This is a genomic window from Rhizobium sp. 3T7, assembly GCF_020166565.1.
Lineage (GTDB): Bacteria > Pseudomonadota > Alphaproteobacteria > Rhizobiales > Rhizobiaceae > Rhizobium.
The window spans coordinates 281,016-337,098 of the sequence record NZ_JAIQXS010000002.1; the positions used below are offsets into that span (position 1 = coordinate 281,016).

A 56,083-nucleotide genomic window follows, 5' to 3' on the forward strand; every position below is an offset into this window, starting at 1 on the left:
GTCGTACAGATCAAGGACCTGATCGAGGGCAAGCGCCTCTCGGGCGAGATCGAGGACAACGCCAGCTGGCGCGAGGCACGCGTCGCCCAGGAGACGGTTGCGGAAGGCCACCTGGTCGCCAAGGTCAAGGAAATTTTGGCGGCGCAGGCCGAAGACCGGAAGAGGGCGGGCTGAGATGGCCCTGATCAACCTGCCGGGCTTCTCCGGCGAGCTCCTTTCAGAGTTTGCGGCGCGAAAGGCGGAGCGGGTGGACACGCCCGTCATCCAGCCGGCCGAACCGTTCCTTGATATCGCCGGTGAGGATCTTCGTCGCCGCATCTTCATGACCGAGAGCGAGACAGGTGCCAGCCTGTGTCTGCGTCCCGAATTCACGATTCCCGTCTGTCTACGCCACATCGAGAGCGCGACCGGCACGCCGAAGCGCTATTCCTATCTCGGCGAAGTCTTCCGCCAGCGGCGCGAAGGCGGAAGCGAATTCTATCAGGCCGGGATCGAGGATCTCGGCGACATCAATATCGCCGCTGCCGACGCGCGGGCGATCGGCGATGCGATCGGCGTCTTGGAGCGTGTCGTTCCGGGTAAGCGCCTTGCGGTCACGCTCGGCGACCAGGCCGTCTTCGAAGCGGTCGTGCAGGCGCTCGGCCTGCCGCTCGGCTGGCAGAAGCGGCTGATCCACGCGTTCGGCAACATGAGCCAGCTCGAAGCTCTGCTGGCGAGCCTTGTCAGCCCTCAGTTCGTCACCGGGCTGAGCGACGAGATCGCGCATCTGATCGCCGCCGACGACGAAGCCGCACTGGTCGCGCATATCGACGCGACGATGCAGGCGACGGGCTATTCGACGAATGTAAGCCGCTCGCCGCTGGAAATCGCACGTCGCTTGAAGGAGAAGCTCATCCTCTCCGAAACGCGCCTCGATGACGCGGCCTTCCGCGTGCTCGAGCAATTCCTGTCGCTGAATGTGCAGCTGATCAATGCCTCGGCGGCGCTGGCTGGTTTTGCCGATACCGCGGGCCTCAAGCTCGGTAACGCGCTTGCGCGCTTCGACGGTCGCGTCGCCGCGTTGGCGAATGCCGGCGTCGATCTCGCGCTGGTCGATTACCGCGCAGCCTTCGGGCGCCCGCTGGATTACTACACCGGTCTGGTTTTCGAGATTGGCGTTCAGGGCACGTCGGCCGTTCTCGCCGGTGGCGGCCGTTTCGATAAGTTGATGACCTTCCTTGGCGCCAAGGACCGCATTCCGGCCGTCGGCTTCTCGCTCTGGCTGGATCGCATCGAAGCGGAGAGGGCTGCCTGATGACGATTACCATCGCACTGCCCTCCAAGGGCCGCATGAAAGACGATGCTTCGGCGATCTTCGAACGCGCCGGCATCAGGATCACCGCTGTCGGCAACGATCGCTCCTATCGCGGACGAGTTGAGGGATGGGACGACGTAGAAGTGGCCTTCCTCTCCGCCTCCGAGATTTCTCGCGAGCTCGGCAACGGCACGGTCGATTTCGGCGTTACCGGTGAGGATCTTATCCGCGAGGGCTTGGCGGAGGCGGACAAGCGTGTCGAATTCTGCGCCCGTCTCGGCTTCGGCCATGCAGATGTCGTGGTTGCCGTTCCTGAAATCTGGCTCGATGTCGACACCATGGCCGACCTCGGCGATGTTGCCTCCGACTTCCGCGCGCGGCACGGCCGGCGCCTGGCGATCGCCACGAAATACTGGCGGCTGACGCAACAGTTCTTCTCCAGTCAGCACGGCATCCAGCTCTACCGCATCGTCGAGAGCCTTGGGGCAACGGAAGGGGCGCCGGCCTCAGGTTCCGCCGACATCATCGTCGATATCACCTCGACCGGCTCGACCCTTCGTGCGAACAACCTGAAGATCCTGTCCGATGGCGTCATTCTTCGCTCCGAGGCTTGCTTCGTCAGGGCGCGCAAAGAAAGCCATGTGAACGACGCCACAGTCCAGCGACTGGTAGACGCCGTTCGTTCGGCGCTCTGACCGTCTCAAAATCGTCAGGCAGGAAAAAACCCGCCGTCTGGTGACGGCGGGTTCTTCATGCTTGGGAGGTGGCTGATCGCTCAGGCGGCAGCGTATGCGCCGCGGCGTGCATCGAGCGAGTAGACGCCCGGGCCGTAGGTGGCAAGCAGGATGTAGGCGCCGGCCAGCGTGATGTTCTTCATGACCATGATCTGGTTCAGGATGTTAACCAGTTCCGCGCCGCTGGCGTAGGGCAGGTGGAAGAGGACAGCCGTGAAGACACAGAAGACGGCGAGCAGCCAACCGACGATCTTCGTCTGGAAGCCGACGAGAACGGCAAGGCCCGTCACCAGCTCGAAGGCGCCGGCCAGATAGGCAAGGGCGGTAGCAGCAGGAAGGCCAGCACCGGCGATCATGCCGGCCGTGCCAGCGGCGTCCGTGAGCTTGCCGAAGCCGGCAAGGATGAACATGAAGGAGAGGAGAATGCGAGCGACGAGAATGATGGCGTTGTTGGTATTCGACATGGGACAATGTCTCCGTTTGAATGACGTTTGAGGTCGTTGTGCTCCCCGGCACGGTTTCGACCTCGCATGCCGTTTTGTCGCCTTTTTTTGCTGTCGTGGAAAGATAGACGGAAGGGGACAGTTCGTTCTTTATTATTGAACGATAGATCGCCGACGAAGTCGGCTTGCCATCGGCGATACCCCTCTTCTATGGTCGGCCGCCCAAGATGGAGACCCCAATGGCAGATCTATCCGCTTTTCCGATCACGACGCGCTGGCCAGCAGAGAATCCCAACGTTATCCAGCTTTACTCGTTGCCGACGCCGAACGGCGTGAAGATATCGATCGCGCTTGAAGAGCTTGGCTTACCCTACGAGCCGCACCTGATTTCGTTCAGCACGAATGACCAGAAGTCTCCGGAGTTCGTGTCGCTTAACCCGAACGGCCGCATCCCGGCGATCATCGATCCCAACGGCCCGGATGGAAAGCCGATCGGCATTTTCGAATCCGGTGCCATCCTGCTCTATCTCGCTGAGAAGGCAGGCAAACTCATTCCTGCCGATGCGGCAGGACGCTATGAGACGATCCAGTGGGTCTTCTTCCAGATGGCCGGTATCGGGCCGATGTTCGGGCAGTTCGGGCACTTCTACAAGTTCGCGGCCGACAAGGTCGCCAACAACTCCTACCCGATGGAGCGCTACCGCGACGAATCCCAGCGGCTGCTCAGTGTGTTGGAAGCGCGGCTGCAGGGCCGCCAGTGGATCATGGGCGACCTTTATACGATCGCCGATATCGCCACCTTCCCGTGGCTCCGTGGTGCCGACGTGTTCTATGGCGGCCGCGAAGTGCTGGATTATAAGAGCTTTCCGGCGGTGATGGCCTGGCTTGAGCGCTGCATCGCCCGGCCGGCATCCGAAAAGGGATTGAATATACCTGCGCGCCCTGCGTAAAGCCGAGCCAAGGCAAAGAAAAAGCCGGTCCCAAAGGGCCGGCTTTTTTTGTGTGGCGGACGCTTCTATTGGCACCACGCGAACTCGCTGCCGGCATTCGTCTTGAATCGAGGAAAGACGAAAACACCAAGCATGCTGCCGCTGTAGGCGTCGTCGTGACCATTCGACTCCCCCATGCAGAACAATGGTTGACGGAAGCCGTTCGGCATCATGATCGTGGTCGAAAAGCAGAAGGAAGAAGAAAGCGTCGCAGCCTGCTCGAAGAGCTCCAGGATGTGGTCGTGATCCTTCGGGTCGTAACAGCGCATGAGGCTGAGAAGCCCGCATTCCTGCGCGGGCAGCCCGTGCAGCATGGCGCTCCATTCCTTGAGGCGGATCACGCCGCTGGAAAAGTCTCCGACCCAGGTTTCCGAAATGGAAAACTGCGCCAGCATTTCAGGATCATGATTGCTAATATCCAGTGAGCCCGGCATGAGCGGCGCTGCGGCGTTGGTCTTCGCGATTTTGAACAAATTTTTCCCCAGCTTAGGTGCAGCTTCCCCCGCCACACGTCCGGCAAAAATGAGCAGGTTCATGCCGCGCCGTGCATCATGCTCGGGCGACCGGGAAATGGGGTTTGGATTGCTGGTCCCTCTGGCGGAACCACGTCCAATTTCTCGGCACAGTACACAACTTATGATGTATTCTCGGGAGGGGTTTTTCCCGAACTCGGTCTCGCGTCCCATGGTCAGGATCGATAAGGGATAGCGACCGTCGGCCGATGAACGCGCGCCGAATGCAACGCGGATTTATCGGTCTTTTATGCAAACGGCAATCGGCTTTTTGTGCACAGCAGATCTCTACTGTGAGTGGAAAATACACCCGAAGACGCTCGTGGACGCCAGAAATAGCAAAAATTTCGCAAATTCTTGAAGTGCAAACGGTTTCACTGCGGTTCCTCGCGCTTAAATGTGTAGAAAATTGCACTGCGAGAGAAATCAGCCTGTGAAAGAAAAAATACAGCGCCACAAGTTTTGCGAAAGCTTCGCTCAGTGCGCGGGTTGCTCACAAATCTGATTAAACGTTTCAGCTATCGATTGAAAAAAGCTGGAGGGTGGGGGCGGCGAATCAGGCTCGAAACAAAAGGGCGGTCCGAAGACCGCCCTTCCTATTCCGGGATACCCGAAGTGGATCAGTGAAGCTTTACAGACATTCCTGCGATAGGCTTTCGGCCTATCACATCATGTCCATGCCGCCCATACCGCCCATACCGCCCGGCATGCCAGCTGGAGCGTCCTTCTTCGGCAGTTCGGCGATCATGGCTTCGGTGGTGATCAGCAGCGAAGCAACCGAAGCTGCGTCCTGCAGAGCCGTGCGAACAACCTTGACCGGGTCGACGATACCCATGGCGATCATGTCGCCGTATTCGCCGGTCTGGGCGTTGTAACCGAAGTTGTCTTCGCCCTTCTCGAGGATCTTGCCGACAACGATCGAAGCTTCGTCGCCAGCGTTCTCGGCGATCTGGCGGGCCGGAGCCTGCAGAGCGCGGCGAACGATGTTGATGCCGGCTTCCTGGTCGTCGTTCTCGCCCTTGACAGAGATCTTGGCCGAGGAACGCAGCAGGGCAACGCCGCCGCCCGGTACGATACCTTCCTGAACAGCAGCGCGCGTCGCGTTGAGCGCGTCGTCGATGCGGTCCTTCTTTTCCTTCACTTCGACTTCGGTCGAACCGCCGACGCGGATGACGGCAACGCCGCCAGCGAGCTTAGCAAGGCGCTCCTGCAGCTTTTCGCGGTCGTAGTCGGAGGTGGTTTCTTCGATCTGGGCCTTGATCTGGGCAACGCGGCCTTCGATGTCGGACTTGGCGCCCGAACCGTCGACGATCGTCGTGTTTTCCTTGGAGATCGAAACCTTCTTGGCGCGGCCGAGCATGTCGAGGGTAACCGACTCGAGCTTGATGCCGAGGTCTTCGGAGATGACGGTGCCGCCCGTGAGGATCGCGATGTCTTCGAGCATGGCCTTGCGGCGATCGCCGAAGCCCGGAGCCTTGACAGCAGCAATCTTCAGGCCGCCGCGCAGCTTGTTGACGACGAGCGTAGCAAGGGCTTCGCCTTCGACGTCTTCAGCGATGATGAGGAGCGGCTTGCCGGTCTGAACGACAGCTTCGAGAACCGGGAGCATGGCCTGGAGGTTCGAGAGCTTCTTCTCGTGCAGGAGGATGAAGGCGTCTTCGAGGTCAGCAACCATCTTTTCCGGGTTGGTGACGAAGTACGGGCTGAGGTAGCCGCGGTCGAACTGCATGCCTTCGACGACTTCGAGTTCAGTTTCAGCGGTCTTGGCTTCTTCGACGGTGATAACGCCTTCGTTGCCGACCTTCTGCATTGCTTCAGCAATGTCGAGACCGATCTGCTTTTCGCCGTTTGCGGAGATCGTGCCGACCTGGGCAACTTCTTCCGACGTGTTGATCTTCTTGGCCTTGGCCTGAAGATCCTTGACGACTTCAGCAACAGCGAGGTCGATACCGCGCTTCAGGTCCATCGGGTTCATGCCGGCAGCAACTGCCTTGGCGCCTTCGCGAACGATCGCCTGAGCGAGAACCGTTGCGGTGGTCGTGCCGTCGCCGGCGATGTCGTTGGTCTTCGAAGCAACTTCGCGGACCATCTGAGCGCCCATGTTTTCGAACTTGTCTTCCAGTTCGATTTCCTTGGCGACCGAAACGCCGTCCTTGGTGATGCGCGGAGCGCCGAAGGACTTGTCGATGATGACGTTACGACCCTTCGGGCCGAGCGTTACCTTCACTGCGTCAGCGAGAATGTCGACGCCACGCAGCATCTTTTCGCGCGCGGTGCGGCCGAACTTGATTTCTTTAGCTGCCATGATTGAAACTCCTGAATTCGAGTTGTCCGGGCTTTAGGCCCGTAGCTAAAATCGGAAAGGGAAAAGCGGCTGATTAGCCGATGATGCCCATGATGTCGGCTTCCTTCATGATCAGAAGGTCTTCGCCGTTGATCTTGACTTCGGTACCGGACCACTTGCCGAACAGAACGCGATCACCAGCCTTGACGTCGAGAGCGACGACCTTGCCGGACTCGTCACGAGCGCCGGAGCCGACGGCGACGATTTCGCCTTCCTGCGGCTTTTCCTTGGCGGTGTCGGGAATGATGATGCCGCCCTTGGTCTTTTCTTCGGACTCAACGCGGCGAACGACGACGCGATCGTGAAGGGGGCGGAAGTTGGTGCTTGCCATTGTCTAATCCCTCGATCAAATGACACTCACAGGCCGAGAGCGGCCTGCACGGATGGGTGTTAGCACTCGTCCTTGGTGAGTGCTAGCGAGGCAGCATTTAGGAGTGGTCTAGCGGGGAGTCAAGAACGGCCGCAATTTTTCTTCGCCGTCCTCGCAACAGCGTTAACAGCACATCCTTGTCGGAAGTGCGACAGCCTATGCGACGATTGAGCTTCCCCTAGGTTTTTGTCTTCGAAAAGTTAGTTGCAGCCCCGTCTGTGCCAGGATTGTCGTAAAGGCGCGCCGATGATATCGAGCGCCTTGAGGCGAGAGGGCAGCAACCGTGAATGAGGCGATCGCGGCAGGGGATATCGTGGCGCCGCCGCCGTTGCGGGAGGCAGTTCGCGTCTGGGCGCGTATTGGCTGTCTGAGCTTCGGCGGACCGGCCGGCCAGATCGCCCTCATGCATAAGACGATTGTCGACGAGAAGCGCTGGATCTCCGAGGAACGCTTCCTGCATGGATTGAATTTCTGCATGCTGCTGCCAGGCCCCGAGGCCCAGCAACTGGCCACCTATATCGGTTGGCTGATCCACGGCGTGCGCGGCGGCCTCATTGCCGGCCTGCTGTTCATTCTGCCGGGCTTCCTTGTTATCCTGGCGCTGTCGAGCCTCTACGCCGTTTTTCAGGAGGCCGCCTGGCTTCCCGTGCTTTTCTTCGGCGTGAAGGCTGCGGTTCTGGCAATCGTCATCGAGGCATTGCTCCGGGCGGGGCGCCGAGCGCTGAAAGAGCGATTTCATTATTATGTGGCAGCAGCGTCGTTCCTGGCGCTCTTCCTTCTAAACCTGCCGTTTCCTCTGGTTATCATCCTGGGCGGAGCAGCAGGCCTACTATGGATGAAGCATCGCCAGCGTCGGTTGGCCGCGCCAGTCTTGCCGCAAACCTCCTCGCACCGGCATTTTCCTGTGGTCACGACGCATGCCATCGCAAGGCCGCTCGTAGTGCTCGTGTTCTGGATCCTCGTCTGGCAGTCGCCGCTCTTTTTCGTTCGTGGCCTTGATGCACCCATGGATCTGATCGCCGAAACTCTGAGCGGCGAAACCAATGTGTTCGGCGCGGTCTTCATCTTTTTCTCCAAGATGGCCGTCATAACCTTCGGAGGCGCCTACGCCGTCCTTTCCTATGTCGCGCAGGTTGCCGTCGGCCATTACGCCTGGCTGCAGCCCGGTGAGATGCTCGATGGACTGGCACTTGCAGAGACGACGCCTGGGCCGCTGGTCCTCGTCCTATGTTTCGTTGGGTTTCTCGCTGGCTATCGTAACCCTATTGCGATGGCGCCACTTGCCGGTGGCGTTCTCGGCGCCTTCCTCGCCGCATGGGCGACGTTCGTACCGAGCTTCATCTGGATCTTCGCCGGGGCTCCCTGCATCGAGAAACTGCGCAACAACGAAAACCTCTCGGCCGCCCTTTCGGCGATCACCGCGGCGGTCGTCGGCGTCATTCTCAATCTTGCACTGTGGTTCGGCCTGCATGCGCTCTTCGCCGACGTTGGCCGCGTAGCGCTTCTTTCCGGGAAGACCGGCCTGCCGATCGTTGGCGTTGCCTGGCCGCAGTGGTGGACGCTCGATGTCGCGGCACTCGGGATCTTCGCCCTGGCGTCCGTTCTGCTCTTTCGCTTCAAGGTCGGCATCCTGACGGTGATCGGAGTATCCACCGCCACGGGCCTGTTGGTCAGGGCTGCCATCGCCGTCTTCTAGTCGACAGCTTCCGGTTTTTGCAGTTGCTCACTGCAAAATGCCTTGCCATCCCGGCAGGCCTTTGCGATGTCAGCCGTGACTTAACGAGATCGGGAAATCGGAATGGCCAAGCGGATCGAGAACTTTGCGGAAATCACCAGCCACTATGACGCGGTGTTCTGCGATGTCTGGGGCGTCTTGCACAACGGCGTCGATCCGTTCCCGAAAGCGGCAGCTGCGCTGGAAGCGGCGCGCGGCGAGGGGCTGACCGTTGTTCTCATCACCAATTCGCCGCGCATCGCTCCGCAGGTTGTGACGCAGCTTCGCCAGATCGGCATCCAGGATGGCGCCTACGACCGCATCGTCACGTCGGGCGACGTCACGCGCGGGCTCATCGCCGAGGGCCCGAAGAAGGTGTTTCTGCTCGGACCGGATCGCGACTTGGCCATTATCGAGGGGCTTGGCGTGGAGCGCGTCGAGGCAAGGGATGCGGACTCCGTTGTCTGCACGGGCTTCTTCGACGATGAAACCGAGACCCCGGAAGACTACACCGAGATGCTGAAGGCGTTTCAGGTGCGCGGCGTGCCGATGGTCTGCGCCAACCCCGATCTGGTTGTCGAGCGCGGCCACAAGATCATCCCCTGCGCTGGTGCGATGGCGGCTTACTACAACCAGCTCGGCGGTCAGACGCGTATTGCAGGCAAGCCGCACAAGCCGATCTACGACGCCGTCTTGTCGGTCGCCCGCGAGGCCCACGGCGACTTTCCGCCGAGCCGTGTGCTTGCCATCGGGGACGGCATGCCAACTGATGTTCGCGGCGCGCTCGATTACGGCCTTGATCTTCTCTATATCAGCGGCGGCATCCACGCGAAGGAATACACGCTGAACGGAGAGACCGACGAGGCAATCCTTGCGGCCTATCTGGAGCGCGAAAAAGCGACGCCGAAGTGGTGGATGCCCCGTCTCGCATAAGAGAAGCCAGCCGATGACCGTTTTTCACCGCAATGAAACCCGTGAACCCCTGCCGGCCCACCTGCGTGGCGGCGTGATTGCCATCGGCAACTTCGACGGCGTGCATCGAGGCCACCAGTCCGTGCTGAACAGGGCCCTGGAGATATCGAGTCAGCGCGGCATTCCGGCGCTGGTCCTGACCTTCGAGCCCCATCCCCGCACGGTCTTTCGCCCGGATCAGCCGGTCTTTCGCCTGACACCGGCACCGCTCAAGGCGCGTATCCTCGAAGCGATCGGCTTCAACGCTGTCATCGAATATCCGTTCGACAGGGAGTTTTCGCAGCGTTCGGCCGACGATTTCATCCATTCGATCCTTAAGGATTGGCTCGGCGCCTCCGAGGTCGTAACGGGCTTCAACTTTCATTTTGGGCGTGGCCGGGAAGGTGGTCCGGCCTTCCTGATGGATGCTGGTCAGAAATATGGGTTCGGCGTGACGTTGATCGACGCGTTTCGCGACGAGAATACCGATGTGGTGTCTTCGAGCCACGTTCGCGAACTGCTGAAGGACGGCAATGTTAGCGAGGCCGCCGCCATGCTCGGCTATCACTATACGGTGGAAGCGGAAGTGATCGGCGGCGAGAAGCTTGGCCGTCAGCTCGGCTTTCCAACCGCGAATATGCAACTGCCCACTGAAGCCGATCTCAAGGCAGGTATCTATGCCGTTCGCTTTCGTCTTGCCGATGGCACGCTGCACGATGGCGTCGCCAGCTACGGTCGCCGACCGACGGTCACCGACAACGGCGCGCCACTGCTTGAGACCTACGTCTTCGATTTCAGCGGCGACCTCTACGGGCAGATTTGTTCGGTGTCGTTCTTCGGCTATCTGCGCCCAGAATTGAAGTTCGATGGCCTTGAGCCGCTTGTGGAACAGATGAACCGGGACAAGGAAGAGGCAAGCGCGCTACTTGCCGGCGTGCGGCCGCTCGGCGAACTCGACCTCAAGATCTGCTTCACCTGATTCGGGGTATCGGCACTTCCGCGCGCTCGAGCGCCTCGACGTCATGGAATCCCTCTTCCTTTTCCCGGCAAAAGCGCCTATGAACCGGCGCGATGAACAAGTTCCGGCTGGCGATCACGATACGAATTATCGGCCCGGCCTTCCGCGCGCGCTAAGCGGCCGGAAGGTCCGGGTTTTCGGCGCTTGGACGACGAGCGCCTCCGTCACCAATTTCAAGCCCGTTGCGCCCGCTTTCGTGGCGCCGAGAGACGATTGCTAGACATGACCGATACAGCCGAAAAAGTCGACTACTCGAAGACCCTCTATCTGCCGGAAACGGACTTCCCGATGCGCGCCGGCCTGCCGCAGAAAGAACCGGAAACCGTTGCCCGCTGGCAGCAGATGGGTCTCTACAAGAAGCTTCGGGCGTCCGCCGCCGGCCGCAAGAAGTTCGTGCTCCACGACGGCCCTCCCTATGCCAACGGCAACATCCATATCGGCCACGCGCTGAACAAGATCCTCAAGGACGTCATCAACCGCTCGTTCCAGATGCGCGGCTACGACGCCAACTACGTTCCCGGCTGGGACTGCCACGGCCTTCCGATCGAATGGAAGATCGAGGAGAAGTATCGCGAGAAGGGCAAGAACAAGGACGAGGTTCCGGTCAACGAATTCCGCCAGGAATGCCGTGACTTCGCGGCCGGCTGGATCAAGGTGCAGTCGGAAGAGTTCAAGCGCCTCGGCATCGAGGGCGACTTTGACAATCCCTACACGACAATGAACTTCCACGCGGAATCGCGTATCGCCGGCGAACTGCTGAAGATCGCCAAATCCGGCCAGCTCTATCGCGGATCCAAGCCGATCATGTGGTCGGTCGTCGAGCGCACGGCGCTCGCGGAGGCTGAGGTCGAGTACGCGGATGTCGAAAGCGACATGATCTGGGTGAAGTTCCCGATTGCCGAAGGCCCCAGCGAACTCAAGGGCGCCTTCGTGGTGATCTGGACGACGACGCCGTGGACGATCCCGGGCAACCGCGCCATCGCCTATTCCTCGCGCTACGGCTATGGCCTCTACGAGGTCGAGACGGCGGAGAATGACTTCGGACCGCAACCCGGCGAACGACTGATCTTCGCCAAGCGTCTTGCTGAGGAATCGGCCTCCAAGGCAAAGGTGACCTTCAGGCACGTTCGCGACGTGGAAGCCGCGGAGCTTGCTGCCATCACCTGCGCCCACCCGCTGCACGGCTTGGGCGGCGGCTACCATTTCCAGGTGCCGCTCCTTGATGGCGATCACGTCACCGACGAGACCGGCACCGGCTTCGTCCACACATCTCCAAGCCACGGCCGCGAGGACTTCGACGTCTGGATGGATCACGTTCGCGAGCTCGAAGCGCGTGGCGTCTCCTCTACGATCCCGTTCCCGGTCGACGACGCCGGCTTCTTTACGGTCGACGCACCCGGCTTCGGCCCGGACGCGGAAGGGGGTGCGGCGCGCGTCATCGACGACAGCGGCAAGAAGGGCGATGCCAACGAGCGTGTCATCAAGGCATTGATCGGACGTCACGCGCTGTTCGCACGTGGTCGCCTGAAGCACTCTTATCCGCATTCGTGGCGGTCGAAAAAGCCGGTCATCTTCCGCAACACGCCGCAGTGGTTTGTCTATATGGACAAGGAGCTCGGCGACGGAACGACGTTGCGTTCCCGCGCGCTAAGCGCGATTGATGACACCCGCTTCGTGCCTGCTGCTGGCCAGAACCGTCTGCGCGCCATGATCGAGCAGCGTCCGGACTGGGTGCTTTCGCGTCAGCGCGCTTGGGGTGTGCCGATCTGCGTCTTCGTCGATGAGCAGGGCGAAATCCTGCAGGACGATGCGGTAGACACCCGCATCTTGGAAGCCTTCGAGAAGGAAGGCGCCGATGCCTGGTTCGCGGATGGCGCGCGTGAGCGCTTCCTGGGCGAGAAGGCAAACGAGCCCTGGACGCAGGTCATGGACATCCTCGATGTCTGGTTCGACTCGGGCTCGACACACACCTTCACGCTCGAAGACCGCCCGGATCTAAAATGGCCGGCCGACCTTTACCTCGAAGGGTCCGACCAGCACCGCGGCTGGTTCCATTCGTCGCTGCTGGAATCCGCCGCAACACGTGGCCGGGCGCCCTATGATGCTGTTCTCACCCATGGTTTCACGATGGACGAGAAAGGCGAGAAGATGTCGAAGTCGAAAGGCAACGTGACATCGCCGCAGGAAATCATGAAGGACGCGGGTGCCGATATCCTGCGCCTTTGGGTGATGACGTCCGACTACGCCGAGGATCTGCGTGTCGGCAAGACGATCATCCAGACGAACATCGATGCCTACCGCAAGCTGCGCAACACCGTCCGTTGGATGCTCGGCACGCTGGCGCATGACAAGGGCGAAGTCATCGCGCTTGCCGATCTGCCGGAACTCGAGCAGCTGATGCTGCATCGCCTGGCCGAGCTCGATCAGCTCGTCCGCGAGAGCTACGACGCCTTCGACTTCAAGAAGATCGCTCGTGCACTGATCGACTTTGCCAACGTCGAGCTCTCGGCCTTCTACTTCGACGTTCGCAAGGACGCGCTCTACTGCGATGCGCCGTCGAGCCTGCGCCGTCGTTCGGCCCTTCATGTCATCCGCAATATCTTTGAATGCGTGGTGACGTGGCTGGCGCCGATGTTGCCCTTCACGGCGGAAGAGGCCTGGCTGTCGCGCAATCCGTCGGCTGTCTCGGTTCACCTCGAGCAGTTCCCGGCCATTCCGGCGGAATGGAAGAACGACGCTCTTGCCGAGAAGTGGAAGAAGATCCGCGCCGTTCGCACCGTTGTCACGGGCGCCCTGGAAATTGAGCGCAAGGACAAGCGTATTGGTTCCTCACTGGAGGCAGCCCCCGTCGTCCATGTCGCCGATGCGGAGCTTCTGAAGGCGCTGGAGGGCCAGGACTTCGAAGAGATCTGCATCACCTCTGGCATCGTCATCGACGGTTCCGAAGGCCCGGCCGATGCCTTCCGTCTGCCCGAGGTGTCAGGTGTCAGCGTCGAGCCCAAACTGGCCGAAGGCACCAAATGCGCGCGCTCCTGGCGGATCACGACGGATGTCGGCTCCGACCCTGAGTATCCCGATGTCTCGGCCCGCGATGCGGCTGCATTGCGCGAACTTGCGGTGCAAAACTGAAGAATATTGCCGGGTGAATTGCCTAATCGCGGTTCATCCGGTAAAAGCTGCCTGAAAATGGCCGGATTTTTGCGTCAGGGGGACGGTTCCGGTAGGGCGATGATTGCACCGGCATGGCTGGAAGGGTTTTCATGTTATCAACACGTTGGTTCCGTGTGGGCGTCTGCTTGACTGCTGCTGTGGCAGGCGGCTCGATGATCACCGGCTGCATGGGGAGCCCGCGCTACGGAACGGACAAGACCGCCATGGAGCAGTTGACTGACGACCTTGGTCAGTCCGTTTCCCTGACTGGCGACGGACCGAAGAACAAGGGCGTCAAGTACAGTGCGCGCCCCGGCCTCGTTCTGCCGTCCGCGGCAGCCAAGGAAACCCTTGTCGAGCCGCAGCAGAGCATCGCCAGCAAGGAAAATCCGCAGTGGATCGAATCCCCGGAGGAAACGCGCGCGCGTCTGGTTAAAGAAGCTGACGAAAACAGCGACAACCCGAACTACCGCTCGCCGCTCGCAAACAATCAGATCGAAGGTGGCCGGCAGACGACCGAAGCGCAGACCAAGGCCTATCGCGAAGCCCGCGCCATCCAGAAGGGCGCCTATATTGATCAGCGCCGCTACATCTCGGACCCGCCGACCGAGTATCGTCAGGTCGACGATCCGGCAAAGCTCGACGATCTAGGCGAACCGGAACTGAAGAAGGCGAAGAAGAAGAAGAAGGAAGCTGCGATCGCCGGAACCGGCAAGCAGTGGTGGAACCTCCTTCAGTAGAGTTTCGAGCGGGGCAATCAGCCCCGCTTTGTTTTTGACCAGCGGTCAACCAGCAAGACGTGCAGAAGCTGGCAGGCAAGGAAGATTGCGCCGGCAAGGCTAAGTGCCGATGGCGCGAAGATCGAGCTCGATACGAGCAGCAGCATCACCGCAAATGCCAGTTTCGGCACGAAGGCAAAGGCGAGCAGCCGAGGCGCCGACCAGTTCACATTTCCCGAAAGAGACCATTGCATCGGGATCGACCCGTTATCCGGCGCGATCCTGCAATAGGCATAGACGGCGACCGCGACCATGAGGACGAATTCGCTGGCGAGCAATGTCATGGCACATCCCGTTTCTGCGCGAAGAACGTCCGCAGGATATCGGCCGATGTCGTCTCCTGCAAACCGGAATACACGTCCGGGGCGTGATGGCAGGTTGGTTGCGTGTAGAAGCGCACGCCATTGTCGATGGCGCCCCCCTTGGGGTCCTCCGCGCCATAGTAGAGCCTACGAATGCGCGCGAAGGAAATGGCGGCTGCGCACATGGTGCACGGTTCCAGCGTCACATAGAGGTCGGCACCAGTGAGTCGTTCCTGACCAAGCTCTTCGCACGCCATGCGAATGACGGCGACTTCGGCATGCGCGGTCACGTCGTTGAGCTCGCGCGTACGGTTGCCGGACGCTGCGACAACGCGGCCGTCAAGCACCAGAACCGCTCCGATCGGCACTTCGCCCCGTTCGCCAGCGGCGCGGGCCAGGTCGAGCGCCAGCTCCATAAATTGATTTGTCTTCACGATCCGACAATTTCCACTTAACCGCAGGGGCGCGACCTGATAGGAAGGCCCGAAAAGGCAGGCAAACAACAAATGACATTCAAAGACAAGCCAAAACGGCCAGGCGGCAAGCCATCTGTGCGCAATGCCGGCCCGAAATCCGGCGAAAAGCCGGCAAAGGTGCCCGTCAAGGCCGAGGCGAGCGATGTTGCCGAGGGCGACGCCAAGGCTGAGCGCATCTCCAAAGTGATGGCGCGCGCCGGCGTGGCATCGCGCCGCGATATCGAGCGCATGATCATGGACGGCCGCGTCAAGCTGAACGGCAAGCTCCTCGACAGCCCCGTCGTCAACGTGACGCTGGCAGACAAGATCGAAGTGGACGGCGTTCCGATCCGCGGTATCGAGCGCACCAGGCTGTGGCTGTACCACAAGCCTGCCGGGCTCGTGACCACGAACGTGGACCCAGAAGGACGCCCCACGGTTTTCGACAACCTGCCGGACGACCTGCCGCGCGTCATGTCGATCGGCCGCCTCGACATCAACACCGAAGGCCTGCTGCTTTTGACCAACGATGGCGGCCTGGCCCGCGCGCTGGAATTGCCGACGACAGGCTGGCTGCGCCGCTACCGCGTGCGCGCCCACGGCGAGATCGATCAGGAGGCCTTGGACAAGCTGAAGGACGGTATTGCCGTCGATGGTGTCCTCTACGGCTCGATCGAAGCGACCCTCGACCGCACGCAGGGCTCGAACGTTTGGCTTACCATGGGCCTGCGCGAAGGCAAGAACCGCGAAATCAAGAATGTGTTGGGTGCGCTCGGTCTTGACGTCAATCGTCTGATCCGCATCTCCTACGGCCCCTTCCAGCTAGGCGACCTGCCGGAGCGGGATGTGGTCGAAGTGCGCGGCCGCACGTTGCGCGACCAGCTCGGCCCGCGCCTGATCGAGGATGCGAAGGCCAATTTCGACGCGCCGATCTACAACACGCCGGCCGTTGCAGTCGACGAAGAGGTCGAAGCGAAGCCGGAGCGTCGCGAACGCTCGTGGAAGCCTGAAGACAAGCGCGAGCGTGCGCTGAGCCGCCTCGACACCAAGCGTGATGACAAGCGTGACGATCGCCGCGATGACCGTCGCGACGGCGGCCGCAAGGACGACGACCGTCCGAAGCGCCCGGCGCTCGGCAGCCGCCGCAACGCCAATGTTTGGATGGCGCCCGGCGCCCGCCCGCTTGGCGAAAAGGCAGCCGCCAAGGCCGAAAAGAACGCTCAGACCGCGCTTAGACGCGGCGAGAAGCCCGGCCGCTCCAAGCCGCAGCCGCCTCGCCACGACGACACCGGTCCGCGCGTCCAGATCAACCGCGCCCGCGATGAAGAAGGCGAATGGATTCGTTCCAGCGAAGTGACGAGCAGGGACGAAGGCGGGCGCAAGCGCTCTGGCGACAAGCCTTTTGGTGATCGTCCTCCCCGTGGCGACCGTCCCGATCGCACGGCACGTGGTGACAGACCTTATGGCGACCGTCCGCCCCGTGGCGACAGGCCAGTCGGTGATCGCTCCTCGCGAGGCGATCGCCCGTTCGGCGATAGGCCCCGTGGTGATCGCAAGCCGCGCGAAGAGGGCGACGAGCGCCCCCGCTCTTTCGGGGATCGTCCCGCACGTGGTGACCGTCCGTTCGGCGATAAGCCGCGCGGCGATCGCCGTCCACGTGCAGAGGGGGATGAACGTCCGCGCGCCAAGAGCTTTTCCAGCGAGGCGCGGTCCGAGCGCCCGGCCGGTGACCGACCGTTTGGTGACAAGCCGCGCGGCAAGGGCTTCGGCGGCAAGCCCGGCGGCGGCAAGACTTTCTCCGGCAAGCCGAAGGGTAACAGGCCGGGCGGCGGCGGCAAGCCTTCAGGCGGGCCATCGCGGGGTGGACCTAAAGGAAAGGGAATGACGCGCGGTGCGGATCGTCGGCGGTGAGTTTCGCGGACGGCCGCTTGCCGTACCAAAGTCAAACGACATCCGGCCGACTGCCGACCGGACGCGCGAGAGCCTGTTCAACATTCTGAGCCATGCCTATCCGGAATGCGTCGATGGCACCCGGATCCTGGATCTTTTTGCCGGTACCGGCGCCGTTGGACTCGAGGCCGTGTCCCGCGGATGTCGGCACGCGCTGTTCGTCGAAAACAGCGTCGAGGGCCGGGGGCTCCTCTGGGAAAACATCGATGCGCTCGGCCTGCATGGCAGGACGCGCATCCTGAGGCGCGATGCGACCGATCTTGGCAGCGTCGGCAACCTCGAGCCGTTCCATATGCTGTTTGCCGATCCGCCTTACGGCAAGGGACTTGGCGAAAAGGCCATGGCCGCCGCGGCCAAGGGCGGTTGGCTGCAGCCGGGCGCGATTGCGGTTCTTGAAGAACGCGCGGATGTTGCCGTTTCGGTCGACCCTTCCTATCTCTTCCTGGAAAGCCGGACATTCGGCGATACCAAGGTTCATTTCTTCCGCTATCAGCCTGAATAGGGCTGCGGAAATCGGGGGCAGCGGTGCAGCAGGCAGAGAAGATCGAAACCGCGTTGCCTGCCCCCCGCGACGCCTCGAGCCGTTCGATACCGACGGTTGCGGTTGCTTTCGGCGGTGGCGGCGCGCGCGGCCTGTCTCACATCCACATCATCGAAACGCTGGATGAGCTCGGCATTCGCCCTGTTGCGATTGCCGGCTCCTCGATCGGCTCGATCATGGGCGCGGGAATGGCGGCTGGGATGACCGGCGAAGCCATCCGCGAGCATGTCATGATGACGGTCGGCAACAAGGCCGCGGTCGTCAGCCGCCTGTGGGGCCTGCGCCCGCAAACCGTGCGCGATGCCGTCGCCAACGGAGTGCGTATCGGCCAGTTCAATCTCGAGCGTATCCTGAAAGCCTTCCTGCCCGCCGACTTGCCGGATCGTTTCGAGGATCTGCCGATCCCGATGACGGTCACAGCCACCGATTACTACGGTCAGTGCGAGGTGTTGACGAGCCACGGCGCGCTGTTCCCGGCGCTGGCCGCTTCCTCGGCAATCCCCGCGGTCTTCATGCCGGTGCGGCTGCACGGGCGGGTGATGATCGACGGCGGCATCAGCAATCCCGTTCCTTACGAATGCCTGATGGATCGCGCCGACATCGTCATCGGCATCGATGTCGTTGGCGCACCGGAAGGCGATGGCACCCATATTCCGAACCGCATGGAGAGCATCTTTGGCTCCGGGCAGCTGATGATGCAGACGGCAATTTCCCTGAAGCTGCGCCTGCAGGCGCCGCACATCTTCCTGCGCCCCGCAGTCGGGCGCATCGGTGTAATGGACTTCCTAAAGGCGCGCGCAGTTCTGTCCATGTCGGTCGGCATCAAGGACGAACTCAAATACGCGCTTGATCGTGAGATCGAGGCCCGCATCACCTCTTAGAGCCTTTCAGGGTTAAATTGAAACGTACTGTTGGCTCACGGGCCGCTTGGTCGACCATTCGACTCCGACAATGAAGCCAGCGATTTCTCCTGGGCCGAAATGAAAAATGAGCGACGGCGCCGGAGACTGGTTAAGCAGACCGCGGCACGAGTACCAGGGGAATCCGTAACGCCCCGACGTTGGACGTGCTGGGTATGCAACCAGCGCCAGCTGCCAGCGGGGAGGGGCGCCCCGGCACCTACCTAAGATCAGTAGCCGTTGATGCCGCTGCCACGAACTGGCCCAATCCCTGCGGGAGTTGCGTAGGTGGTATTCTCCGCGCCTGAGCCGGTGGTTGTGCACCCGGAGAGGGCAAAGAGCGCGATGGCCACAGCGGCGAAAAGATAGCGTAGATGCATGGCATTGTCCTATTATCGGAGACTGCGCGGGCCTCAGGGGCCAGAGTTGGGACAATCCCTCATATGGTTGGCCTTGGCAAGCCATATGCAAGGAGTGGCAGCCAGAGCCGAACACTCCTTTATTGCGTTACTAGGCCGCAAAGCTGTCAACTTAGGATGGGTGCTCTGAGGGATCTGTGTTGGCCTGTCCCCACAGACCGAAGCGCAGATGATCGACGCTTGCCCTGATGCTGCGACCCACTCTCTGATTGTGCGATTGCCAACTGCAGGGACAGTTCACGTCGGATGCTAAGGCCAAGGGACCGGTGCAGAGCGGAGAAGGAGAGCAGGAGAACTAGGGCGGATTGTGCGCAGGAGTCGAAGGAGCTTCCTTCATCGCTTGAGCCAACTGAACATTTCAATTGAACCCTGAAGGCGTCTAAGCGTCGGCGGTTACCTCTGCTGTACCCGCCAGCGGGTCCTCGTCGAAGTTCGCGGCGCGCTTTGGTTTGACGAGCGGCTCGGGTTTCACCGGCTGGGAGAAAAGCATGTCGCGGCCGGCCTGCAGTCCTTCCGTGACCTGGAGCACCAGGCGCGCCTCATCGCGCTTGCGGATGTCCTCGCCGATTTCATAGGCCTCCGCCTCGCCGACACCCAATGCCTCGAGCGTGCGTCGGCCGAACAGCAGACCGGATTCGAGCGTTTCGCGCAGTTCATAATCGACATTGAGATTGCGGAGCGCAATCGAGTGGATGCGGTCGTAGGAGCGCACGAAGAGCTTGGCATCCGGATAATCTGCCTGCACCAGATCGACGATCTTGTCGGTTATCTCCCGCTTCTGCGTGCAGACGACGACGATCTTGGCGCGGTCGATGCCGGCGGCCCTGAGCACGTCCTTGCGAGTGCCGTCGCCGAAGTAGATCCGGAAACCGAAAGAGGAAGCCTGCCGGATGCGATCGGCTGAAAAGTCGATGACGGTCACGGCGCGACCACCGGCGAGCAATATCTGGGCGGCGATCTGCCCGAAGCGCGAGAAGCCGACCATCAGCACATCCGCGCCGGCGCCCTCGAAATCTTCGTCCAGCTGTTCCTCCTCTTTGCCCGACAACAGCCGCTTGGCCAGCATCGTTCCGATTGGGGTCAGTGCCATTGAAAGGGTGACGATCGCAATTAGCAGCGAGGCGGTACTCGTCGGCATCAGGCCCGCAATGCCGGCGGCGGTAAACAGGACGAAGCCGAATTCGCCGCCCTGCGGCAGCAGGAAAGCGATCCTGACAGCGTCGTCATGTGGCGATCCGGTCGCACGGCAGAGAACGTAGATCACCAGCGCCTTCGCGGCCATGACGACCGGCACGGCGACGATGATGAAAAGCGCGTTGTCTCTGAGTACCTCCAACTGGATGGAAAGACCGACAGCGATGAAGAAGATAGCGAGCAACACACCGCGGAAGGGCTCGATATCCGCTTCCAGTTCATGGCGGTAGGAGGACTCGGCGAGCATCACGCCGGAAAGGAAGGCGCCCATGGCCATCGACAATCCGGCAAGCTGCATCAGGCTCGCCGACCCCATCACCACGAAAAGGGCAGCGGCGATCATTGCCTCGCGGGCGCCCGTGCGCGCGATGACCTGAAACAGCGGCGTGAGCAGATAGCGTCCCATGACGATCATTGCGGCGACTGCTGCGATGGCAATCGCGAAGTCCAGCAGCGGCGTGCCGCTACCCTTGCCGCCATCAAGAATACTGACCAGCGCAAGCAGCGGCACGATTGCCAGATCCTGGAACAGCAGCATCGAGAACGAGCGCTGCCCGTAGCGGGTATTCACATCGCCTTCGTCCTCGAGGATCTGCATCGCAAACGCCGTTGAGGAGAGGGCAAGCCCGAAACCCGCGACGATGCTGCCGCGCCAGTCCAGAACGCCGGAAAGATAGGTCAGTAGCGTCAGCAACAGGCCGGTCGCCACCACCTGCGCGGTTCCGAGCCCGAAGATGTCGCGCCGCATCTGCCAAAGGCGCGAAGGCTTCAGCTCGAGCCCGATGATGAAAAGGAGGAAAACGACGCCGAGTTCGGCTACGTCCAGGATCTGCTCGCCATCCGTCAAGCCGTGAAAGATCGGGCCGATGACGACGCCGGCGGCCAGATAGCCGAGCACCGTGCCGAGCCCGAGGCGCTTGAAGATCGGCGCCGAAACAACGGCGCCACCGAGCAGCAGGATCGTCTCGGTGAAAAGAGTGTTGGGCTCGGACATGCAGCGAGTTTCTTTCAATGCAGGGAGGCATGCAAGCGGCGGGCAAAAGAATCGACGCGCGCGGCCTTGATGCTTTTCGTAGTGCACAATAAATGGAACGCGAAGGAAAGGCCAAATCATGTCCTCAGAAATCGACTCCTCGACGCTTCTTTCCCGCGCAAGCCAACTGATCGACCTGGCAAAGAAGGCGGGCGCCGACGCCGCAGATGCGGTGGTCGTGCGTTCGCGATCGCAATCGGTCAGCGTGCGCCTCGGCAAGGTCGAGGGTACGGAATCGTCGGAAAGCGATGATTTCTCGCTGCGCGTCTTCATCGGCAAACGCGTTGCAAGCGTCTCTGCAAATCCAGGCTTCGATCTTTCCGCTCTGGCCGAACGGGCCGTGGCGATGGCCAAAGTGTCGCCGGAAGACCCTTTCGCCTGCCTGGCGGATGAGGACAAGCTTGCGAAGTCCTATCCGGATCTCGAGCTTCTTGACACGACCGAGGTCTCTTCCGACCAACTCCGCGAGGCTGCCCTCGAGGCGGAGGCTGCTGCACTTGCCGTCAAAGGCGTAACCAATTCGTCCGGCGCCGGGGCTTCGGCCGGCATGGGCGGTCTCGTGCTCGTTACCTCCCACGGTTTTGAGGGCAGCTACATGGGCTCGCGCTTCGGCCGATCCGTCAGCGTCATCGCCGGCGAGGGCACAGGCATGGAGCGTGACTATGATTTCGACAGCCGCATCTATTTTCGCGAGCTGGATGATGCCGCGGAGATCGGCCGCCGAGCGGGCGAACGCACGGTCAAGCGCATCAATCCGCGCCAAGTGGATACCGGCAAGGATGTCACGGTTGTCTTCGATCCCCGCGTTGCCCGCGGCTTTGTCGGCCATATTGCCGGGGCCATCAACGGCGCGTCCGTTGCGCGCAAGACGAGCTTCCTGCGCGACAAGATGGGCCAGCAGGTCTTGAAATCGGGGCTTACGATTTCGGACGATCCGCTTATCGTTCGGGGCCCGTCGTCGCGACCCTTCGATGGCGAAGGGATCTCAGGCGAACGGCTGCTGATGATCGAGGACGGCATCCTTAAGCACTGGTTCCTCTCCACGTCGACTGCCCGCGAGATCGGAATGGAAACCAACGGTCGAGGCGTGCGCGGCGGCAATTCGGTAACGCCATCGGCGACGAACCTTGCTCTCGAGCCAGGCGACATCTCGCCGGAGGACCTGATCCGCGGTGTCGGCAACGGCTTCTACGTGACAGAGCTGATCGGTCAGGGCGTCAACATGATCACCGGCGAATATAGCCGTGGTGCTACCGGCTTCTGGATCGAGAACGGCGAACTGACCTTTGCCGTATCCGAGGTGACGATCGCTTCGAACCTCAAGGACATGTTCATGCGGGTAACACCTGCAAACGACATAGACCGCAAGTTCGGCGTCGCGGCTCCGACGCTTGCGGTCGAAGGAATGACGCTCGCCGGGCGCTGATAGATTGGATTGCCGAAATGACTGACGTGGACACAGCCCTCTGGCGGAGCGATCTGGAATTGATCGCAGATGCCGCCAGGAAGGCCGGCAAAGTCGCGCTCGGCTACTTCAATCAATCGCCGGAGGTCTGGTGGAAGAACGAGGGCAGATCGCCTGTCAGCGCCGCCGATTTCGCGGCCAACCGGAAACTTGAATCCATCCTGCGTGCTGCCCGCCCCGACTACGGCTGGCTCTCCGAAGAAACCGATGACGACGCCGCGCGCCTGTCGCGCGAAACGCTGTTCATCATCGATCCGATCGACGGTACGCGGGCATTCCTGGCCGGCCAGGATTTATGGTGTGTCAGCGTCGCGGTCGTGCGCCGTGGCCGGCCTGTCGCCGGCGTTCTCTACGCTCCCGTTCTCGAAGAACTCTACGAGGCGGTAGAGGGCGGCGTGGCTTTTAAAAACGGCCGGCCGATCGTTGTTTCGACGACAGCTCTCGATACGCCTGGGCGCTTTGCCATCGCCGAGGACGTGCTGAAGGCATTTCCAGACGCGCTCAAAAATCGCATCGAGCGTGTCCGGCACGTACCGTCTCTTGCTTATCGCATTGCCATGGTTGCCGACGGCCGGATTGACGGTACCTTCGTCAAGCACAACTCCCATGATTGGGACCTTGCCGCTGCCGATCTGATACTGGAATGCGCCGGTGGCCAACTGGTGGATCTGCAGGGCAACGCGCCGCTTTATAACCGCGAGCAGGTCAGCCACGGCGAGCTTTGCGCTGCCGCGCCAGCACGGCTTGCCGACTTGATAACCGGGATCGGCCGGCCACGAGGCAGTTGACGTTTCCGTCAAAATCCCTCAGATGACACTGTGGGGGAGAACAGAGCAGAAAGAGAAGAAAATGACTGAATCCAGCGGTAAGAAGCAGCTCCTGCATCTCGTATTCGGTGGCGAACTGGAAAGCCTGGAAGACGTTCAGTTCCGGGACTTGAAGGACCTGGATATCGTCGGCATTTTTCCGGACTACGCGAGCGCACTGACAGCCTGGAAGGCCAAGGCTCAGTCGACCGTCGACAACGCCCACATGCGCTATTTCATCGTCCACATGCACCGTTTGCTGGACCCGGAAAACAAGTCTGCGCAGTAACCCTCCCGCGGTAGTGGCTGGTGTGACCGCGAACTGACTGCCTGACGCATTCTGGACAAACTGATCGGCCATTGCGGCCGCAACAATAATTGGGAATGGGTTGATGTCGATCATTTGCGATCGGAGAATTGGCAGATGAGCGGTCGCATGGCGCGGTTCGCGCTGGGCGCCTATCAGGCAACAGGGACGTTGCTGACTCCGTTCGTCGGCGGATATCTCGCCTATCGGGCGGCCAAGGGCAAGGAAGACCGTGCCCGCCGTTTGGAGCGCTCGGGCTATGCCAGCGCCGACCGCCCGGCCGGACCGCTGGTCTGGTTTCATGCCGCGAGCGTTGGTGAAACGAACGCCGTCATTCCGCTGATCCGCGAGATTCGCCGTCGCGACATCCATGTCATTCTGACGACGGGAACAATTACCTCCGCCAAGCTCGCCGCTGAGCGTATCGGCAACGAGGCGATCCACCAGTATGTGCCGCTCGACCTGAAGCCGGCGGTCAGCCGCTTCCTCGAATACTGGCAGCCGGACTGCGCGCTGATCGCCGAATCCGAGATCTGGCCGGCGACCCTGATGGAACTTGGCCGCCGCCGTATCCCGCAGATCCTCGTCAACGCCCGCATGTCCGACCGCTCCTTCGAGCGATGGGGCCGGCGTCCGGCACTTGCCGAGGCCCTGTTCGAAAACCTGGCGCTCGTGATTGCGCAGTCGGATGTCGACGCGGAGCGCTTCCGCGATCTCGGCGCGCGCCACGTCATGATGTCCGGCAATCTCAAGGTCGATACCGACGCTCCGCCTTATGATGCCGCAGTGTTTGCCGGTTACAAGAAGCAGCTCGGCGACCGCAAGACCTGGGCGGCAATCTCCACCTTCGACGGCGAGGAAAAGGCAGCGGGCATTGTCCATCGCGCGCTGAAGGAGCGAAACGGGCAGTTGACGATCATCGTCCCTCGCCATCCGGAACGCGCCGATGAGGTGGAGGCTGAGCTCGTCAAGCTGGGTCTCAAGGTGGCCCGCCGCACGCGCGATGACGTGCTCACCCCTGATGTAGATGTTTTTCTCGGAGACACGATCGGCGAAATGGGCCTCTACCTGCGCTTGACTGAGGTGGCCTTCGTCGGACGCTCGTTGTTTGCCGAGGGCGGGCAAAATCCGCTGGAGCCGGCGATGCTGGGTTGCGCGGTGCTGTCGGGCAGCAATGTGCAGAATTTCCGAGAAGCCTATCAGAAGCTGGCGCGGCGAGGCAGCGCGCGCATGGTCCGCGACACGGAGATGCTCGCCAAGGGCGTCCATTATTTACTCACCAACGACGGCGCACGCCGCAACATGATCGAGGCTGGGATCGGCGCCGTGCAAGAAATGCGTGGCGCGCTGACGGCGACGGTCAAGGGCTTGGAGCCCTATATCAATCCGCTGACGGTGAAGGCGAGACTGCTGCCGAAGGCGGCTGTGCAGCGCTGAGGGCAGGGGCGGATATGAAGGCGGTCAAGGGAATACTCTTCGATAAAGACGGTACGCTTCTCGATTACGACGAGAGCTGGCTGCCCGTGAACCGCGAACTGGCGCGCATCGCTTCAGAGGGCGATCTGGAACTTGCGAACCGGCTGCTTCTGGCTTGCGGCATGGATCCGGTCACCGGCCACATCGTTCCCGATAGCCTGCTTGCCGCAGGCAACACGCGCCAGATTTCGGAAGGGCTGATCGCCGCGGGCTCGAAGCTCGACGTAATCGAGCTGACGATCAAGCTGGACGAACTCTTTTCGCATGCCGCCGACTTTTCCGTCGCGGTCACCGATCTTGCAGCTTTTTTCGGTCGCCTGCATGGGCGCGGCTTTCGCCTCGGCGTCGCGTCAAGCGACAATGAGCGTTCGATCAGACAGACGGCCCAGCGTTTCGGCTTTGCGCCGTTCATCGACTACGTGGCCGGATATGACAGCGGCTTCGGCACCAAGCCGGAACCGGGAATGGTGCTTGGTTTCTGCGCCGCGACCGGCCTCGATCCCTCCGAGGTCGCCGTCGTTGGCGACAATAACCACGATCTGCATATGGGCCGCAACGCCAAGGTCGGCGTCACCGTGGCTGTGCTTACAGGCACGGGATCGCGGGAATCGCTCGCCGCCGCATCGGACTACTGTCTGAACGACATCACCGAGCTCGAGGGGCTGCTGCCCGACCTTCAGCTTGCCTAATTGACCAAGGGCTTGCTTTTTCTTGAAAATTACCCTTTCTTTTCGCCCGGTCGAGGACATAACCCGTCAGCATGATGCTCGGGGTCCGAAAGGCAGGGCGGGGAAAATGGTATCCGAAGCGCCACCCTTCTGGTGGTCGAAAGCCGATTGGCGTGCCTGGACGCTCTATCCGATTTCCTTCCTGTACGGGCGCATTGCCGGGTATCGCATGGCCAATGCCAAGCGCGCCTCGGTTCCGGTGCCGGTCATCTGCGTCGGCAACTTTACCGTCGGCGGCGCAGGCAAGACGCCGACGGCGCTGACCATCGCCCGTGCGGCCAAGGCGAAGGGGCTGAAGCCCGGTTTCCTGAGTCGCGGCTATGGTGGCTCGCTCGATGTCACCACAGTCGTCGATCCGGCTCATCACCGCGCCCTTGCGGTCGGTGACGAACCTCTTCTTCTCGCCCGCGAGGCCCTGACCGTGATCTCCCGCCGCCGCGTCGAAGGCGCCCAGTGCCTCGTCAAGGAGGGCGCGGATCTGATCATCATGGATGATGGCTTCCAGAGCGCGCGGCTGACGATCGACTATGCATTATTGGTTATCGATGCCACACGCGGATTGGGCAACGGCCACATCGTCCCGGGCGGTCCCGTGCGCGCGCCGATCCGCCAGCAGTTGCGCTATGCCACGGCGCTTCTGAAGGTTGGCGCGGGAGAGGCCGCTGACAATATCGTTCGGATCGCCGCGCGTGCTGCCAAGCCCTATTTTACAGCCTCGCTGAAAGTATGCGACAGCGCCGATCTTTCCGGCCGTAACGTGCTGGCCTTTGCGGGCATTGCCGATCCGTCGAAATTCTTCCGGACGATCGAATCCGTCGGGGCGAACATCGCCGCTCGCCGCTCGTTCGGCGATCACGAGCATCTGACGGATGACGAGATCGAAGACATCCTCTCAACGGCGGAGCGCGATGGCCTTCAGATCGTCACGACCGCGAAGGATTTCGTCCGCCTTGCCGGCCATCATGGCAAAGCCGAGGAGCTCGCGGCAAAGTGCCGGGTGATCGAGGTGGAGATGGCTTTCGATGACACGCTGGCGCCAAGGCTTATCATCGACCGCGCGATCAATGCCTGTCGCGACCGGCGCCTGAGGGAAGGGCGGAAGACCTAAACGGTATGTCTCTCGAAAGCGCGGCAAGCGAATCTGCAACCGCGCTAGCGCTCAACGCTTCTGGTTGGGCAAAACGCCGGCGCGCTTGTCTGCCTCCAGCGAAGCCACGGCATCGGCATAGGGCTCTTGGCGCGCGACGCTCCAGTAGCGCAGTTCATCGAGCGGGATCTGCCTGCCGGTAATCGCACAGACGACGTAGGAGCCCGGCGACAGGATCTGAAAATCCGCATCGAGATAGCGTATCTGCGCTTCGCGGTTTCCATTTCCTTCGAACAAATTCATGCGCTCCGTTTCCTTACAGGCTTGTTACGTCCCTGCCATAACGTGCCGCCGCGGCCTTTTCCAGCTTTTTCAACTGCGGCCGAACAACCGTTCGATGTCCGAAAGCTTGAGCTCGATATAGGTCGGGCGTCCGTGATTGCACTGTCCGGAGCCCGGGGTGACTTCCATCTGGCGCAGAAGCGCGTTCATTTCTTCCGGGCGCAGCCACCGTCCTGAGCGCACGGATCCGTGGCAAGCCATGGTCGCCGCCACATACTCGAGCTTGGCCGACAGGCCGGTGGCGGTATCCCATTCGGCGATCTCGTCCGCCAACTGCCGGATAAGCCCCGTGGCGTTCACCTCTCCAAGCATGGCAGGTGTCTCGCGCACCGCGATGGCGCCCGGGCCGAAGCGTTCGATCACCAGTCCCAGCTCGCCGAGATCCGCCGCAAACTGCATCAGCCGGTCGCAGTCCTCTTCGGGCAGATCGACGATCTCGGGAATAAGAAGCACCTGCGAGGCCAGCCGCTTGGAATGCAGCGCCTTGCGCATCGCCTCGAACACGAGGCGTTCGTGGGCGGCGTGCTGGTCGACGATGACCAAGCCGTCATCCGTCTGTGCGACGATGTAGTTTTCGTGGATCTGCGCCCGGGCCGCACCAAGCGGATAGCGCTGCGGCGGCTCTTCTGGCGCCACCGGCATTCTCGGGGACGGCGCGGCGTCGCCGCGTGCCGTGGGCATCGCAAGCCCGTCGAAGGAAGCCTGCGGGCGTTCCCCGAAGCTGCCGTTCGCGGCCTGGTAAAATGGGCGGGAGGGCGAAGTCGCCGCCGACCAAGGCTGTTGCGGCCGCAGGGCGCTCGGCTGGAAGCCGGGCCGGAAGGAGCGCAGCATCCCGTCTGCGCCCGTTGTCGCTGCTCGGCTGCCATCGCGCGCCAGCACCTCGCGCACGGCCCCGATGATCAGACCGCGCACCAACTGCGGATCGCGGAACCGCACGTCCGATTTGGCCGGGTGCACGTTGACGTCGACAAGCGCCGGATCGAGCCTGATCGACAGCACCGCGACCGGATAACGGCCGGAGGGGATCGTCTCGGCATAGGCGCCGCGGATCGCCGAGAGGATGAGCTTGTCCTGCACCGGGCGGCCGTTGACGAAGGCGTACTGATGGGCCGAGTTGCCACGATTGAACGTCGGCACGCCGGTAAAGCCTGTCAGCGATACGCCTTCCCGCTCGGCATCGATTTCGATGGCGTTGTCGCGAAAGTCCTTGCCGAGGATCTGCGCCATGCGCGCCAGATGGTCGTCGCCCGTCGCCGGCAATTCCAGAGTCGTTCGGTCAGTCCCAGAGAGCACGAAGCGAACCCCGGGAAAGGCAATCGCCATGCGCTTGACGACCTCGGTGATCGCCGCAGCCTCGGCCTTCTCCGTCTTGAGGAATTTCAGGCGGGCGGGGGTCGCGAAGAAGAGATCGCGAACCTCGACGATCGTGCCCGGATTGCCGGGTGACGGGCGAAGATGCGTAATTCTGCCACCCTCGACGGTGATTTCGTTGCCGCCGGCGCTGTCCCGGCGGCGGCTGGAAATGCTGAGCCGCGCTACCGATCCGATCGATGGCAGCGCCTCGCCGCGAAAGCCGAGCGTGCGAATGTCGTCCAGCGTATCGGTGATCTTGGAGGTGCAATGGCGGCGTACGGCGAGCTCCAGATCGGCAACATCCATGCCCGAGCCATTGTCGGAAACCCGCAGCAAGCTCTTTCCGCCGCCCGATGTCGCCACCTCGATGCGAGTCGCCCCTGCGTCAAGGGCATTCTCGATCAACTCCTTGGCGGCACTGGCCGGCCGTTCGATGACTTCGCCGGCCGCGATCTGGTTGATGAGGGTTTCTGAAAGCTGTCTGATGGCCATGCGCCTATTCTCTTGGATTCGTGGAGCGGAGGGAAGTGCCAAAGCGCGGGCCGATCACCGTTCTGCACGCTCCAATTCCGCTTCCTTAACGTTAAGCGCGCCTTAAGACAAAGGTGCCATTTTGCGACTTACTTCCGAGGACTGGGTTTTAATCGGACAGATGTGGGACGCGTAGGAATGAGTGCCGGCTTCGAAAAAGCGGACACATCATCTGTGAGCAGCGAAATGTCGGCTGACACCAGCCTGCAGACGGCGCTGTTTGACGCGGTATGCGAGAGTCTAGGCGCCGCGTTCATCGTCTACGACAAGACCGATCACATGATCTTTGCGAGCCGCCAGGTTCTCGATTTCTTTCCGATATCGGAGACCATGCTCAAGCTGGGCACTCGGTTGCGAGACTTCCTGGGCGCGATCTACGACACTGGTATCCGCACGCAGTCGGCAAGCTACCAGGGCGCGATGAGCCGCGAGGATTGGCTGTCCCAGAAAATCGCCTCGCATTGGCGCGAACGCTTCGAAGCGGTCGAGCGGCACGGTACGGACCGCTGGATTCGGTTCGGCAAGCGTCGCCTCGCAAGCGGCTATGGCGTCTGCGTCATCCACGACATCTCCGAGGACAAGAAGCGTGAGGAACAGTGGCGCTCCGATCTGGAACGCGTGCAGCTCACCGAGGATATCCTCGACAACCTGCCGTTCCCGCTCTTCGTCAAGGACCGTAATCTGAACTACGTCGCCGTGAACATCGCCTTTTGCGAAAAATACCAGACGACCGTCGATGAAGTGCTCGGCCGCAAGAGCGGAGACCTGTTCTCCAAGGAGGTTGCCCAGCGCTTCGAGGAAAGTGACCGTCATGTACTGGAGACCGGCGAAATGTCGATCTCCCGCCAGCGGCAGGTCTCCCGCGACGGCGCGGAACGCGACATCGTTGCGCGCAAGCACCGCATTGGCAAGCCCGGGCGCTATTTTCTCGTCTCGACCATGCAAGACCTGCCGCGGGACGGTGCCGACCTCGATGAATTCCGGTTTGCGTCGACGGTCACAACATCGAGCAAGAATTCCTATCGGCGCGCCTACGTTCCCATAGGCGGCAGCGGCGAGCGCCGCGAACCGGCCGCGATGGAGGCGATCGTCCCGGAGAACTTCTCGGGTCGGAAAGTCCTGGTGGTGACGTCGGACGTGGTGGCCGAAGCAGCGGCCTTGCGGACCCTCGCCAAATATGGCTTCGAGGCTTGCTCGGTCCGCGGTGAGGATGAGGAAGAGCACTTCCTGGAGATCGCGAGCTCTTCCGGCATCTCGCTTGACCTGCTTGTGGTCGACAATCAGCTTGGCATGCGCTGCCTTGAGCTTGCCGAACAATATGGCATCCCGGCGCTGGTGATGGACGGCTTCCAGCTCGCCAATGAGCTCACCTTCCAGATCGCTCGGCATTTCAACCGTAGCAATCGGGGCCAAATCGCCGAAGGCATCGACACCGATTGGGAAATCACTACAGTCGAGGAGATCAGCACGCTCGATGTGCTCGTTGCCGAAGACAACGACATCAACCAGATCGTCTTCTCGCAGATTCTCGAAGGTCTTGGCTACCGCTACCTGATCGCTCCAAGCGGCGATGAAGCGGTTCGTTTGTGGACCGAGCATCAGCCAAAGATTATCCTGATGGACATATCGTTGCCGGGCTTCAACGGTTTCGAAGCGGCGCGATTGATCCGCCAGACCGAGGATGGTAGCAGTTCAAGAACGCCGATTATCGGTGTTCTTACCCAGGCTTTCGAGCGTGATCGAGCTGAGTGCGCAACGGCCGGAATGGACGATGTGATCATGAAGCCGGTGAGCCCCGATATTCTTCAGGGGATCTTTCAGAAGTACCTTGCCGGGGATCGTCAACAGGCCAGCATGTGACGAACAAAGCTCGTCAACTCCCTAAATCTTGGGACGGAACACGGTCTCAACGCGGCCGATCCACTACGAATTCTTAAGACTTGCCCGCCATCCTTTCCCGAATTGGTGCAGTCTGGGTCTGAATGATGATGTCGGCTGAAATGCCTTTGGTGCCTTTAAGTCAGAATGAACTTCAGACGATGGCCTATACCGATCTGCTGACCGGGCTCGGAAACCGCTACCGCATGCGCGACCGGATTGCCCAGATCGCCGCGGAACGCGCGAGTGATCCTGCACCATTTACGGTCGGCATCGCCAATCTCGATTCCTTCAAACCGATCAACGATCTCTTCGGCTCATCGGCGGGCGACGAGATTCTCTGCCAGGTCGCCCATCGGCTGAAGGCCTGCGTTCCGGATGGCGCCTTGGTCACGCGTCATGACGGCGACGAATTTGCCTTTGTCCTGCCGCTGGTATTCGAGCGGGCCAGCGCCGAGAAGTTCGGCCAGATGATCCGCGAGGTGCTATCGGCGCCCTACGATCTTGGCGACCGCAATGTGAGGCTATCGGCATCCTTCGGCTTTTCGATCTATCCATTTGCTGGCGAGGAGTTCGAGGAACTGCTGAAAAGCGCTGAGACCGCACTCTACCGGTCAAAACGACGCGGCCGTGGCCAGATCACCGTCTATTCCCGCGAGATCGCCCAGGAAATGAAGCGCGCCACGCAATTGGAACAGGCGCTGCGCAACGCCATCATCTCCGACGCGATCGATGTGCATTTTCAGCCGATCGTCGCACTCGCCAACAGCCAGGTCGTGGGCTTCGAAGCCTTGGCGCGATGGAACGATCCGGATCTGGGGTTCGTTTCACCGGGCGTTTTCGTGCCGCTTGCTGAAGAACGCGGTTTTATTGACGCGTTGTCTGAGGCGTTGCTGCGCAAGGCAGCGGAAGCGGCACTTTCCTGGCCGCGCGAACTCTTCCTCTCCTTCAATCTCTCCTCGGCGCAGTTGATGGATCCGGGCACGAGCAGCAGCATCCTGTCGATCCTCGGCCGGGTCGGTTTCGACCCGCACCGGCTCGAACTGGAGATCACCGAAACTGCGGTGATGGGCTCAGCCGATACGGCAAATCGGATCATCGCCGATCTGCGCCAGGCAGGTGTGCGCATCTCCCTGGATGATTTCGGGACCGGCCAGTCGAGCCTCGGTCGCCTGCGTGATTTCATGTTCGACAAGATCAAGATCGATCGCGCCTTCGTGTCGCGGATCAACTCCGACCGTGCTTCCGAGCACATCATCAAGGCGATCCTCACGATGTGCGAGGGGCTTGACCTGGAAGTGGTCGCGGAAGGAATCGAGGATTATTCGGAAGCAGTCAAGCTGCGCTCGCTCGGCTGCGGCATGGGGCAGGGCTATCACTTCGGCAAGCCCGCTGATGGCATCGCGACGCTGCGGTTCCTGCACGAAAATTACTACGATACGTCGGATCGCGTCAGCGCCTGAAACGCCGATGGCGCCCTTTTGGACGCCACCGGTACCGCGGTCCTCACTGCGCATATCTTACTTGTTCGTTGTCGAGCCTGTAGCCGTTGTGTCTGTTGTAGCACCTGGCGCGGGGGCCTTCTCGGCTGCCAGCATCTGAAGCGTCTTGAACTCCGGCGCCGCATTCAGCGATTCCGCGGTCTCAGAGGTGGTCAGCTTGACGCTGCCGTCCTGTGTGTTCTGGGCGACGGTGATCTTGTCCATCGGAACGGCAACATTCTTCTCGCCGATTCCGAGGAAGCCGCCGACACCGACGATCGCTGCGACCAAGCCGCCATCCTTCTTCATGATCAGGTCGTTGACGCTACCGATGCTTTCGTTCTGACTATTATAGACCGACTGGCCGATATAGGTGTTGGCACTCACCTGGTCGGCAGCCTGCTCGGTCAGATACGTGCCGCCGCCAGCCTGCGCGGTATCGGTCGTCTCAGCCGGCGCCGGAGCCTGAGCCGCGTCACCTGCCGGGACCGGAGCCGTTGCATCCGGAACCTTTGGCGGAGCTGCCGGATCACTTGGCGCCGCCTGTGCGGCCGGAGCGTTCGGATCAGCCGGCTGGGTTGTGCTCTGTGAGAATGCCGCCGGTGCGAAAGCCGTGGCAAACAGGGCACCAGCGGCAACGGTTGTGAGAAGTTTGCGTGTCATTTCGAACCTACCTTTTCAGTTCAATAGTGATCTCTAGCCATTTTGCCGTCCCTTCGCGGTCGGGCGTCCATTTGGCCGGTTCCCTATTGAAATGAACGGGATTTCTATTGGTTCCCGAAAAAAATCGCGCAAAGATTGCTAATTTCGCGGAACTTCTATCGCAAATGCTGCAGGGGTCTCACCAATCAACCCAACCGATGGAAACAAAAAGGGCGCCCAGGGGGTGCCCTTTGCACTGTGCCCGGTTTCGCGTCAGATTACATAAACGGGGTCAAAAATTCCCTTCACCGTAACGTCAAGTTCGAGCAGGGACCCAGCCTGTGGCTGCATGGACCGCGCATTGTCATCCAGTCCTTCCCATGCCGTGGTGACTGCGAGGCGGTCGCCGTTCCTTCCGATGAAGGCGGGGCAGGAGGGCTGGGCCGCGGGCACCTTGTAACGCGAGATGCGCAGCCCGTCCGGGCTGTAGCGATCGACCGTGCCGGCACCCCAACGCGCATTCCAGATATATCCGTCGGCGTCGACAACCGAGCCATCGATGCCGCCCGGCTCATCCATGGTGTCCACGAGGACAATCGGTTCGCCGGTTGGAAGCCCGGTCTGCGCATCGACCATCACCCGCATGAGGCGACTGAGGCGAGTGTCAGTGAAATATCCGATGGTCCCATCCGGCGAGAAGCAGATCGAATTCGGAATGCTGATGCCGTCGAAGATTTTGGTCACTCGACCGCCGGCGACATGATAGATGGCGCCTGCGCGGGTTTCCGCCCGCTTGCTCATCGTGCCGATCCACAGTGCGCCGGACGGATGTGTGCGGCCGTCGTTCGAGCGGTTTTCCGGCTTGTCGCTTTCAAGCGCTGCATAGAAGGTCAGATTGCCGCCCTTCGTGTCGCGGACAAAGAGGCCCTGTTCAGTCGCAAGCAGCTGGCGCCCGGCATCGATGCGGGCAAGCACGCTCGCCATCATCGGCAGCGCATGCACCTTCTTCTCTTCCGTCGAAAGGTTCAGCTCGTGCAGCTCCTTGCCGAGAATATTGAACCACCAGACCGTGTTCGTGTCCGGATCATAGGTGGGGCCTTCACCCAGCACGGAGTTGGTGTTGCAAAGTGTCCTGCCCGCGAACTCATGAATTTCCGTCATACGCCTTAAACTCCTACCGCTGCGTCATAGGCGTAAATGGTCGCCTTGGCACGCTCGGCAACCTCTGCGGCGGTCATTCCCGGCTTGTATAGGCTGGTGCCTAGGCCGAAGGCATGAATGCCGGCCTTGGTGTAGTCAGCGAAATTCTTGTCCGAGACACCCCCGACGGCTGCGATCACGAGCTCCGCCGGCAGAATTGCGCGGATTGCGGTGATGCCGGATGGTCCCAGAACGCTGGCCGGGAAAAATTTCAACCCCGTTGCGCCAGCGCGGGCGGCGGCCAGCGCTTCCGTCGGCGTGAAGACGCCGGGCATCGTGACCATGCCATAATTGCGGGCAAGCACGATGACCTCGGGCTCGACGTTCGGCGTAACCAGCAGCTTGCCACCCGCCGAATTCAGGCTGTCGACGGCCTCTGTGGTCAGCACTGTTCCGGCGCCGATCAGGCAATTGGCAGGTGCCATCTTCGCAGCGATCTCGATCGACTTGAACGGCTCGGGCGAGTTCAGCGGGATTTCAATGGCGGTCAGACCGTTTTCGATTAGCGCACCGACCACGCTTTCGGTTTCCTCGGGCTTGATGCCCCGAAGAATGGCAATCAGCGGGCGCTTCATCGTGGGGAAGGGGATGCGGTTCATCGCTTTGGTGCTTTCTCAATTCGGCCAAATGGCTTTGGCGGCGGCAGCAAGCCCACCACGGACAGCTGTATCAGCGTCGATCGTGTTAAAGTGTAAAGATAGTGCGTTGAAGGCTGTTTCATAAAGGTTCTGCAGCCGGCCGGCGGCGACAAGTGTAACGCTGACGCCGGTTCCAGTGTTCGCCATGGCGCCCGCAACTTCCAGACCGATCAGGGTTCCGGAGATTTTGGCCTGTGCGGCTGCGGCCGTCAGACCATGCAGTAGTTGTCCCGAGCGCGCCGTAAAGAACAGGTTGGTCGCCATTGCAGGTTGTTCGTAAGCTGCCTTGATCGCGCTTTCGAAGGCTGCCTTATCTGTCGGCGTCTGCTCCGCTCCGGCGACGGCATGCGACAGGATCGTATGCTTTGATATCGCATCGAAGAGTTCGCCGGTCATGAAGCTGGAGAAGCCGGTGACCCGTCCATCCGTGACGTGCACCCACTTCGAGTGCGTGCCGGGCATGCACACTGCCTGTGATCCGGTGCTTGCCGGGTCAAGCGCGCCGAGAAGCTGTGTTTCCTCACCGCGCATGACGTCGGGCCTTGCCTGATCTCTCTGCGCAAGTCCCGGGAGGATCCGGACGTCGCGGCTCTGGCCGGGAACGGATACCGCGCCGGTGAGGATAGAAGATAGCGATGTCGGCACGTCGACATAGCCGGCCTCGACCCATCCCTGCTTTGCACCTGCCATGCCGCAGATGATGACCGGAAGATTTCCTGGCGCATTCACCTTGGCCAGGTGCGAGGTCAAAACCTCGGCGAAGCCGATCTTCGAAGCCGTCGTCATGCCTTCATTGCTGCGACTTTCGGCAAGGATGCTGTCATCCTTGCCAATCAGCCAAAGCCGGAAACTGCTCGTTCCCCAATCCACCGCGACATAAGCGGGATCCGCCATCAGAAAATGCCTCCATCGACAATAAGAGATTGTGCGCTTATCGCTGCCGCGCAGCTCGACGCCAGAAACAGGCACGGACCAACGATCGCATCGGCGTGCAGGACCTTCTTGACGCACTGGCGTTGCACGGTCCGAGCGATGCCTTCCTCGGTGAGCCAGAGTTTCATCTGACGATCCGTCACGATCATACCCGGCAGAATACAATTGACGCGGATGTTATCAGGTCCGAGCTGGCCGGCCAGGCTTTTTGTCAGCCCGATCACACCGGCTTTTGCTGCAGAATAGGCAGGGAATTCCGGCATGTTGAGGAGAAAGGCGATCGACGACATGTTGATCACCGCGCCGCCGCCAGCAGCACGCATCGAGGGCGCAGCGGCCTGTGTGGTGAAGAAGACGTGGCGCAGGTTGGTCGCCTGGTTGTCGTTCCAATATTCCTCAGTCACAGCTTCGAAATCGTGTCGGTCGTCACGCGCGGCATTGTTGACGAGCACGCTGATCGGGCCCGAATGAGCGACAACTGCGTCGACCGTCCTGCGGATTTCCGCAACATTCCGCAAATCCGCCTTGTGGAAGCGAACGGGATGCAGCGTGTCGCGCGACAGCCTCTCGACAAGTTCATGGCTTTCCGTTTCCGCGATGTCGATGAACGAAACCTTGGCGCCCTGCCGGGCAAAACCCTCGACGATCGCTGCCCCGATGCCGGACCCGCCTCCGGTGATCAGCACGGTTCGATCCCTAAATTCCGGAAACTGCGCAACAATACCCGTCACCATTTCCTCCCGGTCTTGCGATTGTTCTATTATTTGGAACTTAATTTGACTATGTGGAATTATCCGATTACGCTGGTATCCCTGTCAAGGCATTTGGGGCAACGATGAGTGCGGTAAAAGAGAGTGCGCACGGGAAGCGCGACACGGGCACCCTAGGCAAGCTGATGGTCCTTCTCGATGTTGTGAGCCACGCCGACGGCCCCATGCGCTTCACCGACATACTGGCGGTCACCGATCAGCCACGCGGTACGGTTCACCGCCAGCTCAGTCATCTCGTGGAAGAGGGGCTGCTCGAAATCGATGAGGACGGCCTCTATTTGCCTGGCTTAAGGCTATTGGACTTTGCCTCTCGCAGTTGGGGACGCAATGAATTCCGCCTCATTGCCGAGCCCCACCTTAAGGCTCTCCAGGATATGACCGGTGAAACAGTCCATCTCGGTGTGCTTCGAGGCACCTCGATCATCTACCTCGACAAGTTCGAAGGGCAGCAGCCCGTCAGAATGTACTCGCAGATCGGCAACGCGTCGCCAGTCTATTGCACTGGTGTAGGCAAGGCTGCCTTGTCTATCCTGCCCCAAGAGCGGGTTAGGGCTTTGGTGGCGGAAATCACCTTCCATCGCTTCACCGCCAACACGCATACCGCCAAGTCGCTTCTTGGCGAGATTGAGGAGATACGAAAGGTGGGCCATGCCTTCGACCGTGAGGAGCACGAAGTCGGAATCCGCTGTATCGCGGCCCCGATCTGGTCGGAAAACCTGTCGCTTGTCGGCGGCGTTTCCGTCACCGGTCCGGCCTATCGGCTCGGCATGGAAAGCCTATCGGAATGGGCCGCCCCGATCCGGGCGACGGCTGGACGGATCATGGAAGCCATGCGCGTAGGACTTGGGCCGCGTCGTTGAGCACTGGCTGCGATCGGCCAAGACTCAACTAAAGCATAGTATTGAGATTTTCTGACGAATCATCACAATTGACGCTCGTCAATCCCCCGTCCTGGGGTGTATGTGCAGGCAATTCGTCATCCGCACTACAAATTAGCGACGACGTGGACGAGACGCCTTCTCCACAGGATTCCATTCTTTCGAGTTGAGTAAGCACATGACCCCATCGCATCCAAAATCTTCCGTGGACGTCAACGTTAGTGAGATCGCCGGACTGAAAACGCAGTTTGATATCTTCCGCTTCATGAAGAAAGTGACGGAAGCCTATCGTGCACGAGCCTTCATGGTGTTTAACCTTCCTTCGACGACGGCGATCGATCTGCAGAGCAGCACTGTGATCTCAAGCTGGCCGGTGGAGCTGCTAGCAGCTTACGACCAGGAGGGGCTTGTGACCAACAGCCCCGTCATGAAACGGTTGAGGGCGTCGACCACGCCGTTCTTCAATGACGTGTCGCAGGTCAAGTTGGAGCGAACCGATGGAAAGGCCGGCTTTGTTGCGGCCCTCTTTGAACGCTTTCGCATGATGCGTTGCGCCTACTTCCCCACTCACGAGGCCTCCGGCGGTCGCGGCGCCGTGTCATTCTCAGGCGATCGTGAGGCATTCACCGCCGAGGAAATGCGCGAACTCCACTATATCTCCACCCACGTCTTCGATCGACTGGCGGAGATCCGCAGTTATGACACTCGGGTCACGGATTCCTTGACCGATCGCGAGATCGATTGTCTGAACTGGACCGCCGCCGGTAAGACCAGTGTTGAGATCGCCGAGATCCTCAATCTGTCCGAACACACGGTGAACCACTACCTCAATCGCGCGACGAAGAAACTCGATACCGTCAACCGGACCCAAGCAGTTGCCAGAGCCTTGCGGACTGGTCTCATAAAGTGACGGTTGCGCAAATTGTGGGCTTCGCAAGCATTCGCGCCTAAATCTTCGCCACCGCCGATCAGCGTGTCACGGGATAACGTTGGCTTTTGCGAATGTTTGCCAATTGGCACGTTTTCTGCATCCGTGCTTCCAGCGGTCCAGAGGGGACCTGGTAACGACGCCGGATAAATGGCGCGACCGCACACCGCCAGCCGACGCCGCGGTACCCGATCTCGGGCCTGGGCGTCGGCGGCGGTTGTTGCGTTTGGGACACGCCGCTGACGGCATTCCCCACTCTTACTCTTCCGATGGGCTGTTTGTGCTGGCCTTTTGCCGCGCTTGCTCTAGTTCGCAAAGCTTATTTCGGTATCCCGGAAGGCCTTTGCATCCATCAGGGCGAAAGCCCGGCGGACTTGATGGACGCAACGGCCTTCCGGCTGACCTCGTTTCTCTCAATTGCCATCTCGATCACCGATTTTGTTTGGCGAAGACGCGGCGCTCCTCTATCTAGAATGCCAACATAGGCAGTGAGGATGGAATGACCGGCGTCACCAAGGAACAGGTTCTCGAAACGCTGAAGACGGTCCGCGGGCCCGATCTCGAACACGATATCGTCGAGCTCGGCATGGTGTCTGATGTTTTCATTTCGGACGGCAAGGTCTATTTCTCCATCACTGTTCCGGCAGAGAGCGCCAAGGAGCTGGAACCGCTTCGCCTCGCGGCCGAACGGGTCATCAAGGAGATGCCGGGCGTCAAGGGAGCGCTGGTTGCGCTGACGGCAGACAAGAAGGCCGGCTTAGGCTCGGCGCCGGTTTCACGCCCTCAACCGCAGGCGGGAAATGACCATCATGGCCATGCTCACGCGCCGCAACAGCAGCCGCGCGCAGGCAAGCTTGGCGTTCCCGGTATCAACGCGATCATCGCCGTCGCCTCGGGTAAGGGGGGTGTGGGTAAATCCACGACTGCCGTCAATCTTGCGCTCGGTCTCCAGGCAAATGGCCTGCGTGTCGGCATCCTCGATGCCGATATCTATGGCCCCTCGATGCCGCGGCTGCTGAAGATCTCGGGCCGTCCCACCCAGATCGATGGTCGCATCATCAATCCGATGGAAAATTATGGGCTCAAGGTCATGTCGATGGGCTTCCTCGTTGACGAGGAGACAGCCATGATCTGGCGTGGTCCAATGGTGCAATCGGCGCTGATGCAGATGCTGCGTGAGGTTGCCTGGGGCGAGCTCGATGTGCTTGTTGTCGACATGCCGCCCGGAACCGGCGATGCGCAGCTGACGATGGCACAGCAAGTACCGCTCGCCGGCGCCGTCATCGTTTCGACCCCGCAGGATCTCGCTCTCGTCGATGCCCGCAAGGGGCTGAACATGTTCAAGAAGGTCGAGGTTCCTGTGCTCGGTATCGTCGAGAACATGAGCTATTTTATCGCGCCCGATACAGGCACGCGCTATGATATCTTCGGGCATGGCGGTGCTCGCAGGGAAGCCGAACGCATCGGCGTTCCTTTCCTCGGCGAAGTGCCGCTGACGATGAACATCCGCGAGACATCGGACGCCGGAACGCCGCTCGTCGCCACGGAGCCGAACGGCATTGTTGCCGGCATCTATCGCGAGATCGCCGCCAAGGTCTGGCAGCAGCTCGGTGGGCAGCCGCAGAGGGCCGCGCCGGCCATTGTTTTCGAGTGAATGCGTCACCGCCGCTAGGCTCCCAATTGCGGAGGAAATGTGGTCAAACGGCGCCGTGAACGTAAGATGTCTTGATTCTTTCGCAGCTTTCCGTCATATGGCGCGCCGTCGCCATGAGGCGGCTTTTTGCGAATGCTCGATGATGGCCACCCCGATGGGGACCGGTCACCTGCATGTTCGGAGTTATCTTGGTCGAAGGATTGGTGACTGCGATGCGGTTGAGCATATTGCATATCCGGAGTGCCGGATGTGCCAGGAGTCGTATGAACTTTCTTCAATCGCTTTCATTAAGGTCGGGAACTTGCATCCCGCGCGCTTTCGCAATCGGCGCGCCGTGGAAGGGCCTTCGATGAACAGGGCGATGCGCGCGACACGCCCGGATTGCCGGAGGTCCAACCGGTGATCACTGCATACTGTTCCAATTGCAAGTCGGTTGAAATCGGCGATCTGTCGCAAGGTTCCTTGCGAGACGATGTCATGTGGATCGACATGATCGAGCCTTCGCGCGAGGAGGAACTTTTCGTCGAAAGAACCCTTGGTATTGAGGTCCCGACGCGAGACGATCTCAAGGACATCGAGCCGTCGGCCCGCCTCTACATGGAAAACGATGCAGTGTTCATGACCGCGTCTCTCGTCTGGAAGGTTGAAACGGACGCGCCGACGCTGACCGACGTTGCGTTCATCCTGACTGGCAAGCGGTTGATCACGATTCGCTACGCGCAACCAAAGTCTTTTTCGCTATTCATTGCCGCTCTTCACCGCGTGCCGCAGCAGTGGCGGAGTGGTGCCGCGCTGCTGGCAAAACTCTTTGAAACCGTGATCGATCGGACTGCCGAGATCCTGGAGTTGTCGGTCGCGCGTATCGACATCCTGTCGACGCATGTGTTTGGCGACCGCGCCAGGAAAGTTCGCAAGCCGTCGAACTATCTGGAAGAAAAGCTCAGGGACATTGCAGGCCATCATCGCCTCGTGAGCAAGATCCGTGACAGCCTCGCGTCGCTTTCGCGACTGATGACGTTTTTCTATAATGTCCCGGCCGTTCAGCAGGATCGCGACACCAAGGAACTCTGCAAGACGGTCTCGCGCGACATCCAGTCGCTCAATGAACACGCGTCCTTCATCGCCGGCAATATCACCTTCCTGCTCGACGCCTCGCTCGGCCTGATCAACATCGAGCAGAACTCGATCATCAAGATATTTTCGATCGCATCCGTGGTGTTCTTGCCGCCGACGCTGGTCGCCTCCATCTACGGTATGAATTTCGAATTCATGCCGGAACTGCACTTTGCCCACGGATATCCCTATTCGATTGGGCTCATGGTGTTGTCCGCCATCATTCCCTTCTTCTTTTTCCGATGGAAAGGCTGGCTCTGAAGAGCCTGTTTTCATTTCATGCACGAAGGCAGCCATTCACACGAACGAAAAATGAAGCCGCGCAAGCTGTTCTATCTTGCGCTGGGCTCCGTCGGCGTCGTTTATGGCGATATCGGTACCAGCCCGCTGTACGCGTTCCGCGAAGCATTGAAGCCCGTCGCGATCGACGGCCTCACGCGTTTCGAGGTGATCAGCCTCATTTCGCTGATGATCTGGGCTCTGACCATTATCGTCACCATCAAGTACGTGCTCTTCCTGCTGCGCGCTGACAACGAAGGCGAAGGCGGTACGCTCTCCCTGCTGGCGTTGCTGATGAAGACCGCCAACGGGCATACAGCGCTGTTGATGCTGCTTGGCCTTGTCGGTGCGGCATTATTCCTCGGTGATGCGATGATCACACCGGCTCTGTCGGTTCTGTCGGCCGTCGAAGGTCTGAAGCTCGTGGCGCCAAGCATGACGAGCTATATCGTGCCGATCTCGGTCTTCATTCTGGCGCTGCTGTTTGCTGTCCAGTCTCGCGGGACCGGCGCCGTCGCCCGCTTTTTCGGACCGATCACGGCGCTCTGGTTCATCGTGATGGCCGCCGCCGGCATTTCGCACATTTCCGATGACTTCGGCATTCTTGCTGCCTTCAATCCCTACTATGCGATAAGCTTCCTGCTGCATGAGGGATTTTACGGCGTCGTGGTGCTTGGTGCAGTCTTCCTGACGGTGACAGGCGCGGAAGCGCTTTATGCCGATCTTGGGCACTTCGGTCGTCGTCCGATTCAGTGGGCGTGGTTCGCGCTGGTTTTCCCGGCATTGACGCTGAACTATCTGGGGCAGGGCGCTCTCGTGCTCGGCAATCCGATGGCGATGTCTGATCCTTTCTACCTGATGTATCCGCAATGGGCACTGCTGCCGGTCGTCATCCTCGCGACCGCTGCGACGATCATTGCCAGCCAGGCCGTCATCACCGGTGCCTTCTCGCTCGTCCGTCAGGGCATCAACCTCGGCTTCCTGCCGCGCATGGAAATCCTGTTCACGTCGGAGACGAATACGGGACAGATCTTCGTACCGTCCGTCAACGCCGTGCTCTTCTTCGGCGTCATTTTCCTCGTCATCAGCTTCAAGACGTCGGATGCGCTGGCAACGGCCTACGGGATCTCGGTCACCGGCGCGATGGTCGTCACTTCGATCATGGCCTTCGAGTTCGTGCGCGTTCGCTGGAACTGGTCTATCCTGGTCGCAACGCTCGCGTTGGCGCCGCTCGTCGGTCTTGAACTCATCTTCCTTGGCGCGAACCTGCTGAAGATCCACGACGGTGGCTACATTCCGATCATGATTGCCACGGTGTTCACCGTCATCATGTGGACCTGGCGACGCGGCTCGGCTCTACTAATGGAGAAGACGCGCCATACCGATATCCCGATGGCATCCTTCGTCAGTTCGATCGAACGCAAGAGCGACCATTCCCCCGCCCAGGTGCCCGGCACCGCGATCTTCCTGACCAGCGATCCGGAATCGGCGCCCGCCGCGTTGCTGCACAATCTGAAGCACAACCACGTTTTGCATGACAAGAACGTGATTCTAACGATCCGCACGATCAACAAGCCGCGTGTTTCGAGCGCCGATCGCTATAAGGTGGAGCAGATTTCTGAGCGCTTCTCACGCGTCGAATTGCTGTTCGGCTTCATGGAATCGCAGAATGTCTCTCAAGCCTTGGCGACGCTGCGCAAGACGGGCCTGAAGTTCGACATCATGTCGACCTCCTTCTACCTCGGCCGCCGCAAGCTGGTTCCCGATGCGAAGTCCGGCATGCCCTATTGGCAGGATCGCCTTTACATCGCGCTCGCCAATGCCGCAGCAAATCCGTCGGACTACTTCCGCCTGCCGGCAAACCGCGTGGTGGAACTCGGCTCGCACGTCATTATCTAGCCGAACAAGTGCCCTTTAAAAGCCCGGCAATCTGCCGGGCTTTTATTTTTCCTGCCGCTAATGCTTTCGTCTCCGGAAGGTGTCCGCATTAACCAAGCATCAAGGTTAATGAGACATTTTCAACGGCATGTTCATGCGTCTCATGCCGGAGTCTCGCGTTGCGTCGAAATAGCCGTTCCCGTGGCAAGCTGCGCCTCTTGCTTCAAAACTGGAGTTCACCCACGCTCTTCGGCGTTTGCGGGTGGCTGATGTCGCCGACGATGGCGTCCCATGCTGACCTCGCTGCTCTGCTTGCCGGCCTCGACCAGGGGCGGGAAAACTGGCGCATGGTTTTGACCAATTCGCCGGCAGGGTCGATCCATCAGGCGGAACTGACCTTTGCCGATCCTGTCGTGACAGGCACGATCGCCGCCGGCGCAGGCATGGTTCTGCCCGACGGCCGCAAGGTCGCCTTCATGGCGAAGGACAAGGGACATGAGGCGACGCCGGACGAAGACCGCGTCAATCGTCCATCTAAGAAGGGCCGCGTCGTTACCGTCGAAAAGGTGCAGCCGCCAAAGGATTTCTCCGCCGGGTCTATCCTCCACAGAACGCGCTTGCTCTTTCAGCCCACGTTCGACCTCAAGGATAAGTCGGCTTTCGTGAAGCCGAAGATCAAGGGCAAGGAAATCCAGATCGCCTCGAATTTCTATAAGAAGGAGCCGCCCAAGCCGGATCGCGGCGTCTCGCCCATACTGGCTGGCCTCGTGACCAACGCAAAGGCCGACGTGCTGGCGACGGCCTATGCACCGGCCGCGCCTGATTATTCCCGTCAGTCGCCGTTCGATTCGATTCTGACCGACAAGGCCGACGACGGCCGCTTCGTGCCGCAGATTGGTCCGCGTGACCACGCCTGGGCTGCAAGCATCTTGGCGCCATCGGTATTCTCGGCCGCAGAGCAGCAGTGCCTGGCATCGGGCATCTATTTCGAAGCGCGTGGCGAAACGGTGAAGGGGCAGGCCGCCGTTGCCCAGGTCATTCTCAATCGCGTCCGCAATCCGGCTTACCCGAAGACGATCTGCGGCGTCGTCTATCAGAACGAGGACTGGCGCAACCGATGCCAGTTCTCCTTTGCCTGCGACAACGTCAAGGATCGGGTGAACTCACAGTATCACTGGAGAATCGCCCGCGAAGTTGCGATGGCGGTTACCGCCGGCAAGATCTGGCTCCCGCAGGTTGGCTCCGCCACGCATTATCATGCAGTCTACGTTCGTCCGAAATGGGCGAAGACCATGGAGAAGGTAGGCCGCATCGGCCTGCACGTCTTCTATCGCACCTATGGCGGCGGCTGGAGCTAACGGAAAAGCGGATCCTGGCACGATTTCGCGTCTCATCGCCACACACAAAAGCGGATTCTTTCGGTCGATTTTGGCCAAGTGCGCCAAGATCGGTCTAAGCATATGTTTTCTAATGCCTATTTTATGGCTGGACATCGGCCGCTCACGCCTTGACTATGCTTTTTGCTAAAACTATGTTGCGCGCGACTTCAGAACGGGCCGAAAGGTTCTCAAACCTTGAGGTCGTTGTCCGGAAAACCGGGGTAGCGGGATCGCGGACAGCGGCTGGAGGAGGAGAACGCGATGGCGGATGACCGCGAGGAAAGTCTTGAGAAGCGTCGTGCGCAACTGGAAGCGAAGCTCGCAACCAAGCGCGTAGAGGCGGGGAAGGAAGAGGCTATCGAAGCCAGCGCCGAAGCGAGCCGTAAAGGCTATGCCGAGGCGATGAAGCTTTCGAGCGAGTTCATCTCCGCAATCGTCGTCGGCGCCATTCTTGGCTATCTCCTTGACCGTTTTGTCGGCACAGCGCCTTGGGGATTGATTGTTCTTCTTCTTCTTGGATTTTGTGCCGGCGTGTTGAACGTTCTGCGTGCCGCGGGGAAGGTTGCAAGGCCTGATCCCGCCGAGCGCCAGAATGGTGGAAAATAGGGCAGAGCGCTCCAGCGTTCGATCCAGTGCAATAATCCCGTCTCGCGCGGGCTAAAGATAGAGAGAACAAGCGGTGTCTAACGATCCGACCCATCAGTTCCTGATCCAGAAGATTGTGCCGATCGAAGTCGGCGGAATTGATTTCTCGTTTACGAATGCATCGCTCTTCATGGCGGCTTCCGCTGCCGTTGCAGCTGGCTTCCTCTATTTTTCGACGTCGAATCGGGCGATCGTGCCGGGCCGCTCCCAGTCGGTTGCGGAGATGTCCTACGAGTTTATCGCCAACATGCTGAAGGAAGGTGCCGGATCCAAGGGGATGAAGTTCTTCCCGTTGGTCTTCTCGCTCTTCATGTTCGTGTTGACGGCGAACCTGCTCGGCATGTTCCCTTACTTCTTTACGGTCACCAGCCAGATCATCGTCACCTTCGCGCTGGCATTGCTCGTTATCGGTACGGTTCTCGTCTACGGCTTCTACAAGCATGGTTTCCATTTCCTGAATGTCTTTGTCCCGTCGGGGGTTCCTGGCATTCTTCTGCCGCTCGTTGTGTCGATCGAAATCATTTCCTTCCTGTCCCGCCCAATTTCGCTCTCCGTTCGTCTTTTCGCCAACATGCTGGCTGGTCACATCACCCTGAAAGTGTTCGCAGGCTTCGTCGCCTCGCTCGGAGCGCTGGGTGCGGTCGGCATCGGTGGCGCCGTTCTTCCTCTGATCATGACGGTCGCCCTGACCGGTCTCGAGTTCCTCGTCGCCTTCCTCCAGGCTTACGTCTTTGCGGTGCTGACTTGCATGTACCTCAACGACGCGATCCATCCGGGTGGCCACTAAGGGATACCGACATTGACGTCCCTCGGGCGTCAGTCAATTCGCCGCAACACAACCATTTCAAAGGAGTTCAACATGGAAGCGGAAGCAGCAAAGTTCATCGGTGCAGGTCTGGCTTGCTTTGGTATGGCCGGTACGGCTCTCGGCCTCGGCAACATCTTCGGCAGCTACCTGTCCGGCGCTCTGCGCAACCCGTCTGCTGCTGACAGCCAGTTCGGCCGTCTGGTTTTCGGCTTCGCCGTTACGGAAGCTCTGGGCATCTTCTCGCTGCTCGTCGCTCTCCTCCTGCTCTTCGCCGTTTAATACAGGCGCATTGAAGGATCACGGCCTGCAGTCCGCATGCCGTGATCCTTTGCATTTGCAGTACACCTGGAGGTGAGCATGTTTTTTGTGACCCCGGCTTACGCCGAAGAGGCCCCGGCGGGAACCGCAGAAACTGGTGCAGCAACCGGTACAGACACGCATGCCGCCCCGGCAGCAGGCGATGTCCACACCGAGACCGGCGTACCAGCCGAGCATCATAGTGGCGGCGTATTCCCGCCTTTCGATTCGACGACTTACGCCTCGCAGCTGCTTTGGCTGGCGATTACGTTCGTCGTCTTTTACGTGCTCATGCAAAAGGTCATCACGCCGCGCATCGGCGGTATCCTCGAGCAGCGCCACAATCGCATCTCGCAGGACCTCGATGAGGCAAGCCGCCTGAAGGCGGAAGCCGACGCCGACGTTGCCGCTTATGAAGCCGAATTGGCTGCCGCTCGCGCCAAGTCGAACTCGATCGGCACTGCCGCTCGCGACGCTGCCAAGCTGAAGGCGGAAGCCGACCGCAAGGCCGTTGAAGCAGGCCTGGCCGAAAAGCTCAAGGCTGCGGAAGGCCGCATCGCAGACATCAAGGCGAAGGCATTCGCTGACGTCGGTACCATCGCGGAAGAAACGGCAACGGCTGTCGTGGAACAGCTGATCGGCACCTCGGCAAAGGCAGATGTTGCCGCTGCGGTCGCTGACATCAAGAAGGGGGCTTGATCGATGGAATTTGCACTCGACGCAACATTCTTCGCATTCGTTGGCCTTGTTCTATTCCTGGCGCTGGTTGTTTACCTCAAGGTTCCCGGCATGATGGCGAAGTCGCTCGACGACCGTGCCGATCAGATCCGCAACGAGCTCTCGGAAGCTAAGCGCCTGCGCGAAGAGGCCCAGCATCTGCTGGCTGAGTATCAGCGCAAGCGCAAGGAAGCCGAAGCCGAAGCTGCACACATCGTTGCTGCAGCCGAGCGCGAAGCCGAAATGCTGACCGCCGACGCCAAGAAGAAGACGGAAGAATTCGTCGCGAACCGCACCGCGGTTTCCGAACAGAAGATCAAGCAGGCAGAAGCCGATGCGATGAAGGCGGTTCGTTCCGCTGCTGTCGATCTGGCGATCGCTGCGGCCGAAAACGTCCTGGCGAAGAAGGCAGACACGAAGGTTCAGTCCGAGCTCTTCAGCGACGCGGTCAGCCACGTCAAGAGCCGCCTCAATTGAGGTGAGCAACAAGCTTCTGGAAGGAAGGCCCCGCATTGCGGGGCTTTTCTGTTTGTGCGCACATGTGCGTCTCCGGAGCACATCGGGGGAATTGAATGTTGGAGGAAGGCAGCGGTGAGGGGCCGTTCCGCCGTGGCGACCTGGTGTGGCGTTGCGCCCGCCCGTGGAGTGGGAGCGTGCAGGCGCTTCTGGCGCATCTGCAGGCGCACGGTTTCGATACCGCACCGAAGCCGGCCGGTCTCGACGCGGATTGGGAGCGTGTCACCTTTCTCCCGGGAAAGATTGCGGACATTGAGCGGGACGCCGAGATGCAATCCGCCCCAGCACTTCTATCGGCGGCAGGCTGGCTGCGCCGCTACCACGACTGTACCGCGCCGGTCGCCGTCAACTGGGCGAAGCGTACATGGCAACTGCCGCCACGCGAGCCACTAGATGTGATCTGCCATGGCGATTTCGCGCCTTACAATATCGTCCTGAGAGACGGCAAACTCGCGGGCGTGATCGACTTCGAGACTGCGCATCCCGGTTCCCGGATATGGGATCTGGCTTATGCGATTTATCGCTGGGCGCCGCTCTCTTCGGCAATCGTCGCACATGAACTCTCCGGTATAGAGAGCCAGATCGAAAGGGCGCGTGTCTTTCTGGAAGAATATGGGCTGGACAGCGAACTTCGCGCTACGGCAGTCGACGGCATCATCACGCGGCTCGAAGCCCTCGTTTCCTTCATGGAGACCGAAGCTTCAACGGGATCGGCGAAGTATCAGCGCAACATCGAGGAAGGGCATCACCGGCTCTACCGGAAGGACATCGCCTATATCCAACGCCACAGGGAGCAGATCGTAGCGGGCGTCTCGCGTCTGACCTGACGTCATTCGCCGTCGATAAACCCGCCTTTTTTCAGCGGACTGAAGGTCATCCTATGCAGCGAGCAGGGGCCGTGTCTTTCGATGCCGGCCCGGTGCTGCGCGGTGCCATAGCCTGCATGCGCGGCAAAGCCGTAGGCCGGGAACGTGCTGTCGGCGCGTGCCATCATTCGGTCCCGCGTCACCTTGGCGACGATCGAGGCGGCAGCGATGGACACGGAGCGTGCGTCACCCTTGACGACCGCCTGCCCAGGGCAGGCAAGACCGGGTGGAATGTCGAGCCCGTCGGTCAGGACATAGCTTGCAGGAATCGACAGGCCACAGATGGCGCGGCGCATTGCGTCTAGGCTGGCCTTGCGGATATCCGTCTCGTCGATGCGCGTCGAGCTTGAGGAGGCGATAGACACCGTCGCCGTTGCGAGAATCTGCACGAAGAGCTCCTCGCGCTTCTGTGCTGAAAGCTGCTTCGAATCGTTCAGCCCATCAGGAATGCGTTTGGGATCGAGAATGACAGCGGCCGCCACGACGGGGCCGGCGAGAGGGCCGCGCCCCGCCTCATCGGCGCCGGCGACCGGCCAATGACCGGCCTTGCGCGCCTTCAGTTCCAGCCGGAAATCCGGCACGAGAGGGACATCTTCGAAAAGCATGGGAGAATCGGGTGGCGTGCGACGTTTCATGCGGCTGAACCTCGCACGCCAACCCGATTTCCTGCAAGTCCCCGGATCAGGGCGGCGGGCCGGGGACTTGAGCGCGGAAGGGCAGGGCGACCATCCGCGAACTCAAACATCAAAGCAGCGAGAGTTGAACGCCGCTGCCATCGGGCGGAACGAAAAGGTCGTCCCGTAGTGGCATGCTGCGTCGGGTCATACCGAGCCGTTTCGTTGCCATTTCAAAACGGCGGGCAATCTGCCAGGCATAGGGTCCAGCACCTTTCATTCGCTTGCCGAACTCGGCGTCGTAATCCTTGCCGTCGCGCATCGAGCGAACCAGCGACATGACGTGGCGGTAGCGGTCGGGATAATTTTGCAGCAGCCAGTCGCGAAACAGCGGTGACACTTCGAGCGGCAGGCGCAGGATCACATAACCCGCTTCCGCAGCGCCAGCGGCGTGAGCCGAGTCCAGAATGCGCTCCAGTTCATGATCGTTGAGCGCCGGAATCATCGGGGCAGCCATCACCGATGTCTGTATACCTGCCTCGGAGAGCGCGCGGATGGCCTCCAGCCGACGCGTCGGCGTCGAGGCGCGCGGCTCCATCGTTCGCGCCAGCTTTCGGTCGAGCGTCGTGACCGACAGCGAAACACGCACAAGGTTCCTCTCCGCCATCGCCGAGAGAATGTCGATGTCGCGCATGATCATTGCCGACTTGGTTACGATCGAAACCGGATGGTTCGCCTTCTCAAGCACCTCGAGAATCTGCCGCATGATGCGCCACTCCTTCTCGATTGGCTGGTAGGGATCGGTGTTGGTGCCGATCGCGATCACGCGCGGCCTATAGCCGGGCTTCGCCAATTCGCGCTCCAGAAGCTTCGCAGCATCGGGCTTGGCAAAGAGCTTTGCTTCGAAGTCGAGGCCGGCCGAAAGCCCCATATAGGCATGCGTCGGCCGCGCGAAGCAGTAGATGCAGCCATGCTCGCAGCCGCGATAGGGATTGATCGAGCGGTCGAAGGGAATGTCCGGCGATTCATTGCGGGTGATGGCCGTTCGGGGCTTTTCGATCTGAACCTCGGTCTTGAACGGAGGCAGGTCCTCAAGGTTCTGCCAGCCGTCGTCGAAAGTCTCACGGCGCAACGGCTCGAAGCGCCCGCTCGGATTGAGTCCGGCTGCGCGGCCCCGGCGGCGGTCGACTTCGATCCGCAGGCCGGCAGATACGATCATCGCATCGGCAATATCTGCCGTATTGGCAGGCGCGAATGCGGCCTGCCCTGCAAGGGACTGCTCGTTCATCGGGATTCTCCGCTGGCGGAAGCGTTGCTTCCATCCGTTTTGATGATTAAGTTCCTATCGGCAATATGAGAACAATGCAAGAACAAAATGAGGAAAGTGCCGCTGGCAAATTTTTGTGCGGCGCTCTATGAATAGGCAATGTTGACTGTTGTACTCGAATGCCGGGATCAGGAACCTGAACTGGCGCAGACGTTATCGGTGTTGGTTGCGGGCGCAGTGGAGGGGCTCGTCAGCGATGTCGTAGTGCTTGACCATGACTCAAGGGATGGGACCTCAAGGGTGGCCGATGCCGCCGGCTGCCGGTTTCATTCGCAATGGGATATCAAGGATATAGTGCGCTCGGCGCGGGGCGAGTGGCTGCTTTTCGTCGAGCCGGGAGCGCGGCCACAGACGGGCTGGATCGACGAGATTGCCGAGTACATGGCGCTAAACCAGTTGCCGGCGCGCTTCACTGCCTCGCGGGGATATCGACGGCCCTTCCTGCAGCGCATCGGCCGCGCCTCGTCGCCGCTCGAGCTTGGACTTCTCCTTCCCAAGAAGCAGGCGCTGGCCACGGCAAGAAGTGGTATGCGCCTTTCCGAATTCGCGAAAGGGCAGAAGCTGCGCAAGCTTTCCAGCGAACTGATTCCATCATGGGTCGCGCGCGCCGCCCTATAGCAAACGCGTGCTGGTCCTTCGACTTCTCCGCAAAAGATGGCGCCCGATACAATTTTGCGCTATAATTTCTGCATGGCGCCGCCCGAGCGCCTCGCTTCGTGACGGTCGACCATGGAATGCCGTTAGACGGCAGAACAGGTCAGCGGAAGTCTCCTCTTCTGCCGGTTTCCGGCAAAAGGAGGTGCGTCATGAAACGCAATATGATCCGCGGCCTGTTCTCGGCCGTCATATTGACGACATCGATGATCGCGCATCCGCATTCGGCAGCATCGCAGATGATGCGCAGTTGCGCAGGCCGATCCGAGGTCGTCAATTTCCTCGACAAGAACTTTGCCGAAAAACTGACGGCAGTCGGATTGGTCAACCAGAACGCCATGCTTGAGGTCTATGCCGCGCAGAGCGGCACGTGGACGCTGCTCATCACGGATGTTCGCGGCGTAAGCTGCATCCTGCTGTCGGGTGATAGCTGGGAGACGATGCCTACTTTTCCGGGCATTGGGACATAGAGCGGCAGGTTTGCATTTTTCTGCCGAAGCAGTTCGTTACTTGCCCCCGCCGCGCTTCAGATGCTCATCGAGGCGCGGCATGATCTCCACGAAATTACAGGGCATGTGGCGGTAGTCGAGCTGGGCTTTCAGTATGCCGTCCCAGGCGTCCTTGCAGGCGCCGGGCGAGCCGGGCAGCGCGAAGATAAAGGTCGCGTTGGCAACTCCCGCCGTGGCGCGTGATTGAATCGTCGAAGTGCCGATCTTGTCGTAGGAGATACGGTGGAACACCTCCGAAAAGCCATCCATCTTCTTCTCGAAAAGCGGTTCCAGCGCATCCGGCGTAACGTCGCGGCCGGTAAAGCCTGTTCCGCCGGTGGTGATCACGACGTCGATATCGTCGCGCTCGGTCCAGGCCTTCACACGCGAAGCGATTGCCTGTCGGTCGTCGGGGACGATCGCGCGGTCGACCAACCGGTGACCCGCCTCCGTGATCCTGGAAACCAACGTATCGCCGGAACGGTCATCGGCGAGCGTCCGTGTATCCGAGACCGTCAGCACGGCAATGCCGACAGGGATGAAAGAACGCGTTTCATCCAGCCCTGGCATCATGCCCTCCAGCGATCGTTTCTGTTGTTTCGAAATACCAGTCCGGTCGCTCGCTGTGAAGCGCGGCGACTGCGTCTTCAGCCGCTGCAAGCGTATCGAAGATGCCGTAGCAGGTCGCGCCCGAACCAGACATGCGAACAAGCGAAGCGCCTTGCTTCTTGAGCATCGCCGAGATCTCGGTAATTTCGGGCAGCAGGTCCCGAGCGACCGGCTCAAGGTCATTGCGCATCGAGCCTATCATCTCGACCCAGGTGGAACGCGGGGCCATGTCGAGTGCCGGTTTGGTCTTGATCGCCAGCTTCCGGAAAACCTCGGGCGTCGATACGCCTTTCAACGGGTTTGCCAGCACCATGGCAAAGGCCGGCATGTCGTCGACAGGCGTGATCTCTTCGCCAATGCCGCGCGCGATCAGTGGTCTGCTCGCCAGGCACATGGGCACGTCGGCACCGAGCCGGACGGCGATCGCCTCGATGGTCGCATTCGAAAGTGAGACGTTCCAAAGCCGCATAAGACCGCGAAGCGTCGCTGCCGCATCGGCCGATCCGCCGCCGATTCCGGATGCAATCGGCAGGTTCTTCTGGAGATGGATGCGAACCGCGGGAGCAAAGCCACTCTCGCGAGCAACTGCCTCGCGGAGAAAGTCCCGGGCCTTCAGGACAAGATTGTCGCCGCGGTCGTCGACGAGCGCTTCGGCAAAGCGTCCTGAGATCACGAACTCGTCTGAGCCCGCCGACGTAAATTCCAGCCGGTCGCCATGCCGGGTGAAGGTCACCAGCATATCGAGGAGACGGTAGCCATCGGATCTCTGGCCCGTCACATGCAGGGCCAGATTGATTTTTGCCGGAGCCTCCTCGATGACAGTCACGTCATCGCGCATAATGGCTGCTGGCATCGCCTATCAGGACTTCTTGTCCGTGGGCTTCGGTTCGACCGGTGCCGGATCCGGCTGCTTCTTGTCGGCGGCCTTGGAGTTGTCGGTATCCTGCGGCAAGCCGTTGGCGATCTTTTCCTTGATCTTCGGGATCTCGGAGGCCTCGGGCTCGGAACCGAGCGCCCGGTTCCACTGGTAGACGGCTTCGAGCTTGCGGCCGACACGCCAATAGGCATCGCCCAGATGGTCGTTGATCGTCGCATCGCCGGCCTTGATCTGCGCCGCCTTCTCCAACTCCTCGACCGCATCGTCGAAGCGGTTCAGCCGGAAATAAGCCCAGCCCAGCGAGTCGATGATGTAGCCATCGTCCGGACGCAGATCGACCGCCTTCTTGATCATCCCCAGCCCCTCATCGAGGTTCCGGTTCATGTCGATCCAGGAGTAGCCGAGGTAGTTCAGAACCTGTGGCTGGTCGGGGTTGAGTTCCAGCGCCTTGCGGAAATTCGGCTCGGCCTGGTCCCATTTCTTCAGGCGCTCATAGGCAATGCCGCGCTGGAAAAAGACTGTCCATGCGCCCCTGCCCGGCAGCGGGCCGAGGACTTCGACGGCCTTGTCGTAGTTGTCCGCCATGGCGGCGTAGTCCTTCGCATCCGACAGGACGCTGCCATAGGCGAGGTAGCTGCGAATGTCCTTCGGATCGGAGGCGATCAAGCTTTGAAGGTGCTTGCGCGCTTCTTCCACCTTGCCGCCCTGTGCAAGGGCAAGACCGAGCTGCAGCTCGGAGATGCGGCGCATCGGCGAGGTCTCGGGCACCTGCTTGTAGAGCGCAATCGCGCGGTCCATCTGCTCCTGCTTCTCGGCAATGCCGCCGAGCATGACGAGCGTATCGGCGCTATCCGGATCAAGCGTCTTGGCTGTCTGCAGGTAGAGCGAAACGATATCCTCGGCGCCGTCACGGTTCAGCGCACCACCGATGGAGAACAGCACGCCCGCAGCGCCCTGTTTGGCGGTCTGAATCTGCTGCTCCTGCTTCTCGCCCTTTTCGATGCTCTGGCGCAATGCGTTCAGCGGCGCGTAGTTCGGCAGCAGGTTGTCGCCGACGGAAATCGCATCGAGTGCCTTCTGCTTGTTGCCCTGCGAGGCTTCCAGTCGAGCAAGAGCCATGACGGCGCGCATGAAAGTATCGGGAGCCGTCGCGCCGCCGTCCTTGTCGAGCACGGCGTCGTTGAGGTTCTGGCGAGCCGCCCTTACGTCACCGTTCACGATCGCGATCGCGCCGGCATTGTAGGATTTGAAGATGCCGACCCAATCCGGCCCCTTCATCTTCTGAACCATGGCGAGAGCATCCTTGCCACGCCCCGCGCCGACGCGAGCCCAGGCAGCGAGCAGATCGTTCATCATCCGGTCGAGATCGTTCGGGCCAGTATATTTCAGAAGTGATTCAGCTGTCTTGTACTCGCCGCGGCGAATGGCGTCCATGCTGCGCACAATGGTCGTGATACGCTCGACCGTCGGATCGCCCTTCAGGTCGTTGGCATATTTCACGCCATCCTTGATGTTGCCGTTCAGAAGTAGCGAGATCATCAGTCGCTGGCGGATCTCCGGATTTCCCGGCTCGATCTGCAACGCCTTCTTGTAGAGTTCAATCGCCGTCTCGTAGTCGTGATCGACATCGGCCGTCCGGGCGGCCAAAAATGCGCCGGAGAAGCTCGTGACGCTATCCGGATCGAAGATCACCGTGGCGGCATCGTCCTTCTTGGCCGTCTCTTCGGCATTCACGCCGCCGAGCGCTGCCAGCGATAGGACCGCTGCCATGGCTGCGCTCGAAAGAAGACGGAAGGCAAGTTTTTGCCGCATTAGAAAACCTCTCTTGTCGGGCAGCCGGCCTCGTCCGACTGCAAAATCAGTTGAAATGACTGACTCACAACAGGATGGCTTTTTTGAAGCGGCCCTGCAATAAATTCAGCCCGCGATCAGTGACCGTCGCTTAATTGACGCGCTCAATGCAGAAGTCGATGACTTCCATCAGGGCCGACTTCCATGCCGTCTCGGGAAGCGGCGCGAGCGCATCGCGTGCAATCGTGCCGTAGTGTACCGCCCGGGCAATGGTGTCGTTTAGTGTGCCGTATTTGGCAATCAGGCCAAGTGCCTTTTCGAGATGCTGGTCGCTGCTCTCGCCGCCTTCGATGGCCTGCCGCCAGAAAGCGCGTTCTTCCTCGGTCCCGCGGCGGTAGGCCAGGATGACCGGAAGCGTGATCTTGCCCTCGCGGAAGTCGTCGCCGACATTCTTGCCGAGATCGGCTGCCTTGCCGCCATAGTCCAGCGCGTCGTCGACAAGCTGGAAGGCTAGGCCGAGATTCATGCCGTAGGACTTCAGCGCGTTGCGGCCGGATTTGCCGGCATCGGCGACGATCGGGCCGACTTCCGCGGCGGCGGCAAACAGCGCCGCGGTCTTCGCACGGATGACTGCGAGGTAGTCGTCCTCGGTCGTTTCCATGTTCTTAGCGACGGAGAGCTGCAGCACTTCCCCTTCGGCGATCACGCAAGCCGCCGAGGAGAGCACATCGAGCGCATCGAGCGAGCCGACATCGACCATCATGCGGAACGCCTGGCCGAGCAGGAAGTCGCCGACGAGCACGCTCGCCTGGTTGCCCCAGATCATGCGGGCGGTGGACTTTCCGCGGCGAAGGTCGCTCTCGTCAACCACATCGTCATGCAGCAGCGTCGCGGTGTGCATGAACTCGACTGATGTCGCAAGCTTGATGTGGTTCTCGCCCTTGTAGCCGAACAGCGCGGCCGACGCCAAAGTCAGCATCGGACGGAGACGCTTGCCGCCGGACGAGATGAGATGGTTGGCCACCTCCGGGATCATC

Annotated in this window: 55 protein-coding genes (2 of these 55 only partly in view); 34 read left to right on the forward strand and 21 right to left on the reverse strand. The window is 60.7% G+C overall.

What is annotated here, in order from left to right; all coding sequences use genetic code 11:
* The 3 genes in view from hisS to hisG are tightly spaced (at most 1 nt apart) and all read left to right on the forward strand, a layout consistent with a single transcriptional unit that may run on beyond the window.
* Positions 1–174, forward strand: partial view of a histidine--tRNA ligase gene (gene hisS / locus K9B32_RS04160; RefSeq protein WP_224560673.1) — the end only. 1,308 nt of this gene lie to the left of the window's left edge; only the last 174 of its 1,482 coding nucleotides appear in the window; the start codon falls outside the window, past its left edge; the stop codon is at positions 172–174.
* 1 nt (position 175) lies between these two features.
* On the forward strand, positions 176–1,294 hold the full coding sequence (locus K9B32_RS04165; protein WP_224560674.1) for an ATP phosphoribosyltransferase regulatory subunit: 1,119 nt from the start codon (positions 176–178) through the stop codon (positions 1,292–1,294).
* Positions 1,294–1,989, forward strand: coding sequence for an ATP phosphoribosyltransferase (gene hisG / locus K9B32_RS04170; RefSeq protein WP_224560675.1), 696 nt, complete (start codon positions 1,294–1,296; stop codon positions 1,987–1,989). Before K9B32_RS04165 ends, hisG begins: the two co-directional genes overlap by 1 nt.
* An 80-nt stretch (positions 1,990–2,069) precedes the next feature.
* Here hisG and K9B32_RS04175 read toward each other — a convergent pair whose 3' ends face one another.
* Positions 2,070–2,492 carry a DoxX family protein gene (locus tag K9B32_RS04175; RefSeq protein ID WP_224560676.1) on the reverse strand — a complete coding sequence of 141 codons (423 nt, stop codon included), beginning with the start codon at positions 2,490–2,492 and terminating at the stop codon, positions 2,070–2,072.
* 218 nt (positions 2,493–2,710) lie between these two features.
* On the opposite strand from K9B32_RS04175, the gene K9B32_RS04180 reads away from it, so the two are divergent.
* Positions 2,711–3,421, forward strand: a complete 711-nt coding sequence (locus K9B32_RS04180) for a glutathione binding-like protein (RefSeq protein ID WP_224560677.1) — start codon at positions 2,711–2,713, stop codon at positions 3,419–3,421.
* A gap of 65 nt (positions 3,422–3,486) precedes the next feature.
* Here the strand turns inward: K9B32_RS04180 and K9B32_RS04185 are convergent, their stop codons facing one another.
* The 3 genes from K9B32_RS04185 to groES form a co-directional block, all read right to left on the reverse strand.
* Positions 3,487–3,933: a hypothetical protein gene (locus K9B32_RS04185; RefSeq protein WP_224560840.1), complete on the reverse strand. Its 447-nt coding sequence runs from the start codon at positions 3,931–3,933 to the stop codon at positions 3,487–3,489.
* Between the two features lie 703 nt (positions 3,934–4,636).
* Complete coding sequence (gene groL / locus K9B32_RS04190) at positions 4,637–6,277, reverse strand: chaperonin GroEL (protein ID WP_224560678.1); 1,641 nt, start codon at positions 6,275–6,277, stop codon at positions 4,637–4,639.
* Positions 6,278–6,350: 73 nt separating this feature from the next.
* Positions 6,351–6,647 (reverse strand): co-chaperone GroES, encoded by a 297-nt coding sequence (gene groES / locus K9B32_RS04195; protein ID WP_004675403.1) that lies wholly within the window; start codon positions 6,645–6,647, stop codon positions 6,351–6,353.
* 322 nt (positions 6,648–6,969) lie between these two features.
* On the opposite strand from groES, the gene chrA reads away from it, so the two are divergent.
* The 5 genes from chrA (at position 6,970) to K9B32_RS04220 (ending at position 14,259) form a co-directional block, all read left to right on the forward strand.
* Positions 6,970–8,382 carry a chromate efflux transporter gene (gene chrA / locus K9B32_RS04200; protein ID WP_224560679.1) on the forward strand — a complete coding sequence of 471 codons (1,413 nt, stop codon included), beginning with the start codon at positions 6,970–6,972 and terminating at the stop codon, positions 8,380–8,382.
* A 102-nt stretch (positions 8,383–8,484) separates the two neighbouring features.
* Positions 8,485–9,333 carry a TIGR01459 family HAD-type hydrolase gene (locus K9B32_RS04205; protein WP_224560680.1) on the forward strand — a complete coding sequence of 283 codons (849 nt, stop codon included), beginning with the start codon at positions 8,485–8,487 and terminating at the stop codon, positions 9,331–9,333.
* A 13-nt stretch (positions 9,334–9,346) separates the two neighbouring features.
* Positions 9,347–10,330 carry a bifunctional riboflavin kinase/FAD synthetase gene (locus K9B32_RS04210; protein ID WP_224560681.1) on the forward strand — a complete coding sequence of 328 codons (984 nt, stop codon included), beginning with the start codon at positions 9,347–9,349 and terminating at the stop codon, positions 10,328–10,330.
* A gap of 261 nt (positions 10,331–10,591) precedes the next feature.
* Positions 10,592–13,498, forward strand: coding sequence for an isoleucine--tRNA ligase (gene ileS, locus K9B32_RS04215; protein WP_224560682.1), 2,907 nt, complete (start codon positions 10,592–10,594; stop codon positions 13,496–13,498).
* A gap of 131 nt (positions 13,499–13,629) precedes the next feature.
* Positions 13,630–14,259, forward strand: coding sequence for a hypothetical protein (locus tag K9B32_RS04220; RefSeq protein ID WP_224560683.1), 630 nt, complete (start codon positions 13,630–13,632; stop codon positions 14,257–14,259).
* A 17-nt stretch (positions 14,260–14,276) separates the two neighbouring features.
* Here the strand turns inward: K9B32_RS04220 and K9B32_RS04225 are convergent, their stop codons facing one another.
* Together K9B32_RS04225 and K9B32_RS04230 are read right to left on the reverse strand one after the other, a co-directional pair.
* Positions 14,277–14,582 (reverse strand): hypothetical protein, encoded by a 306-nt coding sequence (locus tag K9B32_RS04225; RefSeq protein ID WP_224560684.1) that lies wholly within the window; start codon positions 14,580–14,582, stop codon positions 14,277–14,279.
* On the reverse strand, positions 14,579–15,016 hold the full coding sequence (locus K9B32_RS04230) for a nucleoside deaminase (protein ID WP_224560841.1): 438 nt from the start codon (positions 15,014–15,016) through the stop codon (positions 14,579–14,581). Before K9B32_RS04230 ends, K9B32_RS04225 begins: the two co-directional genes overlap by 4 nt.
* A 90-nt stretch (positions 15,017–15,106) precedes the next feature.
* On the opposite strand from K9B32_RS04230, the gene K9B32_RS04235 reads away from it, so the two are divergent.
* From K9B32_RS04235 to K9B32_RS04245, 3 genes are read left to right on the forward strand one after another with little or no spacing between them, the layout of a single operon-like run.
* Entirely contained in the window at positions 15,107–16,966 is a 1,860-nt protein-coding gene (locus tag K9B32_RS04235) for a pseudouridine synthase (protein WP_224560685.1), read from the forward strand.
* Entirely contained in the window at positions 16,947–17,507 is a 561-nt protein-coding gene (gene rsmD, locus K9B32_RS04240; protein WP_224560686.1) for a 16S rRNA (guanine(966)-N(2))-methyltransferase RsmD, read from the forward strand. The genes K9B32_RS04235 and rsmD overlap by 20 nt, the downstream gene beginning before the upstream one ends.
* 23 nt (positions 17,508–17,530) lie before the next feature.
* A complete protein-coding gene (locus tag K9B32_RS04245; RefSeq protein WP_411969677.1) occupies positions 17,531–18,427 on the forward strand; it encodes a patatin-like phospholipase family protein in 897 nt (298 codons plus the stop codon).
* Positions 18,428–18,675: 248 nt separating this feature from the next.
* Here the strand turns inward: K9B32_RS04245 and K9B32_RS04250 are convergent, their stop codons facing one another.
* Positions 18,676–18,825, reverse strand: a complete 150-nt coding sequence (locus K9B32_RS04250) for a hypothetical protein (protein WP_224560687.1) — start codon at positions 18,823–18,825, stop codon at positions 18,676–18,678.
* Between the two features lie 418 nt (positions 18,826–19,243).
* A complete protein-coding gene (locus K9B32_RS04255; protein WP_224560688.1) occupies positions 19,244–21,052 on the reverse strand; it encodes a monovalent cation:proton antiporter-2 (CPA2) family protein in 1,809 nt (602 codons plus the stop codon).
* A gap of 118 nt (positions 21,053–21,170) precedes the next feature.
* Between K9B32_RS04255 and K9B32_RS04260 the strand changes: the two genes are divergently transcribed.
* The 6 genes from K9B32_RS04260 to lpxK all read left to right on the forward strand — a co-directional run bounded on the left by K9B32_RS04260 (position 21,171) and on the right by lpxK (position 26,981).
* Positions 21,171–22,517, forward strand: a complete 1,347-nt coding sequence (locus K9B32_RS04260) for a TldD/PmbA family protein (RefSeq protein ID WP_224560689.1) — start codon at positions 21,171–21,173, stop codon at positions 22,515–22,517.
* Between the two features lie 17 nt (positions 22,518–22,534).
* Entirely contained in the window at positions 22,535–23,344 is an 810-nt protein-coding gene (locus K9B32_RS04265; protein WP_224560690.1) for a 3'(2'),5'-bisphosphate nucleotidase CysQ, read from the forward strand.
* A 61-nt stretch (positions 23,345–23,405) separates the two neighbouring features.
* Positions 23,406–23,651 carry a DUF4170 domain-containing protein gene (locus K9B32_RS04270; RefSeq protein ID WP_007799177.1) on the forward strand — a complete coding sequence of 82 codons (246 nt, stop codon included), beginning with the start codon at positions 23,406–23,408 and terminating at the stop codon, positions 23,649–23,651.
* 135 nt (positions 23,652–23,786) lie between these two features.
* Positions 23,787–25,106: a lipid IV(A) 3-deoxy-D-manno-octulosonic acid transferase gene (gene waaA / locus K9B32_RS04275; RefSeq protein WP_224560691.1), complete on the forward strand. Its 1,320-nt coding sequence runs from the start codon at positions 23,787–23,789 to the stop codon at positions 25,104–25,106.
* A gap of 14 nt (positions 25,107–25,120) precedes the next feature.
* Positions 25,121–25,834, forward strand: a complete 714-nt coding sequence (locus tag K9B32_RS04280) for an HAD family hydrolase (RefSeq protein WP_224560692.1) — start codon at positions 25,121–25,123, stop codon at positions 25,832–25,834.
* Positions 25,835–25,940: 106 nt separating this feature from the next.
* Entirely contained in the window at positions 25,941–26,981 is a 1,041-nt protein-coding gene (gene lpxK / locus K9B32_RS04285) for a tetraacyldisaccharide 4'-kinase (RefSeq protein WP_224560693.1), read from the forward strand.
* 51 nt (positions 26,982–27,032) lie between these two features.
* Here the strand turns inward: lpxK and K9B32_RS04290 are convergent, their stop codons facing one another.
* Together K9B32_RS04290 and mutL are read right to left on the reverse strand one after the other, a co-directional pair.
* On the reverse strand, positions 27,033–27,263 hold the full coding sequence (locus K9B32_RS04290; RefSeq protein ID WP_007799169.1) for a DUF2093 domain-containing protein: 231 nt from the start codon (positions 27,261–27,263) through the stop codon (positions 27,033–27,035).
* 69 nt (positions 27,264–27,332) lie between these two features.
* Complete coding sequence (mutL, locus tag K9B32_RS04295; protein ID WP_224560694.1) at positions 27,333–29,147, reverse strand: DNA mismatch repair endonuclease MutL; 1,815 nt, start codon at positions 29,145–29,147, stop codon at positions 27,333–27,335.
* A 177-nt stretch (positions 29,148–29,324) separates the two neighbouring features.
* Between mutL and K9B32_RS04300 the strand changes: the two genes are divergently transcribed.
* Together K9B32_RS04300 and K9B32_RS04305 are read left to right on the forward strand one after the other, a co-directional pair.
* On the forward strand, positions 29,325–31,046 hold the full coding sequence (locus tag K9B32_RS04300; protein WP_224560695.1) for a response regulator: 1,722 nt from the start codon (positions 29,325–29,327) through the stop codon (positions 31,044–31,046).
* A 122-nt stretch (positions 31,047–31,168) separates the two neighbouring features.
* Complete coding sequence (locus K9B32_RS04305) at positions 31,169–32,527, forward strand: putative bifunctional diguanylate cyclase/phosphodiesterase (protein WP_224560696.1); 1,359 nt, start codon at positions 31,169–31,171, stop codon at positions 32,525–32,527.
* A gap of 57 nt (positions 32,528–32,584) precedes the next feature.
* Here the strand turns inward: K9B32_RS04305 and K9B32_RS04310 are convergent, their stop codons facing one another.
* The 5 genes from K9B32_RS04310 to K9B32_RS04330 all read right to left on the reverse strand — a co-directional run bounded on the left by K9B32_RS04310 (position 32,585) and on the right by K9B32_RS04330 (position 36,692).
* Positions 32,585–33,208 carry a PRC-barrel domain-containing protein gene (locus K9B32_RS04310; RefSeq protein WP_224560697.1) on the reverse strand — a complete coding sequence of 208 codons (624 nt, stop codon included), beginning with the start codon at positions 33,206–33,208 and terminating at the stop codon, positions 32,585–32,587.
* 252 nt (positions 33,209–33,460) lie between these two features.
* Positions 33,461–34,348 carry an SMP-30/gluconolactonase/LRE family protein gene (locus K9B32_RS04315; protein ID WP_224560698.1) on the reverse strand — a complete coding sequence of 296 codons (888 nt, stop codon included), beginning with the start codon at positions 34,346–34,348 and terminating at the stop codon, positions 33,461–33,463.
* 5 nt (positions 34,349–34,353) lie between these two features.
* A complete protein-coding gene (locus K9B32_RS04320) occupies positions 34,354–34,986 on the reverse strand; it encodes a 2-dehydro-3-deoxy-6-phosphogalactonate aldolase (RefSeq protein WP_224560699.1) in 633 nt (210 codons plus the stop codon).
* A gap of 15 nt (positions 34,987–35,001) precedes the next feature.
* Complete coding sequence (locus K9B32_RS04325; protein WP_224560700.1) at positions 35,002–35,919, reverse strand: 2-dehydro-3-deoxygalactonokinase; 918 nt, start codon at positions 35,917–35,919, stop codon at positions 35,002–35,004.
* Entirely contained in the window at positions 35,919–36,692 is a 774-nt protein-coding gene (locus K9B32_RS04330; protein ID WP_263490487.1) for an SDR family oxidoreductase, read from the reverse strand. The genes K9B32_RS04325 and K9B32_RS04330 overlap by 1 nt, the downstream gene beginning before the upstream one ends.
* Before the next feature lie 101 nt (positions 36,693–36,793).
* Here K9B32_RS04330 and K9B32_RS04335 point away from each other — a divergent pair, with 101 nt between their 5' ends.
* From K9B32_RS04335 to K9B32_RS04390, 12 genes are all read left to right on the forward strand, one after another.
* Entirely contained in the window at positions 36,794–37,588 is a 795-nt protein-coding gene (locus K9B32_RS04335) for an IclR family transcriptional regulator (RefSeq protein ID WP_224560702.1), read from the forward strand.
* Positions 37,589–37,784: 196 nt separating this feature from the next.
* Positions 37,785–38,516 (forward strand): helix-turn-helix transcriptional regulator, encoded by a 732-nt coding sequence (locus K9B32_RS04340; protein WP_224560703.1) that lies wholly within the window; start codon positions 37,785–37,787, stop codon positions 38,514–38,516.
* Positions 38,517–39,033: 517 nt separating this feature from the next.
* Positions 39,034–40,188 (forward strand): iron-sulfur cluster carrier protein ApbC, encoded by a 1,155-nt coding sequence (apbC, locus tag K9B32_RS04345; protein WP_224560704.1) that lies wholly within the window; start codon positions 39,034–39,036, stop codon positions 40,186–40,188.
* A gap of 399 nt (positions 40,189–40,587) precedes the next feature.
* The gene (locus K9B32_RS04350) at positions 40,588–41,562 is read left to right on the forward strand and encodes a magnesium transporter CorA family protein (protein WP_224560705.1); all 975 of its coding nucleotides are present in this window, start codon (positions 40,588–40,590) and stop codon (positions 41,560–41,562) included.
* Positions 41,563–41,580: 18 nt separating this feature from the next.
* The gene (locus K9B32_RS04355) at positions 41,581–43,479 is read left to right on the forward strand and encodes a potassium transporter Kup (RefSeq protein ID WP_224560706.1); all 1,899 of its coding nucleotides are present in this window, start codon (positions 41,581–41,583) and stop codon (positions 43,477–43,479) included.
* Between the two features lie 158 nt (positions 43,480–43,637).
* Positions 43,638–44,816 (forward strand): cell wall hydrolase, encoded by a 1,179-nt coding sequence (locus K9B32_RS04360; protein WP_224560707.1) that lies wholly within the window; start codon positions 43,638–43,640, stop codon positions 44,814–44,816.
* 282 nt (positions 44,817–45,098) lie between these two features.
* Positions 45,099–45,443 carry an AtpZ/AtpI family protein gene (locus tag K9B32_RS04365; RefSeq protein ID WP_224560708.1) on the forward strand — a complete coding sequence of 115 codons (345 nt, stop codon included), beginning with the start codon at positions 45,099–45,101 and terminating at the stop codon, positions 45,441–45,443.
* Between the two features lie 73 nt (positions 45,444–45,516).
* Complete coding sequence (locus tag K9B32_RS04370) at positions 45,517–46,269, forward strand: F0F1 ATP synthase subunit A (RefSeq protein WP_132588428.1); 753 nt, start codon at positions 45,517–45,519, stop codon at positions 46,267–46,269.
* Positions 46,270–46,341: 72 nt separating this feature from the next.
* On the forward strand, positions 46,342–46,569 hold the full coding sequence (locus K9B32_RS04375; RefSeq protein WP_003588243.1) for a F0F1 ATP synthase subunit C: 228 nt from the start codon (positions 46,342–46,344) through the stop codon (positions 46,567–46,569).
* Between the two features lie 78 nt (positions 46,570–46,647).
* Entirely contained in the window at positions 46,648–47,286 is a 639-nt protein-coding gene (locus K9B32_RS04380; protein ID WP_224560709.1) for a F0F1 ATP synthase subunit B, read from the forward strand.
* A gap of 3 nt (positions 47,287–47,289) precedes the next feature.
* Positions 47,290–47,781 carry a F0F1 ATP synthase subunit B gene (locus K9B32_RS04385; RefSeq protein ID WP_224560710.1) on the forward strand — a complete coding sequence of 164 codons (492 nt, stop codon included), beginning with the start codon at positions 47,290–47,292 and terminating at the stop codon, positions 47,779–47,781.
* 95 nt (positions 47,782–47,876) lie between these two features.
* A complete protein-coding gene (locus K9B32_RS04390; protein WP_224560711.1) occupies positions 47,877–48,647 on the forward strand; it encodes a phosphotransferase in 771 nt (256 codons plus the stop codon).
* A gap of 2 nt (positions 48,648–48,649) precedes the next feature.
* Here K9B32_RS04390 and K9B32_RS04395 read toward each other — a convergent pair whose 3' ends face one another.
* Both K9B32_RS04395 and K9B32_RS04400 read right to left on the reverse strand, forming a co-directional pair.
* On the reverse strand, positions 48,650–49,321 hold the full coding sequence (locus K9B32_RS04395; RefSeq protein WP_224560712.1) for a ribonuclease HII: 672 nt from the start codon (positions 49,319–49,321) through the stop codon (positions 48,650–48,652).
* A gap of 109 nt (positions 49,322–49,430) precedes the next feature.
* On the reverse strand, positions 49,431–50,588 hold the full coding sequence (locus tag K9B32_RS04400; RefSeq protein WP_224560713.1) for a PA0069 family radical SAM protein: 1,158 nt from the start codon (positions 50,586–50,588) through the stop codon (positions 49,431–49,433).
* A gap of 138 nt (positions 50,589–50,726) precedes the next feature.
* On the opposite strand from K9B32_RS04400, the gene K9B32_RS04405 reads away from it, so the two are divergent.
* Together K9B32_RS04405 and K9B32_RS04410 are read left to right on the forward strand one after the other, a co-directional pair.
* The gene (locus K9B32_RS04405; protein WP_224560714.1) at positions 50,727–51,245 is read left to right on the forward strand and encodes a glycosyl transferase; all 519 of its coding nucleotides are present in this window, start codon (positions 50,727–50,729) and stop codon (positions 51,243–51,245) included.
* A 188-nt stretch (positions 51,246–51,433) separates the two neighbouring features.
* Complete coding sequence (locus K9B32_RS04410; RefSeq protein WP_224560715.1) at positions 51,434–51,751, forward strand: hypothetical protein; 318 nt, start codon at positions 51,434–51,436, stop codon at positions 51,749–51,751.
* Between the two features lie 36 nt (positions 51,752–51,787).
* Here K9B32_RS04410 and moaB read toward each other — a convergent pair whose 3' ends face one another.
* The 4 genes from moaB to K9B32_RS04430 form a co-directional block, all read right to left on the reverse strand.
* Positions 51,788–52,339, reverse strand: coding sequence for a molybdenum cofactor biosynthesis protein B (moaB, locus tag K9B32_RS04415; protein WP_224560716.1), 552 nt, complete (start codon positions 52,337–52,339; stop codon positions 51,788–51,790).
* Positions 52,323–53,231: a 4-(cytidine 5'-diphospho)-2-C-methyl-D-erythritol kinase gene (locus K9B32_RS04420; RefSeq protein WP_224560717.1), complete on the reverse strand. Its 909-nt coding sequence runs from the start codon at positions 53,229–53,231 to the stop codon at positions 52,323–52,325. Before K9B32_RS04420 ends, moaB begins: the two co-directional genes overlap by 17 nt.
* 6 nt (positions 53,232–53,237) lie before the next feature.
* Positions 53,238–55,067, reverse strand: coding sequence for a tetratricopeptide repeat protein (locus K9B32_RS04425; protein ID WP_224560718.1), 1,830 nt, complete (start codon positions 55,065–55,067; stop codon positions 53,238–53,240).
* 130 nt (positions 55,068–55,197) lie between these two features.
* Positions 55,198–56,083, reverse strand: partial view of a polyprenyl synthetase family protein gene (locus K9B32_RS04430; RefSeq protein WP_224560719.1) — the 3' portion only. It continues 131 nt past the right edge of the window; only the last 886 of its 1,017 coding nucleotides appear in the window; its start codon lies off the right edge, out of view — the gene reads right to left on this strand; it ends in the stop codon at positions 55,198–55,200.

Bases quoted from the DNA above. Each gene is read 5' to 3' on its own strand.
- K9B32_RS04175 (WP_224560676.1), bottom strand. From the start codon at position 2,492: ATGTCGAATACCAACAACGCCATCATTCTCGTCGCTCGCATTCTCCTC.
- K9B32_RS04260 (WP_224560689.1), top strand. From the start codon at position 21,171: ATGTCCTCAGAAATCGACTCCTCGACGCTTCTTTCCCGCGCAAGCCAA.
- K9B32_RS04320 (WP_224560699.1), bottom strand. From the start codon at position 34,986: ATGAACCGCATCCCCTTCCCCACGATGAAGCGCCCGCTGATTGCCATT.
- groL (WP_224560678.1), bottom strand. From the start codon at position 6,277: ATGGCAGCTAAAGAAATCAAGTTCGGCCGCACCGCGCGCGAAAAGATG.
- K9B32_RS04340 (WP_224560703.1), top strand. From the start codon at position 37,785: ATGACCCCATCGCATCCAAAATCTTCCGTGGACGTCAACGTTAGTGAG.
- moaB (WP_224560716.1), bottom strand. From the start codon at position 52,339: ATGCCAGGGCTGGATGAAACGCGTTCTTTCATCCCTGTCGGCATTGCC.
- K9B32_RS04405 (WP_224560714.1), top strand. From the start codon at position 50,727: ATGTTGACTGTTGTACTCGAATGCCGGGATCAGGAACCTGAACTGGCG.
- hisG (WP_224560675.1), top strand. From the start codon at position 1,294: ATGACGATTACCATCGCACTGCCCTCCAAGGGCCGCATGAAAGACGAT.
- K9B32_RS04250 (WP_224560687.1), bottom strand. From the start codon at position 18,825: ATGCATCTACGCTATCTTTTCGCCGCTGTGGCCATCGCGCTCTTTGCC.
- K9B32_RS04220 (WP_224560683.1), top strand. From the start codon at position 13,630: ATGTTATCAACACGTTGGTTCCGTGTGGGCGTCTGCTTGACTGCTGCT.
- K9B32_RS04355 (WP_224560706.1), top strand. From the start codon at position 41,581: ATGCACGAAGGCAGCCATTCACACGAACGAAAAATGAAGCCGCGCAAG.
- K9B32_RS04210 (WP_224560681.1), top strand. From the start codon at position 9,347: ATGACCGTTTTTCACCGCAATGAAACCCGTGAACCCCTGCCGGCCCAC.
- K9B32_RS04180 (WP_224560677.1), top strand. From the start codon at position 2,711: ATGGCAGATCTATCCGCTTTTCCGATCACGACGCGCTGGCCAGCAGAG.
- K9B32_RS04315 (WP_224560698.1), bottom strand. From the start codon at position 34,348: ATGACGGAAATTCATGAGTTCGCGGGCAGGACACTTTGCAACACCAAC.
- K9B32_RS04310 (WP_224560697.1), bottom strand. From the start codon at position 33,208: ATGACACGCAAACTTCTCACAACCGTTGCCGCTGGTGCCCTGTTTGCC.
- lpxK (WP_224560693.1), top strand. From the start codon at position 25,941: ATGGTATCCGAAGCGCCACCCTTCTGGTGGTCGAAAGCCGATTGGCGT.
- K9B32_RS04335 (WP_224560702.1), top strand. From the start codon at position 36,794: ATGAGTGCGGTAAAAGAGAGTGCGCACGGGAAGCGCGACACGGGCACC.
- groES (WP_004675403.1), bottom strand. From the start codon at position 6,647: ATGGCAAGCACCAACTTCCGCCCCCTTCACGATCGCGTCGTCGTTCGC.
- K9B32_RS04385 (WP_224560710.1), top strand. From the start codon at position 47,290: ATGGAATTTGCACTCGACGCAACATTCTTCGCATTCGTTGGCCTTGTT.
- K9B32_RS04425 (WP_224560718.1), bottom strand. From the start codon at position 55,067: ATGCGGCAAAAACTTGCCTTCCGTCTTCTTTCGAGCGCAGCCATGGCA.
- K9B32_RS04300 (WP_224560695.1), top strand. From the start codon at position 29,325: ATGAGTGCCGGCTTCGAAAAAGCGGACACATCATCTGTGAGCAGCGAA.
- K9B32_RS04410 (WP_224560715.1), top strand. From the start codon at position 51,434: ATGAAACGCAATATGATCCGCGGCCTGTTCTCGGCCGTCATATTGACG.
- K9B32_RS04325 (WP_224560700.1), bottom strand. From the start codon at position 35,919: ATGGCGGATCCCGCTTATGTCGCGGTGGATTGGGGAACGAGCAGTTTC.
- K9B32_RS04230 (WP_224560841.1), bottom strand. From the start codon at position 15,016: ATGGAGCTGGCGCTCGACCTGGCCCGCGCCGCTGGCGAACGGGGCGAA.
- K9B32_RS04290 (WP_007799169.1), bottom strand. From the start codon at position 27,263: ATGAATTTGTTCGAAGGAAATGGAAACCGCGAAGCGCAGATACGCTAT.
- mutL (WP_224560694.1), bottom strand. From the start codon at position 29,147: ATGGCCATCAGACAGCTTTCAGAAACCCTCATCAACCAGATCGCGGCC.
- K9B32_RS04165 (WP_224560674.1), top strand. From the start codon at position 176: ATGGCCCTGATCAACCTGCCGGGCTTCTCCGGCGAGCTCCTTTCAGAG.
- ileS (WP_224560682.1), top strand. From the start codon at position 10,592: ATGACCGATACAGCCGAAAAAGTCGACTACTCGAAGACCCTCTATCTG.
- K9B32_RS04390 (WP_224560711.1), top strand. From the start codon at position 47,877: ATGTTGGAGGAAGGCAGCGGTGAGGGGCCGTTCCGCCGTGGCGACCTG.
- waaA (WP_224560691.1), top strand. From the start codon at position 23,787: ATGAGCGGTCGCATGGCGCGGTTCGCGCTGGGCGCCTATCAGGCAACA.
- K9B32_RS04235 (WP_224560685.1), top strand. From the start codon at position 15,107: ATGACATTCAAAGACAAGCCAAAACGGCCAGGCGGCAAGCCATCTGTG.
- K9B32_RS04225 (WP_224560684.1), bottom strand. From the start codon at position 14,582: ATGACATTGCTCGCCAGCGAATTCGTCCTCATGGTCGCGGTCGCCGTC.
- K9B32_RS04400 (WP_224560713.1), bottom strand. From the start codon at position 50,588: ATGAACGAGCAGTCCCTTGCAGGGCAGGCCGCATTCGCGCCTGCCAAT.
- K9B32_RS04375 (WP_003588243.1), top strand. From the start codon at position 46,342: ATGGAAGCGGAAGCAGCAAAGTTCATCGGTGCAGGTCTGGCTTGCTTT.
- apbC (WP_224560704.1), top strand. From the start codon at position 39,034: ATGACCGGCGTCACCAAGGAACAGGTTCTCGAAACGCTGAAGACGGTC.
- K9B32_RS04270 (WP_007799177.1), top strand. From the start codon at position 23,406: ATGACTGAATCCAGCGGTAAGAAGCAGCTCCTGCATCTCGTATTCGGT.
- K9B32_RS04395 (WP_224560712.1), bottom strand. From the start codon at position 49,321: ATGAAACGTCGCACGCCACCCGATTCTCCCATGCTTTTCGAAGATGTC.
- K9B32_RS04380 (WP_224560709.1), top strand. From the start codon at position 46,648: ATGTTTTTTGTGACCCCGGCTTACGCCGAAGAGGCCCCGGCGGGAACC.
- K9B32_RS04305 (WP_224560696.1), top strand. From the start codon at position 31,169: ATGATGATGTCGGCTGAAATGCCTTTGGTGCCTTTAAGTCAGAATGAA.
- K9B32_RS04365 (WP_224560708.1), top strand. From the start codon at position 45,099: ATGGCGGATGACCGCGAGGAAAGTCTTGAGAAGCGTCGTGCGCAACTG.
- K9B32_RS04255 (WP_224560688.1), bottom strand. From the start codon at position 21,052: ATGTCCGAGCCCAACACTCTTTTCACCGAGACGATCCTGCTGCTCGGT.
- K9B32_RS04420 (WP_224560717.1), bottom strand. From the start codon at position 53,231: ATGCCAGCAGCCATTATGCGCGATGACGTGACTGTCATCGAGGAGGCT.
- K9B32_RS04265 (WP_224560690.1), top strand. From the start codon at position 22,535: ATGACTGACGTGGACACAGCCCTCTGGCGGAGCGATCTGGAATTGATC.
- K9B32_RS04280 (WP_224560692.1), top strand. From the start codon at position 25,121: ATGAAGGCGGTCAAGGGAATACTCTTCGATAAAGACGGTACGCTTCTC.
- K9B32_RS04330 (WP_263490487.1), bottom strand. From the start codon at position 36,692: ATGGTGACGGGTATTGTTGCGCAGTTTCCGGAATTTAGGGATCGAACC.
- K9B32_RS04205 (WP_224560680.1), top strand. From the start codon at position 8,485: ATGGCCAAGCGGATCGAGAACTTTGCGGAAATCACCAGCCACTATGAC.